The sequence below is a fragment of the Burkholderia sp. lig30 genome (genome assembly GCF_000687455.2).
Classification (GTDB): Bacteria; Pseudomonadota; Gammaproteobacteria; order Burkholderiales; family Burkholderiaceae; genus Burkholderia.
In genome coordinates, this window is the sequence record NZ_JGVW01000049.1 from 1 (window position 1) to 56190 (window position 56190).

General features: G+C 68.3%; 55 protein-coding genes and 1 pseudogene (1 of these 56 only partly in view). 40 read left to right on the forward strand and 16 right to left on the reverse strand.

The window, feature by feature from the left end; translation table 11 throughout:
* The 7 genes from LIG30_RS27100 to LIG30_RS03365 all read left to right on the forward strand — a co-directional run.
* On the forward strand, positions 1–302 hold a 302-nt coding region (locus LIG30_RS27100), incomplete at its 5' end, for a hypothetical protein (RefSeq protein WP_235510161.1).
* Positions 296–775 (forward strand): hypothetical protein, encoded by a 480-nt coding sequence (locus LIG30_RS03340; protein WP_038709644.1) that lies wholly within the window; start codon positions 296–298, stop codon positions 773–775. The genes LIG30_RS27100 and LIG30_RS03340, both read left to right, overlap by 7 nt.
* 6 nt (positions 776–781) lie before the next feature.
* Positions 782–1594 carry an endonuclease/exonuclease/phosphatase family protein gene (locus LIG30_RS03345; protein WP_038709645.1) on the forward strand — a complete coding sequence of 271 codons (813 nt, stop codon included), beginning with the start codon at positions 782–784 and terminating at the stop codon, positions 1592–1594.
* A gap of 325 nt (positions 1595–1919) precedes the next feature.
* On the forward strand, positions 1920–2690 hold the full coding sequence (locus LIG30_RS03350) for a ferredoxin--NADP reductase (RefSeq protein ID WP_038709647.1): 771 nt from the start codon (positions 1920–1922) through the stop codon (positions 2688–2690).
* 415 nt (positions 2691–3105) lie between these two features.
* Positions 3106–3903, forward strand: coding sequence for a sensor histidine kinase (locus tag LIG30_RS03355; RefSeq protein ID WP_038709648.1), 798 nt, complete (start codon positions 3106–3108; stop codon positions 3901–3903).
* A 7-nt stretch (positions 3904–3910) separates the two neighbouring features.
* A complete protein-coding gene (gene rqpR, locus LIG30_RS03360) occupies positions 3911–4567 on the forward strand; it encodes a response regulator transcription factor RqpR (RefSeq protein WP_038709650.1) in 657 nt (218 codons plus the stop codon).
* 185 nt (positions 4568–4752) lie between these two features.
* The gene (locus LIG30_RS03365) at positions 4753–6156 is read left to right on the forward strand and encodes an amino acid permease (protein ID WP_038709653.1); all 1404 of its coding nucleotides are present in this window, start codon (positions 4753–4755) and stop codon (positions 6154–6156) included.
* Between the two features lie 86 nt (positions 6157–6242).
* Here LIG30_RS03365 and LIG30_RS03370 read toward each other — a convergent pair whose 3' ends face one another.
* From LIG30_RS03370 to fliE, 6 genes are all read right to left on the reverse strand, one after another.
* A complete protein-coding gene (locus LIG30_RS03370; RefSeq protein WP_038709655.1) occupies positions 6243–6950 on the reverse strand; it encodes a PepSY-associated TM helix domain-containing protein in 708 nt (235 codons plus the stop codon).
* A 105-nt stretch (positions 6951–7055) separates the two neighbouring features.
* Complete coding sequence (locus LIG30_RS03375) at positions 7056–7388, reverse strand: EscU/YscU/HrcU family type III secretion system export apparatus switch protein (RefSeq protein WP_038709656.1); 333 nt, start codon at positions 7386–7388, stop codon at positions 7056–7058.
* Complete coding sequence (gene fliK / locus LIG30_RS03380) at positions 7385–8776, reverse strand: flagellar hook-length control protein FliK (RefSeq protein ID WP_051994844.1); 1392 nt, start codon at positions 8774–8776, stop codon at positions 7385–7387. The genes LIG30_RS03375 and fliK overlap by 4 nt, the downstream gene beginning before the upstream one ends.
* Before the next feature lie 143 nt (positions 8777–8919).
* The gene (locus tag LIG30_RS03385; RefSeq protein WP_038709658.1) at positions 8920–9252 is read right to left on the reverse strand and encodes a flagellar protein FliT; all 333 of its coding nucleotides are present in this window, start codon (positions 9250–9252) and stop codon (positions 8920–8922) included.
* On the reverse strand, positions 9249–9683 hold the full coding sequence (gene fliS / locus LIG30_RS03390; protein ID WP_038709661.1) for a flagellar export chaperone FliS: 435 nt from the start codon (positions 9681–9683) through the stop codon (positions 9249–9251). The genes LIG30_RS03385 and fliS overlap by 4 nt, the downstream gene beginning before the upstream one ends.
* Before the next feature lie 130 nt (positions 9684–9813).
* Positions 9814–10158 (reverse strand): flagellar hook-basal body complex protein FliE, encoded by a 345-nt coding sequence (gene fliE / locus LIG30_RS03395; protein WP_038709662.1) that lies wholly within the window; start codon positions 10156–10158, stop codon positions 9814–9816.
* 243 nt (positions 10159–10401) lie between these two features.
* On the opposite strand from fliE, the gene fliF reads away from it, so the two are divergent.
* Genes fliF through LIG30_RS03420 form a run of 6 tightly spaced genes read left to right on the forward strand, consistent with a single transcriptional unit; the run spans position 10402 to position 16327 of the window.
* On the forward strand, positions 10402–12168 hold the full coding sequence (gene fliF, locus LIG30_RS03400; RefSeq protein WP_038709663.1) for a flagellar basal-body MS-ring/collar protein FliF: 1767 nt from the start codon (positions 10402–10404) through the stop codon (positions 12166–12168).
* Positions 12158–12289, forward strand: coding sequence for a hypothetical protein (locus tag LIG30_RS27420; RefSeq protein ID WP_268760678.1), 132 nt, complete (start codon positions 12158–12160; stop codon positions 12287–12289). The genes fliF and LIG30_RS27420 overlap by 11 nt, the downstream gene beginning before the upstream one ends.
* Positions 12282–12965, forward strand: coding sequence for a flagellar assembly protein FliH (fliH, locus tag LIG30_RS03405; protein WP_038709666.1), 684 nt, complete (start codon positions 12282–12284; stop codon positions 12963–12965). The genes LIG30_RS27420 and fliH overlap by 8 nt, the downstream gene beginning before the upstream one ends.
* Positions 12959–14488 carry a flagellar protein export ATPase FliI gene (gene fliI, locus LIG30_RS03410; protein ID WP_038709668.1) on the forward strand — a complete coding sequence of 510 codons (1530 nt, stop codon included), beginning with the start codon at positions 12959–12961 and terminating at the stop codon, positions 14486–14488. Before fliH ends, fliI begins: the two co-directional genes overlap by 7 nt.
* A gap of 5 nt (positions 14489–14493) precedes the next feature.
* Positions 14494–14952 carry a flagellar export protein FliJ gene (gene fliJ / locus LIG30_RS03415; RefSeq protein ID WP_038709669.1) on the forward strand — a complete coding sequence of 153 codons (459 nt, stop codon included), beginning with the start codon at positions 14494–14496 and terminating at the stop codon, positions 14950–14952.
* A 28-nt stretch (positions 14953–14980) separates the two neighbouring features.
* The gene (locus LIG30_RS03420) at positions 14981–16327 is read left to right on the forward strand and encodes a flagellar hook-length control protein FliK (RefSeq protein ID WP_038709671.1); all 1347 of its coding nucleotides are present in this window, start codon (positions 14981–14983) and stop codon (positions 16325–16327) included.
* Between the two features lie 19 nt (positions 16328–16346).
* Here the strand turns inward: LIG30_RS03420 and LIG30_RS03425 are convergent, their stop codons facing one another.
* Entirely contained in the window at positions 16347–17987 is a 1641-nt protein-coding gene (locus LIG30_RS03425) for a GMC family oxidoreductase (RefSeq protein ID WP_038709931.1), read from the reverse strand.
* A 203-nt stretch (positions 17988–18190) separates the two neighbouring features.
* On the opposite strand from LIG30_RS03425, the gene LIG30_RS03430 reads away from it, so the two are divergent.
* Positions 18191–19609, forward strand: a complete 1419-nt coding sequence (locus tag LIG30_RS03430) for a coniferyl aldehyde dehydrogenase (RefSeq protein WP_038709672.1) — start codon at positions 18191–18193, stop codon at positions 19607–19609.
* Between the two features lie 142 nt (positions 19610–19751).
* Here the strand turns inward: LIG30_RS03430 and LIG30_RS03435 are convergent, their stop codons facing one another.
* Positions 19752–20783: a serine/threonine protein kinase gene (locus LIG30_RS03435; RefSeq protein WP_038709673.1), complete on the reverse strand. Its 1032-nt coding sequence runs from the start codon at positions 20781–20783 to the stop codon at positions 19752–19754.
* A 61-nt stretch (positions 20784–20844) separates the two neighbouring features.
* Positions 20845–21057 (reverse strand): hypothetical protein, encoded by a 213-nt coding sequence (locus LIG30_RS03440; RefSeq protein ID WP_038709675.1) that lies wholly within the window; start codon positions 21055–21057, stop codon positions 20845–20847.
* 326 nt (positions 21058–21383) lie between these two features.
* Here LIG30_RS03440 and LIG30_RS03445 point away from each other — a divergent pair, with 326 nt between their 5' ends.
* The 3 genes from LIG30_RS03445 (at position 21384) to LIG30_RS03455 (ending at position 23653) form a co-directional block, all read left to right on the forward strand.
* Positions 21384–22634 carry an MFS transporter gene (locus LIG30_RS03445; protein ID WP_038709676.1) on the forward strand — a complete coding sequence of 417 codons (1251 nt, stop codon included), beginning with the start codon at positions 21384–21386 and terminating at the stop codon, positions 22632–22634.
* 276 nt (positions 22635–22910) lie between these two features.
* A complete protein-coding gene (locus LIG30_RS03450; RefSeq protein WP_038709678.1) occupies positions 22911–23096 on the forward strand; it encodes a hypothetical protein in 186 nt (61 codons plus the stop codon).
* A 350-nt stretch (positions 23097–23446) separates the two neighbouring features.
* Positions 23447–23653 carry a DUF3185 family protein gene (locus tag LIG30_RS03455; RefSeq protein ID WP_038709934.1) on the forward strand — a complete coding sequence of 69 codons (207 nt, stop codon included), beginning with the start codon at positions 23447–23449 and terminating at the stop codon, positions 23651–23653.
* A 45-nt stretch (positions 23654–23698) separates the two neighbouring features.
* Here LIG30_RS03455 and LIG30_RS03460 read toward each other — a convergent pair whose 3' ends face one another.
* Complete coding sequence (locus LIG30_RS03460; RefSeq protein ID WP_038709679.1) at positions 23699–24469, reverse strand: phytanoyl-CoA dioxygenase family protein; 771 nt, start codon at positions 24467–24469, stop codon at positions 23699–23701.
* Between the two features lie 353 nt (positions 24470–24822).
* Between LIG30_RS03460 and LIG30_RS03465 the strand changes: the two genes are divergently transcribed.
* On the forward strand, positions 24823–25173 hold the full coding sequence (locus tag LIG30_RS03465; protein ID WP_038709681.1) for a hypothetical protein: 351 nt from the start codon (positions 24823–24825) through the stop codon (positions 25171–25173).
* A 126-nt stretch (positions 25174–25299) separates the two neighbouring features.
* Here the strand turns inward: LIG30_RS03465 and metK are convergent, their stop codons facing one another.
* Positions 25300–26487, reverse strand: a complete 1188-nt coding sequence (gene metK, locus LIG30_RS03470) for a methionine adenosyltransferase (protein ID WP_038709683.1) — start codon at positions 26485–26487, stop codon at positions 25300–25302.
* A gap of 266 nt (positions 26488–26753) precedes the next feature.
* On the opposite strand from metK, the gene LIG30_RS03475 reads away from it, so the two are divergent.
* Positions 26754–27638: a lipid A biosynthesis lauroyl acyltransferase gene (locus LIG30_RS03475; protein ID WP_038709685.1), complete on the forward strand. Its 885-nt coding sequence runs from the start codon at positions 26754–26756 to the stop codon at positions 27636–27638.
* A 19-nt stretch (positions 27639–27657) separates the two neighbouring features.
* Here LIG30_RS03475 and LIG30_RS03480 read toward each other — a convergent pair whose 3' ends face one another.
* Both LIG30_RS03480 and LIG30_RS24890 read right to left on the reverse strand, forming a co-directional pair.
* Positions 27658–27960: a HigA family addiction module antitoxin gene (locus LIG30_RS03480; protein ID WP_038709686.1), complete on the reverse strand. Its 303-nt coding sequence runs from the start codon at positions 27958–27960 to the stop codon at positions 27658–27660.
* Positions 27961–28311: 351 nt separating this feature from the next.
* Positions 28312–28566 (reverse strand): annotated as a pseudogene (locus LIG30_RS24890) (type II toxin-antitoxin system RelE/ParE family toxin); the annotation flags it as partial.
* A gap of 374 nt (positions 28567–28940) precedes the next feature.
* Here LIG30_RS24890 and dapF point away from each other — a divergent pair.
* The 8 genes from dapF to hslU all read left to right on the forward strand — a co-directional run bounded on the left by dapF (position 28941) and on the right by hslU (position 37139).
* Positions 28941–29807 carry a diaminopimelate epimerase gene (dapF, locus tag LIG30_RS03485; protein WP_038709939.1) on the forward strand — a complete coding sequence of 289 codons (867 nt, stop codon included), beginning with the start codon at positions 28941–28943 and terminating at the stop codon, positions 29805–29807.
* A 35-nt stretch (positions 29808–29842) separates the two neighbouring features.
* Positions 29843–30565, forward strand: a complete 723-nt coding sequence (locus LIG30_RS03490) for a DUF484 family protein (RefSeq protein WP_038709688.1) — start codon at positions 29843–29845, stop codon at positions 30563–30565.
* A 13-nt stretch (positions 30566–30578) separates the two neighbouring features.
* Positions 30579–31499, forward strand: a complete 921-nt coding sequence (gene xerC / locus LIG30_RS03495) for a tyrosine recombinase XerC (RefSeq protein ID WP_038709689.1) — start codon at positions 30579–30581, stop codon at positions 31497–31499.
* Between the two features lie 82 nt (positions 31500–31581).
* A complete protein-coding gene (locus LIG30_RS03500) occupies positions 31582–32826 on the forward strand; it encodes a class I SAM-dependent rRNA methyltransferase (protein ID WP_038709690.1) in 1245 nt (414 codons plus the stop codon).
* Between the two features lie 166 nt (positions 32827–32992).
* Entirely contained in the window at positions 32993–34069 is a 1077-nt protein-coding gene (locus tag LIG30_RS03505) for a CobW family GTP-binding protein (RefSeq protein WP_038709693.1), read from the forward strand.
* 539 nt (positions 34070–34608) lie between these two features.
* The gene (gene dksA / locus LIG30_RS03510) at positions 34609–35025 is read left to right on the forward strand and encodes an RNA polymerase-binding protein DksA (RefSeq protein ID WP_038709695.1); all 417 of its coding nucleotides are present in this window, start codon (positions 34609–34611) and stop codon (positions 35023–35025) included.
* Positions 35026–35248: 223 nt separating this feature from the next.
* Positions 35249–35785, forward strand: coding sequence for an ATP-dependent protease subunit HslV (gene hslV / locus LIG30_RS03515; protein ID WP_038709697.1), 537 nt, complete (start codon positions 35249–35251; stop codon positions 35783–35785).
* Positions 35786–35795: 10 nt separating this feature from the next.
* Positions 35796–37139 carry an ATP-dependent protease ATPase subunit HslU gene (gene hslU / locus LIG30_RS03520; protein ID WP_038709698.1) on the forward strand — a complete coding sequence of 448 codons (1344 nt, stop codon included), beginning with the start codon at positions 35796–35798 and terminating at the stop codon, positions 37137–37139.
* A 136-nt stretch (positions 37140–37275) separates the two neighbouring features.
* On the opposite strand, the gene LIG30_RS03525 is transcribed toward hslU, so the two are convergent.
* The 3 genes from LIG30_RS03525 to LIG30_RS03535 are packed head-to-tail and all read right to left on the reverse strand — an operon-like array spanning position 37276 to position 39358.
* On the reverse strand, positions 37276–37818 hold the full coding sequence (locus LIG30_RS03525) for a response regulator transcription factor (protein WP_038709699.1): 543 nt from the start codon (positions 37816–37818) through the stop codon (positions 37276–37278).
* Positions 37815–39116, reverse strand: coding sequence for an ATP-binding protein (locus tag LIG30_RS03530; protein ID WP_038709700.1), 1302 nt, complete (start codon positions 39114–39116; stop codon positions 37815–37817). The genes LIG30_RS03525 and LIG30_RS03530 overlap by 4 nt, the downstream gene beginning before the upstream one ends.
* Positions 39117–39133: 17 nt before the next feature.
* Positions 39134–39358 carry a cysteine-rich CWC family protein gene (locus LIG30_RS03535; protein WP_038709701.1) on the reverse strand — a complete coding sequence of 75 codons (225 nt, stop codon included), beginning with the start codon at positions 39356–39358 and terminating at the stop codon, positions 39134–39136.
* A 273-nt stretch (positions 39359–39631) separates the two neighbouring features.
* Between LIG30_RS03535 and argB the strand changes: the two genes are divergently transcribed.
* From argB to LIG30_RS03600, 13 genes are all read left to right on the forward strand, one after another.
* Positions 39632–40531, forward strand: a complete 900-nt coding sequence (gene argB / locus LIG30_RS03540) for an acetylglutamate kinase (protein ID WP_038709703.1) — start codon at positions 39632–39634, stop codon at positions 40529–40531.
* 2 nt (positions 40532–40533) lie between these two features.
* Positions 40534–41334: a pyrimidine 5'-nucleotidase gene (locus LIG30_RS03545; RefSeq protein WP_152985993.1), complete on the forward strand. Its 801-nt coding sequence runs from the start codon at positions 40534–40536 to the stop codon at positions 41332–41334.
* Positions 41301–41966: a nucleoid occlusion factor SlmA gene (gene slmA / locus LIG30_RS03550; RefSeq protein ID WP_038709705.1), complete on the forward strand. Its 666-nt coding sequence runs from the start codon at positions 41301–41303 to the stop codon at positions 41964–41966. Before LIG30_RS03545 ends, slmA begins: the two co-directional genes overlap by 34 nt.
* A 600-nt stretch (positions 41967–42566) precedes the next feature.
* Complete coding sequence (locus tag LIG30_RS03555) at positions 42567–43109, forward strand: fimbrial protein (protein ID WP_038709707.1); 543 nt, start codon at positions 42567–42569, stop codon at positions 43107–43109.
* A 103-nt stretch (positions 43110–43212) separates the two neighbouring features.
* Positions 43213–43977, forward strand: a complete 765-nt coding sequence (locus LIG30_RS03560) for a fimbrial biogenesis chaperone (protein ID WP_038709942.1) — start codon at positions 43213–43215, stop codon at positions 43975–43977.
* A gap of 113 nt (positions 43978–44090) precedes the next feature.
* Positions 44091–46799, forward strand: a complete 2709-nt coding sequence (locus LIG30_RS03565; protein WP_083493879.1) for a fimbria/pilus outer membrane usher protein — start codon at positions 44091–44093, stop codon at positions 46797–46799.
* A gap of 27 nt (positions 46800–46826) precedes the next feature.
* On the forward strand, positions 46827–47882 hold the full coding sequence (locus LIG30_RS25940) for a fimbrial protein (RefSeq protein ID WP_152985994.1): 1056 nt from the start codon (positions 46827–46829) through the stop codon (positions 47880–47882).
* Between the two features lie 231 nt (positions 47883–48113).
* Entirely contained in the window at positions 48114–48659 is a 546-nt protein-coding gene (locus LIG30_RS03575) for a fimbrial protein (protein ID WP_038709709.1), read from the forward strand.
* Between the two features lie 324 nt (positions 48660–48983).
* Complete coding sequence (locus tag LIG30_RS03580; RefSeq protein WP_038709712.1) at positions 48984–51899, forward strand: autotransporter family protein; 2916 nt, start codon at positions 48984–48986, stop codon at positions 51897–51899.
* Positions 51900–52248: 349 nt separating this feature from the next.
* Positions 52249–53394 (forward strand): homoserine O-succinyltransferase MetX, encoded by a 1146-nt coding sequence (metX, locus tag LIG30_RS03585; protein ID WP_038709713.1) that lies wholly within the window; start codon positions 52249–52251, stop codon positions 53392–53394.
* A complete protein-coding gene (gene metW, locus LIG30_RS03590) occupies positions 53391–53999 on the forward strand; it encodes a methionine biosynthesis protein MetW (RefSeq protein WP_038709715.1) in 609 nt (202 codons plus the stop codon). The genes metX and metW overlap by 4 nt, the downstream gene beginning before the upstream one ends.
* 89 nt (positions 54000–54088) lie before the next feature.
* On the forward strand, positions 54089–55402 hold the full coding sequence (locus LIG30_RS03595) for an AmpG family muropeptide MFS transporter (RefSeq protein ID WP_038709717.1): 1314 nt from the start codon (positions 54089–54091) through the stop codon (positions 55400–55402).
* A protein-coding gene (locus tag LIG30_RS03600) for a M48 family metallopeptidase (protein WP_038709718.1) crosses the window boundary here: on the forward strand, positions 55392–56190 show its 5' portion. The gene runs 215 nt beyond the window's last position; the window shows 799 of its 1014 coding nt (coding positions 1–799); the start codon lies at positions 55392–55394; its stop codon lies off the right edge, out of view. Before LIG30_RS03595 ends, LIG30_RS03600 begins: the two co-directional genes overlap by 11 nt.

Genomic DNA, 56190 nt, shown 5'->3' on the forward strand with positions numbered 1-56190 from the left:
GCCAAAACCCCCGCGCAAGCGAGCAGCCGCTCCCGACTGCTGCTGATACGCGGCGCGCGCGTATCGTCGGCACCTCGCCGGCCGCCGGCCGCCTCGCACGCCGGGCGGGCGCCCGCTGCCGGGCGCGCGCTTTTTTGCTTGAAAACGCGCGGCACGCACTTACCTTTCAAGCATGGCCGGCGCGCGCGGCGAACCCGGCGCGCGGCGCGCGGCGCGCGGTCACATCACGGTTGATTTCGTTCGAGCGTAAGATGCTGGTTTTTCCCCCGTATTCGCGCGTTTCCGGAGAGGCTTCATGCTGAAACACGGCCTCGCCGTCCTGCTCGCGAGCGCGGCGCTCGCCGCCCGCGCAGAGAGCACCGCGCCGCCCGCCATCGCCTGGGAGATCCAGGTCGTGCGCGACGGGCAGACCATCGATACGTTCCAGCAGACGACCACCGTCGGCCAGGCCCGCACCGACACCCATCACTATCCGTCCGCGCAGCCGGTCGGCTGCGGCGAAGCGGCGCGCGTCGTCGCGACCGAGCGCACCCGCTCCGTCACCGTCGCGCCGCTCGCGGCCGATTCGGGCGCCGTCTCGCTCGCGCTCGACGTGCAGGAAACGATGGACGATCCCGCCAGCGCCGGCAGCGATCCATGCGTGCCCGGCTCGCCACGGCAGATCGTCGCGAGCCACCCGGGCCTCGCCGTCGGCGCGGACTGGACCGACTGGACGCTCGTCGAGCAGCACCCGCGACTCGTCTACCGCGTGCGGGCGCATATCGCCAAGGATTGAACCGACATGCAAGCGTCCGACGCCCTGCCGTTCGCCGAGCCGCACGCCGCGGCCGACGAGATCACCGCCGTGAGCTGGAACCTGCACAAGGGCCGCTCGCCGCTCGGCTTCACCGCCTGGAACGCGATGCGCCGCTGGATGCAGTCGACACACGCCGACGTCTACTTCCTGCAGGAAGCGATGGCGCGGCGCCTGCCGCGCCCGGTCCTCGCGCCCGGCTTCGGCGCGCAGATGGACGAGTCGTTCGACGACGTCTGGCATTGCCAGGCGACCGAGATCGCCCGCACGCTCGACTGGCAGATCGCGCTCGGCCCGAACGTCTTCAAGCCGTCATGGCGGCACGGCAATGCGATCCTGTCGCCGCATCCGCTCGACCTCGGCGGCCGCTGGGACATCTCCGCGCACCGCTTCGAGCGGCGCGGCCTGCTCGTCGCGCGCGCGACGCTTGCCGGCGCGCGCCCCGTCACGCTGCTGTGCGCGCATCTCGCGCTCACGCGCGCCGCGCGGCTGCGCCAGATGCACTGGATCGCGCACTGGATCGTGCGCAACGCGAGCACCGGCCCGCTGGTGCTCGCCGGCGACTTCAACGACTGGCGCAACGACTCGGTCGCGCTGTTCGGCGAAATCGGCCTGTCCGAAGTCGCGACGCAACTCGGCGAATCCGGGCGCACGTTTCCCGCGTTCTCGCCCGCGCTCGCGCTCGACAAGATGTTCGTGCGCGGCCTCACGCCGATCGAGTGGACCGCGCCGTCCGGCGAGACCGCGTGGCTGTCGGATCATCTGCCGTACATCGCCCGCCTGCGGCTCGACTCGCGGTAAGCGCCAGGCGCGGCGGCACGGCACGCGCGACCGTGGTGGCTTGCCCCGCCCGAGGCCCGCGCCGCCATGAACCGGTTGCGGATCCTGCCGCAGATCGCCGCCGACAGACGAAAGGCAAACGAAAGACTGCGTTGCGTTAAATCCGCGTGCGGCGCAATGTCAAGCCCGCAATCAGCGCAAGCAAGGTAAAATAGCCAGCTATTCAAACGTCTGTCATCGAGAGGGCGCGTGTTCGGCGCGCCGGCCGGCCCATCGCAGGATCGGGCCGCCGCCCTCATTTTTCGCCCGTAACACGCGTTCATTACACGCGCCCGTTTTCGCAGCCATGAGCAAATTCGACACCGCTACCGTCCAATCCGTCCACCACTGGACCGACACGCTTTTCAGCTTCACCTGCAGCCGCGAGCAGAGCCTGCGCTTCAACAACGGTGAATTCACGATGGTCGGCCTCGAGGTCGACGGCAAGCCGCTGACCCGCGCGTACAGCATCGTGAGCCCGAACTACGAAGATCACCTCGAGTTCTTCAGCATCAAGGTGCAGGACGGCCCGCTGACGTCGCGCCTGCAGCACCTGAAGGTGGGCGACACGGTGCTGATCGGCAAGAAGCCGACCGGCACGCTCGTCGCCGACAACCTGCTGCCGGGCAAGACGCTGTGGCTGCTGTCGACCGGCACGGGTCTCGCGCCGTTCATGTCGATCATCCGCGATCCGGACATCTATGAGCGCTTCGAGCGCGTGGTCCTGACGCACACCTGCCGCCTGAAGGGCGAGCTGGCGTACATGGACTTCATCAAGCACGACCTGCCGGGCCACGAGTACCTGGGCGACATCATCAAGGAAAAGCTCGTCTACTACCCGACCGTCACGCGCGAGGAGTTCGAGAACGAGGGCCGCATCACCGACCTGATCTCGTCGGGCAAGCTGTTCACCGATCTCGGCGTCGAGCCGTTCTCGCCGGAAAACGACCGCGTGATGCTGTGCGGCAGCACCGCGATGCTGAAGGACACGACCGACCTCCTGAAGAAGGCCGGCCTCGTCGAAGGCAAGAACAGCGCGCCGGGTCACTACGTGATCGAGCGTGCGTTCGTCGATTGATCCGTACCGATATTTGTCGTGGATCACGAACCGGAGCGAAAGCTCCGGTTTTTTTTTGCGTGCGCGTCGCGAATTCGTAACAATTCATGGAATCGTCATCTCAAATAGTTACATTTCGCGGTGCCACTTCCTCCCGGTCGCGTGTCGGCATTTTTCTTACAAAGCGTTGATGCCGATCATGCACATTTACCCTTAAATGCCCGCCCGACATAAATTTTCATATTTTTTTGAGATATGATGCCCGGCGCTCGGATGCGATCCGGATGCGCATGGAAGGGTCGGACCAACTTGTTGCAAGATGTAAATTTTGTTACATTGGCATATAGCGATTCTCTTGCGGCAACCGTGACGTCAGTTACATCCGGTGTCCGCCGCCAATCGGTGTCCGAATAGATTTCTGACAGCAGGGAGAGTCATGGATACGCCGTTCACCGCGCCCGAGAGCGCCAGCGCGCCGTCGTCGCCGCAACACCCCTCGTCTGCGGACGCATCGCCCCGGCTCCACACTGCCGCCAGCCGCGAAGCGCTGCTCGCGCGCATCGCCGAGCTGTCCGCCGAACTCTTTTCCGCCGACGAAGCCGCACGCCGCCATCTGGCCGGCGAACTGCACGACGGCCTCGGCGCCGAACTGACCGCCGCGCGCTTTGCGCTCGCGAACGTCGATACCTGGCTGCCCGCCGATGCACCCGAGGGCTGCCGGCGCGCGCTCGATCTGGCACAGCGCGCGCTCGAAGCCGCATCCGACGCGAACCGCCGGCTGATCGCCGAGCGCGACATGCCGGCGCTCGACACGGGCCTCGTCAGCACGCTGTCGGCCTGGATCGCCGGCTACTCGGAACGCACCGGCCTGCGCACGAGCTTCGTGTGCGCCGCCGACGCGCGGCTGACGCAGCTCGCCGGCCCCGGCGCGGTGGCGGTCGTCCGGGTCGCGCAGGAAGCCCTGTCGAACGTCGCGAAGCACGCGCGCGCATCGCACGCCGACGTGCGCGTCGAGACCGACGACACGCACCTGTCGCTCGTCGTCGTCGACGACGGCATCGGTTTCTCGCGCGCCAGCCGGCGCGGCTACGGCTTGGCCGGCATGCGCGCCCGCTGCGAGGCGTTCGGCGGCCGCTTCGAGCTTGCCGCTCAGCCGGACGGCCGCGGCACCCGCCTGCATGCGCGCTTCGCGTGGGACGCCCTGGGCGCCGCGCCCCGCATGCTGCATTCGTGAGGCCGCGATGAGTCTGAATATCCTGCTCGTCGACGACCACGCGATCGTCCGGCAAGGCATCCGGCAACTGCTGGTCGATCGCGGCGTCGCCCGCGAGGTCGCGGAAGCCGAGACGGGCGCCGAAGCGATGGCGCTCGTCGACAAGAGCGCATTCGACGTGATCCTGCTCGACATCTCGCTCGCCGACATGAACGGCATCGAGGTGCTGAAGCGCATCAAGCGCAAGGAGCCGCGCACGCCGGTGCTGATGTTCTCGATGTACCGCGAGGATCAGTACGCGGTGCGCGCGCTGAAGGCCGGCGCGGCGGGCTACCTGTCGAAAACGGTCAACGCCGCGCAGATGGTCTCCGCGATCCAGCAGGTCGCCGCGGGCCGCAAGTACGTGAGCCCGGCGATGGCCGAGGCGCTCGCCGAATACGTGTCGTTCGAGAACGAGCCGATGCCGCACGAGAAGCTGTCCGACCGCGAATACCAGACGTTGTGCATGCTCGCGTCCGGCAAGCGGCTGACCGATATCGCGAACACGCTGTCGCTGTCGGTGAAGACGGTCAGCGTCTATCGCTCACGGCTGCTGGAGAAGATGAAGCTGTCGAACAACGCGGAGCTGACGTTCTACGTGATGAGCAACCGCCTCGTCGACATGACGCCGACCGCCGGCGCCTGACGCGTGCAGCGTGCCGTGCGCGCCGGCGGAACGCGCGCCGCACCGCTCGCGCAACCGCTTGTTTTCATTAGACGATTGCACTGCCCGATGTTGCGTCGCGGCGGGTCATTTTCTCCAGATCCGCTAAAATTCAGGGTTTTCACTTCGTTCCGTCGCGCTCGCGCGTTCCTGGCAATTCATTCGCAATGTCTCTCTTTCGCAAGAAAAACGTCGATCACATGATCGCCGGCGCGCACACCGCCGGACTCAAGAAAGCGCTGGGCGCGATCGACCTCACCTTCCTCGGCATCGGCGCCATCATCGGCACCGGCATTTTCGTGCTGACCGGCACGGGCGCCGTGCAGGCCGGCCCGGCGCTGATGCTGTCGTTCGTGATCGCCGCCATCGCGTGCGGCCTCGCGGCGCTGTCGTACGCCGAATTCGCGTCGACGATCCCGGTCGCCGGCTCGATCTACACGTATTCATACGCGACGCTCGGCGAGCTGGCCGCGTGGATCATCGGCTGGGACCTGATGCTCGAGTACGGCCTCGCGGCATCGGCCGTGTCGGTCGGCTGGTCCGGCTACCTGCAGTCGCTGCTGCAGGGCTTCGGGCTCGCGCTGCCGACCGTGCTGACCGCCGCGCCGGGCGCGGTGCCGGGCGTCGTCACCTGGTTCAACCTGCCGGCGTTCCTCGTGATGGTCATCATCACGACGCTGCTGTCGATCGGCATCCGCGAATCGACCCGCATCAACAACATCATGGTGTTCATCAAGGTCTCCGTGGTGCTGCTCGTGATCGCGGTCGGCATGTTCCACGTGACGCCCGCGAACTGGAAGCCGTTCATGCCGCATGGCTGGAACGGCGTGTTCGGCGCGGCTGCCGTGATGTTCTTCGCGTTCATCGGCTTCGACGCGGTGTCGTCGGCCGCGGAGGAAGTGAAGGACCCGAAGCGCGACCTGCCGATCGGCATCATCGCGTCGCTCGCGGTGTGCGCGGTCCTCTACGTGGCGGTCGCGGCCGTCGCGACGGGCATCGTGCCGGCCGCGCAGTACGCGAGCGTCTCGCACCCGATCTCGTACGCGCTGCAGGTCGCCGGCGAGAAGTGGGTCGCGGGCTTCATCGACCTCGGCGCCGTGCTCGGCATGCTGACCGTGATTCTCGTGATGAGCTACGGCCAGACCCGCATCATCTTCGCGATGTCGCGCGACGGCCTGCTGCCGTCCCTGCTGTCGCGCGTGCACCCGCGCTTCTCGACGCCGTTCCTGACGACCTGGCTGGTCGGCCTGTTCTTCGGCCTGATCGCCGCGCTCGTGCCGCTCAACGTGCTCGCCGAGCTGATCAACATCGGCACGCTCGCCGCGTTCTCGATGGTGTCGATCTCGGTGCTGGTGCTGCGCCGCACGCACCCGGAACTGCCGCGCGCGTTCCGCTGCCCCGGCGTGCCGGTCGTGCCGATCCTCGCGGTGGCCGCCTGTCTGTTCCTGATGCTCAACCTGGAACGCGTCACCTGGATCGCGTTCGTCGTCTGGCTCGTGATCGGCCTCGCGATCTATTTCGCGTATTCGCGACGCCACTCGAAGCTCGCGCACGGTCACCGCGCGCACTGACGCCCCGGCGTGACCCGCCGCCGTGCGCGGCGCCGGCACGGCCCCCTCGAAACGGCGCGCCCCTGGGCGCGCCGTTTTCTTTTTCGTCAGCCCAGGCCGGCGGCGAGCGCCGCCGCGACCGAGCCGGCGACCAGCACGACGCCGACCGTGCGGCGCTTGTTCAGCTCGGTCCAGAGCAGCACGCCGGTCAGCGACAGCAGGATCAGCGAACCGGCGATGGTGTCCGTCAGCAGCACCCAGAACAGGTTCATGCCGACGCCGCGGTGCAGGTTGTTGAGCAGGGTGAGAAACGTGTTGCTGGTCCGTTTCACCGACACGTAGCCGTTGCCGACCCAGTATTCGGCCTGCACACTGTTGCGCGGCCCGACGATGCCGAACTGCCAGTGCTCGGGCTGCGTGACGCGCTGGTCGCCCCACGCGACGGCCTGCGCCGGCTCCTTGCGGACCCGGCCCGGCTGGCCGTCGAACCGCAGCGTCCGCTTCAGCCATGCCGCCATCGCCACCGGCGTCGCGGGTACCGGGCTCGGCAGCGCGAGCTGCAGCTGCTCGACCTGCGGCTCGCCGGTGGAGATCTTCAGCGGCGGCGCGCGGTGGTTCAGCAGCACGCCCGTCACGCCGAACAGCAGGCCGAGCGCCGCGCCCCACAGGCCGACCCAGCCGTGCACCTTGCGCAGCCACTTGATGAAGGTCGCACGGCGCGAGCGCCGGCGGCGCGCGGAAAGTTCGACGTGGGACAGGGGGTGAGCCGCCGGATGACGCACGGGCGGCGAGGCGATCGTTTCGGGCGCGTTCACGCGAGTGATTCCATTCGTTCAAGGCAACGGGCGGCACGCGTTGCTCGCATGCCGCCCGCTCTATTTAAATGAGAATGGATATCATTACACAAATCGCCGCGCGGCTCAATCGCGCAGCGTGCCGGCGCGCGGCGGGGGCAACGGAAAGCGCGGCTCGCCGGCGGTGTCGCCGTCCTGGCGCTCGAGCGCGTACAGCCAGGCGAGCAGATCCGCGACCGCCTGATACAACTGCGGCGGGATGCGCGAATCGAGATCCACCTGCATCAGCAGCGACACCATTTCCGGCGCGGTATGCACGTACAGCCCGGCCTCGCGCGCGCGCGCGATAATCATTTCCGCGACGAGCCCGTAGCCCTTCGCGATCACGCGCGGCGCCGCGTCGCCGCCCTTCGAGTCGTAGACGAGCGCGGCCGCGCGCTTGCGGGACGATTCGCTCATCGCAGCATCCAGTCGTCGGCATGGGTGGAGCCGTCCGCGCCAGGCGCGGCGGCGGCGGCGGCGGACGGGTGACCCGCCGTGCCGTCGGCGGCGCGCGCATACGCGGCGGCGGCCGTCCGGGCGGCGGCCGCATCGAAGCTGTCGGGCGCGCCGTCGACCGCGCGGATCGATAGCCCGCCCAACTGCAGCCCCGATGCGAGCAGGCGCGCGCGCAGCTCGCTTTCGTGCCGCGTGAGGCGCTCGGCGCCCGCCTCGTTCGCCCCCAGCCGCGCGACGAGCTGCGTGCCGTTCAGCACCAGGTCCGCATCGACGGTGCCGAGCGACGGCAGCGTCAGCGTCAGCCGCGTGCGCCACGCGATGCCGTCTTCCATGTCGGCGACGCGCGCCGCGTGCCCGCCGGAGCCATCGGGCTCGATCGTCCAGTCGAGCCGCGCGCCCGGCCAGGCCTCGCCGATCCAGCGAAACTGGTCGGTCGCGAGCAAATCGAGCTGCTGGCGCACGAGCGGCATGGTCGCCGGATGCAGCGCGGCCGACGTCGCCTGCGACGCGTCCGCGGAAGTGTCGGCGAGCGCCGCGCGCGCGTGCGTCCCTGGCGCGCCCTGCAGGTCGGCATCGGCCGCGCGCGCATCGCCCGCCAGCGCGGCGAATCGCGGCGGCGTGGGCGCGTCAGGGGTCAGAAATGCGTGGGCAGGCGTGCCGGTCTGAGGCGGCGCGGCGGCGTCGCGTGCCGCGCCCGCCGGCAGCGGCACGCGCGCGGAGAGAATGTCTTCGAGCGACGGGTCGGGCACATCGCCGGCGCCCGTGCCCGCGGGTGTCGCCGACGGCATCGGCAGGCGCGCCTGCGGCTCGCGCTCGAGCGCGGCGGCGGGCCGCTGGCCGGCCAGCCACTGTGCGAGATGGGATTCGTAGAAAAGGCCGCTGTCGTTGACCGCTTGCGCGAGCGCCGCGCGCAGCGCCGCGACCGGCCCGGACGGCTGCGCGGCCTGGGTGGCCTGCGCGTGCTGCGCCGCCTGCGCCGCCGTGGACGACGCGTCCTGCGGCACGGTCGAGCCGGCCGCGTCTGCCGCCGTTTGCGACGCGGCGGCCATCAGCAGCGCGGCCGGATCGGCAAGCAACGGGACGCTGCCCATCACGGCCGGCGTCGCATCGCCGCCGAAGCGCGAGATTGCATCGAGCACGAGTCCGACCTCGGACAGCGCGGTTTGCGCGGATGCCTGCGGCGGCGCCGAAAGCCCGGCGGCCTGCGCGGAAGACGGCGACGCGCCCGCGGCCGGCGTGCCGACCTGCGCGGCCGTCGCCCCGCCCATCGGCGGCATCGCGATGTCGGTCAGCAAGCTGTCGATGCGGCTCGCCAGCGTCGCGGCGGCTACGGAGTCGATACCGGTCATGCTAGGGCCTGTTCACGCTAATAACGGGCTTGCGCCGGCCGCCAGACAGGCCGGGCACGAGGATTGCGAGGAAGCGGAGACGGCCCTGTTCGCTGGCGCCGGCCGGACATGGACCGGCGAACACGCGCCCGCCGGGCACGCCGTCAGCCGCGTGCCTGATACATGTCCGTCAACATCTTGGTCGAGCGGCGCGACTCGAACAGCGCGGACAGCCGCGCGACTTCCGGCGTCGCGAGATCGCGGATCGCGGCGTCGTCGGCAAGAATGCGGCGAATCAGGTCGAGCTTGCGGCCCAGCTCGATTTCATCGAGCGACACGCCCACCTCGGCCTCCTTCAGGCCTTCGACGAGCCGCAGGTATTCCGCCTGCAGCCGCGACAGCGCGCCCCAGTCCGCGACGCGCGCCGCGCGCAGCATCCGTGCGGATACCGCGACGATCGCGTCGTAACGCGCGAAATACTCTGCGTTCCGGTTCATCGCGCCTGATCCGCAGCCTGCTGGGCAGCCATGCGAGCCACTTCCGGGGCGATGCCGGTCCACGCCTCCTCGAGCGTGGCGAGCAGGCCGTCGACCTCGATCAGCATCGACTCGCTTGCCTCCACGTTCGCCTGCAGCAGGCGGCGGCAGATGTAGCTGTACAGTGCGTCGAGGCGTGCCGCGATCTCGCCGCCCGCCTCGCGATTGAGCGCCTGCTGCAGGCCGCTCTCGACGATGCGGATCGCCTTGCCGATCGCCTCGCCGCGCGCCGGGACGTTGTTCTGCTGCATGTGCATGCGCGCCAGGGCGATCGCCTGGCGCGCGCCCTGATACAGCATCGCGATCAGGCGATGCGGGTTCGCGCTCATCACCCCTGTTTCGACGCCGACGCGCGCGTACGCGCTGGCTCCAGCGTGTCCTGGGGAAAACATGCGCTCCTCCTTCTTCTAGATGCGTGGATGACGGTTGGTCCGCTGCCGCGTGACACTCGACGGCAGCCTTCTCCCGCTGTTATCGGAACGGAAACCCGAAAGCTTTAGATGCGACCTGCCTGCCGTCGCGTCAGACGGACATCTGCATGATGTCGTTGTAGGCGGTCACCAGCTTGTTGCGGACCTGCAGCCCGAACTGGAAGCCGATGTTGGCCTTCTGCATGTCGACCATCACGTCGTTCAGCGACACGTTCGCCGCGCCGACTTCGAACGCCTGCGCCTCGCCGACCGATTTCTGCTGGTCGCCGCTGATCTTGTCGAGCGACGCCTTCAGCGCGCCCGCGAAAGTGCTGGCCGTCGCCGCGCCGGAGCCGGCCAGCGCCGCAGTCGGGCTCGCCGTGCCGCCGGTGGCCTGCGCGGCCATCGCCTGCATCTGTTGCAACACCGATCCGATTCCGCTGACGCTCGCAGTCATGCTCTCTCCAGGAAAATGAACCCGGACGTGCCGGGCCGGCAATTCGCTGCGCGCAACGCGCCCACCATGCCGGATGACGAAAAGCATAGCAGCGCGCCGCGCGGCAAAGCCGCGAAAGTACGGGGGAAACCCGGCTCTTTTCCGGCGATCGGATTGGCGGCGACATCCCGATAATCGCATCGTGTCATTGTCTGCCCGCTCGCCCGAGCGGGCCTGTCGTCCCGCTCCGGAGAACCTCGACGCATGGATTCGCAGGCCAATTCGCTGATCAATCCCGACGCCCGCACGGGCCTCGCCACCCCGGCGCCCGCCGCCGCGGCGATGCCGGGCGCGGGCAGCGCCGGCGCGGACTTCGGCCTGGGCGGCTTCGCGGAGCGCATCCCCGGCATCGCGCGGATGAAGGGCAACCCGAAGCTGCCGTTCATCATCGCCGCCGCGCTCGCCGTCGCCGTGATCGTCGCGCTGGTGCTGTGGAGCCGTGCGCCCGACTACCGCGTGCTGTACAGCAACCTGTCGGACCGCGACGGCGGTGCGATCATCACCGCGCTCCAGCAGGCAAACGTTCCCTACAAGTTCGCGGACGCCGGCGGCGCGATCCTCGTGCCGGCGGCGCAGGTTCACGAGATGCGCCTGAAGCTCGCGGCGATGGGGCTGCCCAAGGGCGGCTCGGTCGGCTTCGAGCTGATGGACAACCAGAAATTCGGCATCAGCCAGTTCGCCGAGCAGATCAACTACCAGCGCGCGCTCGAAGGCGAGCTGCAGCGCACGATCGAGTCGGTCAACGCCGTGCGCGCCGCGCGCGTGCATCTCGCGATCCCGAAGCCGTCGGTGTTCGTGCGCGACCGCGAGGCGCCGTCCGCATCGGTGTTCGTGGATCTCTATCCGGGCCGCGTGCTCGATGAGGGCCAGGTGCTCGCGATCACGCGGATGGTCTCCTCGGGCGTGCCCGACATGCCCGCGAAGAACGTCACGATCGTCGACCAGGACGGCAACCTGCTGACCCAGCCGGCCTCGGCCAGCGGCCTCGACGCGAGCCAGCTCAAGTACGTGCAGCAGATCGAGCACAACACGCAAAAGCGCATCGACGCGATCCTCGCGCCGATCTTCGGCACCGGCAATGCCCGCTCGCAGGTCAGCGCCGACGTCGATTTCTCGCAGGCCGAGCAGACCTCGGAAAGCTACGGCCCGAACGGCGTGCCGCAGCAGGCCGCGGTCCGCAGCCAGCAGACCAGCACCGCGACCGAGATGGCGACGGGCGCCGCGTCGGGCGTGCCGGGCGCGCTGTCGAACACCCCGCCGCAGCCGGCCTCCGCGCCGGTCGTCGCCGGCGCCGGCCAGAACGGGCCGGGCTCGACGCCGATCAGCGACCGCAAGGACCAGACGACCAACTACGAACTCGACAAGACGATCCGCCACATCGAGCAGCCGATGGGCGGCGTGAAGCGGCTGTCGGTCGCGGTCGTCGTCAACTACCAGCCGGTCACGGACGCGAAGGGCCACGTGACGATGCAGCCGCTGTCGGCGGCGAAGCTCGCGCAGGTCGAGCAGCTCGTCAAGGATGCGATGGGCTACGACGCGAAGCGCGGCGACTCGGTCAACGTCGTCAACGCCACGTTCTCGAACGCGGACGATCCGTTCGCGAACCTGCCGTGGTGGCGCCAGCCCGAGATGATCGAGCTCGCGAAGGAAATCGCGAAGTGGCTCGGCATCGCGGCGGTCGCGGCGGCACTGTATTTCGTGTTCGTGCGCCCGGCGATGCGCCGCGCGTTCCCGCCGCCGGAACCGGCGGAGGCGGCGCTGCCCGTCGCGGACGAGGTGGTCGCGCTCGACGGCCTGCCCGCGTTCGAGCAGGAGAACGCGGAAGCCTCCGAGGCCGAGCTCGCGCTGCTCACCAGCGAGAACGACCGGGCCCGCTACGAACGCAATCTCGAATACGCGCGCACGATCGCCCGCCAGGATCCGAAGATCGTCGCGACCGTCGTGAAGACCTGGGTGAACGATGAACGTTGATCGCCTGCCCGAACGTACGCTGCTGCCGATGCCGACTGGCCTGGCAGAAGTCGCGCAGGCATGCGTCGCCGGGCGCGGCCAGCCCGTGAACGGCGGCAACGTGGAAGACACCCATGACTGATCAGGCGAGCGACCTGTCGAAGCCGCTCACCGCGTACCAGCGGTGGGAGATGGCATCGTTCGACCCCCCGCCGCCGCCGCCGCCGCCCGACGAGACGGCGGCGGCCGCCGCCGCGCTCGCGGCGGAGCTGCAGCGCGTGCGCGACGCCGCGCATGCGGAAGGCATGGCGGCCGGCCACGTCGAAGGCCAGGCGCTCGGCTACCAGGCCGGCCACGAGCAGGGCCTCAAGCAGGGTTTCGAAGCCGGCCAGGTGGCCGCGCACGCCGAAGCCGCGCAGCTCGCGGCGCTCGCGGCAACCTTCAAGGAAGCGCTCGCCAGCGCCGAGCACGATCTCTCCGCCGACATCGCGCAGCTCGCAATCGATATCGCGCAGCAGGTCGTGCGCCAGCACGTGAAGCACGATCCCGCCGCGCTGGTGGCCGCCGTGCGTGAAGTGCTCGCGTCCGAACCCGCGCTGTCGGGCGCGCCGTACCTGTGCGTCAATCCGGCCGACCTGCCGGTCGTCGAAGCGTACCTGCAGGAAGAACTCGGCGCGCTCGGCTGGACCGTGCAGACCGACGCGGCGATCGAACGCGGCGGCTGCCGCGCGCACGCGGCGACAGGCGAAATCGACGCGACGATCTCGACCCGCTGGGAGCGCGTCGCCGCGGCGCTCGGCAAGGTGAGCACATGGTGACGCTCGCGTCCGAGCCGAACGCACCGGGCGGCCTCACGCCGCTCGAGCGCGAAGTCGCACTCGCGTCGCTCGGCCCCGAATCCGCGCCCGATGCCCGCCTGGCCATCGCGCCGCTCGCCCCCGACGCGCTGCGCGCGCCGCACAACCCCCATCTCGCGCACTGGCGCTCGAACCTCGACGGCCTGCGCGCGCTGAACGCGCGCGCGTTGCCGATGCGCCCGTGCGGGCGCCTGACCCGTGCCGCGGGCCTCGTGCTCGAAGCCGTCGGCCTGCGCCTGTCGGTCGGCGCCGAATGCACGATCGAGCTGCCGCCCGGCAGCTCGCTGCCGAGCGCGGAAGCCGAAGTGGTCGGGTTCTCGGGCGAGCGCCTGTTCCTGATGCCGACCACCGAAGTCCACGGCGTGCTGCCCGGCGCGCGCGTATGGCCGCTCGAAAGCGCGCCGATCGCCGATCCGCTGTCGGGCGCGAAGCGGCTGCCGGTCGGCTGGGGCATGCTCGGCCGCGTCGTCGACGCGTCGGGCCGCCCGCTCGACAATCTCGGCCCGTTGACCTCGAAGGTCGACGCGCCGCTGTCCGCCCCGTCGATCAACCCGCTCGAGCGCGAGCCGATCCATCACGTGCTCGACGTCGGCGTGCGCGCGATCAACGGGCTGCTCACCGTCGGGCGCGGCCAGCGGATGGGCCTCTTTGCCGGCTCCGGCGTCGGCAAGTCGGTGCTGCTCGGCACGATGGCGCGCTACACGAGCGCCGAGGTGATCGTGATCGGCCTGATCGGCGAACGGGGCCGCGAAGTGAAGGAATTCATCGAGCAGATCCTCGGCGAGGACGGGCTCGCGCGCTCGGTCGTGGTCGCCGCGCCCGCCGACGTGTCACCGCTGCTGCGGATGCAGGGCGCGACATATGCGACCTCGCTCGCCGAATATTTCCGCGATCAGGGCAAGCACGTGCTGCTGCTGATGGATTCGCTGACCCGCTACGCGATGGCGCAGCGCGAGATCGCGCTCGCGATCGGCGAACCGCCTGCGACGAAAGGCTATCCGCCGTCGGTGTTCGCGAAGCTGCCCGCGCTCGTCGAGCGCACCGGCAACGGCCCCGAAGGCGGCGGCTCGATCACCGCGTTCTACACCGTGCTGACCGAAGGCGACGACCAGCAGGATCCGATCGCCGACTCCGCGCGCGCCATCCTCGACGGCCACGTCGTGCTGTCGCGTGCGCTCGCCGAAGCCGGCCACTATCCGGCGATCGACATCGAAGCGTCGATCAGCCGCGCGATGACCGCGCTGATCGACGACGCGCACCTCGACCGGGTGCGCCAGTTCAAGCAGATGCTGTCGCGTTACCAGCGCAACCGCGACCTGATCGCGGTGGGCGCCTACGCGCCGGGGCGCGACGCGCAGCTCGACCGCGCGATCGCGCTCTACCCGCGCATCGAGGCCTTCCTGCAGCAGGGCTTTCGCGAATGCGCGCCGTTCGCATCGAGCCTCGCCGCGCTCGATGCGCTGTTCGACACTCAAGGAGGCTGACGCTCATGGCCAAGAGCTTTCCCATGCAGATCCTGCTCGATCGCGCGAACGAGGACCTCGACGCCGCGACCAAGCAACTTGGCGTCGCGCAGCGCGAGCGCACCGACGCCGTGAACCAGCTCGACGCGCTGCTGCACTATCGCGACGAATATCACGCCCGTTTCGCGCAGACCGCGCAAAGCGGGATGCCTGCCGGCGACTGGCGGAATTTCCAGGCGTTCATCGACACGCTCGACGCGGCGATCGCGCAGCAGCGCCGCGTGCTCGCGGCCGCCGAGGCGCGCATCGACGAAGCCCGCCCGCACTGGCAACAAAAGAAACGCACTGTCGGCTCGTATGAAATCCTGCAGGCGCGCGGCGTGACGCAAGAAGCCCGCCGCACCGCGAAGCGCGAACAGCGCGAAGCCGACGAACACGCCGCCAAGGTCCTGCGCATGCGGGCCGACGCGGCGAACTCGATGTAATCGTCCGTTTTCGACCGAGAGATACCCCATGCCTTCACTGTCCATGCTCGGCGCGCTGATCGACACCGCCAGCGCCGCGATCAAGGCCGTCCGCCAGGCCAGCGCGTCCGATTCGTCCGCCGCCGCGAGCGGCGCGTCGGCAGCGAGCCCGCAGCCGTTCGCGCAGACGCTGCAGCAAAGCGTCACCTCGCACAATTCGGCTGCGTCGGGCAGCACATCGTCGTCGAATGCGGCGTCGGGCTCGACGTCGACGGTGGCGGACGGCACGAAGCCGTCCGGCAAGTCCGACGGCAAGTCCCACGACGACACCACGACCGGCGACGTGAATCCCGATGCCGCCGCGCTCGCCGCCGCTGCAGCGGTGCAGGCCCAGTTGCAGGCGCGCCCCGACGCGGCGACGACCGTCGCGAACGCGGCGTCGACGGTCGCGCAGGCCGCCACCGACGCGCAGCAGATGCTCGCCGGCGCGGCGAAGACGGTCGCGAATGCGGTTGCGGGTACCGCGCAGGATGCCTCGCAAACCGCCGGCGCCGGCACCCCGTCGACGAGCCAGGACGCGCTGCACGCAGCGCTCGCGAAGCTCACGGGCGGCGGCGGGGTGACGGTGCCGTCGGTCAGCGGGGCTGCCGCGCAGCCGGCCGCGACGTCGACCGCATCGGCGCTCGCGGAGAAGACGCCGACCTTCGGCAAGACGCTCGCCGACGCGAAGGACGCGCTCGCCGCGCCGCAGCCGCAGGCAGCTGCCACGCCGGCGCTGCAGGTCGACGCCGCCGCGAAGGTTGACGCATCGCACGCACTTGCCGCCACGCAGGACGCGACGACGGATGCGGCCAGCTCGACGCTCGCCGCGGCGACGGCCGTCGCGCAGCAGCAGAGCCTGAGCGCGGCGCAGTCGCCGGCCGCAAGCGCCGCCGCGACGACGCACTCGCTGGCGCCGCAAGTCGGCACCACCGACTGGACGGAAGCGCTGAGCCAGAAGGTCGTATTCCTGTCGAATGCACACCAGCAAAGCGCCGAGCTGACGCTCAACCCGCCGGATCTCGGGCCGCTGCAGGTCGTGCTGCGGGTCGCCGACAATCACGCGCACGCGCTGTTCGTGTCGCAGCACGCGCAGGTGCGCGAGGCCGTCGAGGCCGCGCTGCCGAAGCTGCGCGAGGCGATGGAAGCCGGCGGCCTCGGCCTCGGCAGCACGACCGTCAGCGACGGCGGCTTCGCATCGTCCCAGCAAAACGCGCAGCAGGCGTTCGGCGGCGGCCAGTCGGCACGGCGCGGCAACGGCGCGTCGTCGGGCAGCGGCACCGTGATGGACGCCGCGGCGTCCACGGCCACCGTCGCGACCCAGCAAAGCGTCGGCCTCGTCGATACGTTTGCCTGAGCCCCGGTGAGCGCGCCGGTCAGCGACCGTGCGCCGCGCTCACCGTCTCCCCACGCGGCACGCCCGCCCTGCGCGCGGCCGCGATGAAATCCGCCGCGCGTTCGCCGATCATCACGGACGGCGCGTTCGTGTTGCCGCCGATCAGCGTCGGCATCACCGACGCATCGACGACGCGCAAGCCTTCTACGCCGCGCACGCGCAATTGCGGATCGACGACCGCGCGCGCGTCCGAACCCATCCGGCAGGTGCCGACCGGGTGATAAATCGTGTCCGCATGCGCGACGATCGTCGCGCGCAACTCGGCTTCCGACTGACCGGGATGCGTGTACAGCTCCCGCCCGCCCATCGACGCGAGCGGCGCCGCTGACAGGATGCGGCGCATCGCCTGCGCGCCGCGCACGAGCAGCTCGAGGTCGCGCGCATCGCTGAAGAAGCGCGGATCGATGCGCGGCGCGTCGCGCATGTCGCCGCTCGCCAGCGTCACGGTTCCGCGGCTGAACGGCCGCAGCGCGCACACGTGCAGCGAGTAGCCGAATCCCCAGTGCATCCGGCGGTTGTGGTCGTCGACGAGCGCGGTGCAGAAATGCAGCTGCAGGTCCGGGCGATCGAGTGCAGGATCGCTCTTGATGAAGCCGCCCGCCTCCGCGACATTGCTCGTCATCATCCCCGTGCGGCGCGAGAAGTAGCGCGCGAGCGCCGGCGTCATCTTCGCGATCCCGCGCACGCAGATGCCGACCAGATCCGACGAATCGACGCGCGTATTGATGATGAAGTCGATGTGATCGATCAGGTTCGCGCCGACGTCCGGCGCGTCGTGCACGACCGCGATGCCGTGGCGCCGCAGCTCGGCGGCCGGCCCGATCCCCGAGCACATCAACAGTTGCGGCGTGTTGAACGCCCCCGCCGACAGCACCACTTCCGCGCGCGCGCCGAGCGTCTCGACCCGGCCGTTGCGCGACACCGTCACGCCGATCACGCGCTTGCCGTCGAAGCCGACACGCAGCACGGTCGCGTCGGTGATCACGTTCAGGTTCGGCCGGTTGCGATCGTGGAGGTAGGCGCGCGCGACGCTGCAGCGCGAGCCGTCGCGATGCGTGACCTGATAGAAGCCGACGCCTTCCTGCGTCGCGCCGTTGAAATCGTCGTTGAGCGGATAGCCGGCCGCATGCGCGGCCTGGATGAATCGTTCGGAGAACGGATTACGGAAGCGCAGATCCGATACGGAAAGCGGCCCGGCCGCGCCATGCCAGTCGTCCGCGCCGCGCTGGTTGCCTTCCGCGCGCCTGAAATACGGCAGCACGTCGCGCCAGCCCCAGCCGGTGCAGCCGAGCCGCGCCCACTCGTCGTAGTCGAGCGGATGGCCGCGCGTGTAGATCATCGCGTTGATCGCGCTCGATCCGCCCGTTCCGCGCCCGCGCGGCTGATACCCGCGACGGCCGCCGAGGCCCGGCTGCGGCACGGTCTCGTAGCCGTAGTTGGTGCCGAACTTGAACGGCACGAGCGCCGCGATGCCGACCGGCATGTTCACGAGCAGGTTGCGCTCGGTGCGCGGGCCCGCTTCGATCAGCGCGATCGTCGCATCGGGGCACGCATCGGCGAGCCGGCCTGCGAGGCTCGCGCCGCCCGAGCCCGCACCGACAATGATGTAGTCGTAGTACATGTCAGTCTCCTTCATGTCACGAATCGCGCCCGGCGCGGCCGGATCTGTGTCGTTGTGTTCGCGCATTGTAGAAATGCCGCACGCCCGCGCGGTGCACGGATTCAAGAGCGATTCCTCTAAACGTGCGCGTGAACTAAATTTAAGATGCTTGGATTCGTGATGCGCGATTCCGCCGGGCGCCACGCTCAACTGGAGGAGACGACATGAAAAACGACCTGCCCGAATTCGCCGCGCTGACCGCGCTGCTGCACGACCAGCGCGCCGCCTGGCTGCGCGCGCCGTATCCGTCCTGGGAGACGCGCGCGACGCACCTGCGCTCGCTGCGCGCGATGCTGCTCGGCCATGCCGACGCGCTCGCCGATGCGATCAGCGCGGATTTCGGCCATCGCGCGAAGCAGGAAGTGCTGCTGTCGGAAATCTGGATGGCGAAGGAAGAGATCGACGAGGCGCTCAGGCACGGCAAGCGGTGGATGAAGCCGATGCGCCGGCCGATGAACAAGTGGCTGCGCCCGGCGCGCGCGAAAGTGATTCCGCAGCCGCTCGGCGTCGTCGGCATCGTCGTGCCGTGGAACTATCCGGTGCTGCTGGCCGCCGGCCCGCTGATCTGCGCGCTCGCGGCCGGCAATCGCGCGATCGTCAAGATGTCCGAACTGACGCCGCGCACGTCCGCGCTGTTCGAGCAGCTGATCGCGAAGACCTTCTCGCGCGACCACGTCGCCGTCGTCAATGGCGATGCCGAAGTCGGCGCGGCGTTCAGCGCGCTGCCGTTCGACCACCTTCTGTTCACCGGATCGACGCAGGTCGGCCGTCACGTGATGCGCGCCGCCGCCGAACACCTGACGCCCGTCACGCTCGAGCTCGGCGGCAAGTCGCCGGCGATCGTCGGGCCGGACGCGCGCTTCGACGCGGCGGTCGACGCGATCGTCGCGGGCAAGACGCTGAACGCCGGCCAGACCTGCATCGCGCCCGACTACGTGCTGCTGCCGCGCGGCATGGAAGCAGCGTTCATCGAGCGGGCGCGCATGCGGCTCGAAAAGATGTATCCGGATTTCGCGCGCAACGCCGATTACACGTCGATCGCCACCGAGCGCCACTTCGCGCGGCTGCAGCGGCTCGCGAGCGACGCGCAGGCAGCCGGCGCGCAACTGCACCCGCTCGTCGATGCGTCGTCCGATCCGGCGTCGCGCCGCTTCGCGCCATGCGCGATCACGCACGCGCCGGACGCATCGCCCCTGATGCAGGAGGAAATCTTCGGGCCGCTGCTACCGCTCGTGCCGTACGAGACGGTGGATGAAGCGATCGCGTACGTGAACGCGCGGCCGCGCCCGCTCGCACTCTACCTGTTCGACGAGGACGCCGCGACGATCGACCGCGTGATGCGCGAGACCGTGTCGGGCGGCGTGTCGATCAACGAGACGCTGATGCACATCGCGTGCGGCAGCCTGCCGTTCGGCGGCGTCGGATCGAGCGGGATGGGCGCGTACCACGGCTACGACGGCTTCGTGACCTTCTCGAAGATGAAGCCGGTGCTGACGCAGGCGCGCGTGAACGCACGCAACCTGCTCGCGCCGCCGTACGGCGCGCGTTTCGCCGCGCTGATCAAGCTGATGATGAAGTTCTGAGCAAGGCGCGGCGCGCAGCGTGGGGCGCGCGGCTGCGTCGCCTCACTCGCCGCGCCGGCTGTCGGCGGTCGGCGGTCGGCGGTCGGCGGTCGGCGGTCGGCGCGGCGGTCGGCCGGCAAGCGGCACGCCGCACCAGTACGCGTCACACCGGCCAGAGCGGCCCTTCCTGCATCGCGCCGATCTGCTCGCGCAGTTCCAGCACGCGCGCTTCCCAGTAGTGGTGCGTGTTGAACCACGGAAACGCGGCGGGAAACGCCGGATCGTCCCAGCGGCGCGCGAGCCACGCGGCGTAATGAATCAGGCGCAGCGTGCGCAACGCCTCGATCAGGTGCAGTTCGCGCGGCTCGAATTCGCAGAAATCCTCGTAGCCGGCCAGCAGGTCGGCGAGCGCGCGCGACGCGCCTGCGCGGTCGCCGGGCAGGAGCAGCCACAGATCCTGGATCGCCGGCGCCATCCGGCTGTCGTCGAAGTCGACGAAATGGGGGCCGGCGTCGGTCCACAGCACGTTGCTCGGATGACAGTCGCCGTGCGTCCGCAACAGGCGTATCTCGCCCGCACGCTCGAACGCGGCCTCGACACCTTCGAGCGCGAGCGCCACCGCGGTCTCGTAGGCGGGCCGGACGTCGGCCGGAATGAAGTCGTGCGCGAGCAGATAGTCGCGCGGCTCATAGCCGAACGAGCGGATGTCCAGCGTCGGCCGCGCGACATAGGGTCGGGTCGCGCCGACCGCGTGAATGCGGCCGATGAAGCGGCCGAGCCATTCGAGCGTGTCGCTCCGGTCGAGATCGGGCGCGCGGCCGCCTCGCCGCTCGAAGATCGAGAAGCGAAAGCCGTCGAACGCGTGCAGCGTGCGGCCGTCGAAGACGCGCGCGGGCACCGCCGGGATCTCGCGCGCGGCGAGCTCCGCGACGAACGCGTGTTCCTCCAGGATCGCTTCGTCCGACCAGCGATGCGGCCGGTAGAACTTCGCGACGATCGGCGGGCCGTCTTCGATGCCGGCCTGATAGACGCGGTTTTCGTAACTGTTGAGGGCGAGCAGGCGGCCGTCGGTGCGCTGGCCGGCCGGCATCAGCACGCTGTCGAGCGCGTCGAGCACGCACTCGGGGGTCAGGCCGGCGAAGGGCGGCCCGGCGGGGGCGGCGGAGGTGGATTGAGCTTCGTTCATGCCACGCATTGTGCCGTCAGCCGGGCCGAAAGACGAGCGCTCGCCGGGCGGGCGCTCGATGGGCAGGCGCTCAGTGCAGCGCGGCGCCCGTCGGCAGCACGGATTCGCCGGTATCGATCAGGTCCTCGAGAAAAAAAGGTTCGGTGTTGAGCTCCTTCGACTCGCCCGGCACGCCCGCGTACCAGGTCACCATTGCCATGTCGCCCAGGATGCGCTGGACGATGCCGCGCGCGCCTTTCGGCACCGCGATATGGGTTGTGCAGACAATCGACCCGACATGCATGATGTTTCCCCATTCTTGTAACCGGCCTGGACCGCATGGCCGGGAAATGCTCGATCCGCGCCGCCGCTCGTGGCGAGCGCCGCGCGTGTCCCATTGTTCACGGTTTATCGAAGCGCGAAAAGAAAAAGAAGCGGCCAAAGTGCCGCGAATTCGCTGGATGTATCGAATCAACCACTCGGTCGCCGGCGCGCTTGCGCCCCGGACGCCCTCATCATACCCTGTCGATCGCAACGGCCCGTGTTTCCGCCCGCCGCGCTCCGGCAGCCGACGCGAATCGCGCAACCGGCGTATCGTTCCGGGTTTCCGTATCGCCCTGGAGATTCCGCGTGACCGCCCCATCCGGGACGGCGTCCCGCACGCCGCCCCCTGCCGCCCCCGGCGCCTATCTCGAACGCGGCTCCCGCAGCTACTGGCGCGCGAGCGTCGCGCTGCTGTTCGCCGGCTATGCGACGTTCTCGCTGCTCTACTACGTACAGCCGCTGTTGCCGGAATTCTCGAAGACATTCGGCGTGAGCCCCGCGCAAAGCAGCCTCGCGCTGTCGTTCTCGACCGCCGCGCTCGCGCTCGCGGTCTTCGTCGCGGGCTTCGTGTCCGAAAGCCTGAGCCGCCACCGGCTGATGACCGCATCGCTCACGCTGTCGTCGCTGCTCACGCTCGGCGCGGCGTTCGCGCCGCACTGGCACCAGATGCTCGTGCTGCGCGCGCTCGTCGGGCTCGCGCTCGGCGGCGTGCCGGCCGTCGCGATGGCCTATCTCGCCGAGGAAGTGCATCCGGACGGCCTCGGCCTCGCGATGGGCCTGTACGTCGGCGGCACCGCGATCGGCGGGATGGCCGGGCGCGTGATCACCGGCGTGCTCGCCGACCTGTTCACATGGCGCATCGCGGTCGGCGCGATCGGTGTGCTCGGCTTCGCGTCGATGCTCGCGTTTCGCGCGCTGCTGCCGCCGTCGCGCCACTTCACGCCGCGCCGCGGCCTCGATCTCGCGCATCACCGCGCGTCGCTCGCGCGCCACCTGCGCGGCCGCCGCGAGCTGCCGGTGCTGTTCGCGATGGCGTTCCTGCTGATGGGCAGCTTCGTCACGCTGTACAACTACATCGGCTACCGCCTGCTCGCGCCGCCGTATACGATGAGCCAGGCGACGATCGGCGCGATCTTCGTCGTCTACCTGGTCGGCGTCGTCGCGTCGCCGTGGTCCGGCCGGATGGCCGACTCGCTCGGCCGCGGCCGGGTGCTGATCGCCAGCGTGGGCATCATGCTGACGGGCGTCGCGCTCACGCTGCTGCATCCGGTCGCCGCGATCGCCGCGGGCATCGCATGCGTGACGTTCGGCTTCTTCGCCGGGCACTCGGTCGCGAGCGGCTGGGTCGGCCGCCTCGCGAAGCTGGGCAAGGGGCAGGCCGCCGCGCTGTACCTGCTCGCGTATTACCTCGGATCGAGCCTCGTCGGCTCGTTCGGCGGCCATTTCTGGAGCGCGAGCGGCTGGCCGGGTGTCGCGGGTCTCGTCGCGACGCTGCTCGCCGCCGCTCTCGCGGCCGCGCTGTGGCTGCGCCGCCGCGAGCGCACGGGCGCCGCGTAGCGCGCGCCGGGCGTCCGTAACCCAATGCAGCGCCGCGACGCGAGCGCCGGCGATGGCCGGCGCCTCGCGCCCCGCATCGGCCCCGCACCGAAACGAAAGCAAATCGAAACACATTTGCAAGACGTTCGCGTCACACGCAGGCAGCACATGCGCTTCGTCGTGTTTTCGACTGATTTTTAATGGTTCGGATAGCGAAAAACGACGCGTCGTTTCCTATACTCGAATTAACCGCCTCCGGCATCCGCGAGGTGGCCAAAACAAATACCGGAGACACGCATGACCACCTATTTCACGATCGGCGACTTTATCCTGCTCATCCCGATGGCGCTTGCCGGCGCGCTGTTCCTCGGCGCCGTGCCGTGCCACACGCGGTTCCGCCACAACCTGCTGCGCGTGATCGGTGCGATCCTCGGCGTCGGGGTCGCGATGCTGCTGGTCGAAGGTCTCCCCGCGCTGATCTGACGGCGCGATCCCGCCGCGGCGGCGGGGCGGCGCGCGCCGCCCGCGCGCCGCAATGCGGCCGGCAACGCTCGTTCCCCTGCCTTTGAAAAATTCCTTCGTGGGGCAGGCCGCCCGGTGAATGCCCTTTCCCACGGATTGCCGCAGCGTTTCTCTGCGCAGACCGGTCGCGGCGCGTTCGTCCGCCTGGATCGCAAAATACAGGCGACAACGCTCCGGCATCGCCGCGCTTGCGCCCGTTGCGTGAAGCGCAAGCGCCATCGCCCCATGCGCGCGTGCGCGCGGCGATGGACGCGATGCTGCCGCTCGCCTTACACTCCGGCGTCTTGATTCATCGTTTCAGCGAGGCTTGTATGACCCGGGCTATCTCGGTTGCGCTGCTCGTCGGCGGCGTCGTGCTGCTGTATTTCGGCGGCCAGTCGTTTCATTCGATCAACGACGACGTCGCACGCGTGCTGACCGGCTCGCCGTCGACCAAGACGATCCTGCTGATCGCCGGCGGCGTGGCCGCGACGCTCGCCGGCCTGATCGGCCTCACCGTGCCAGGCAGCAAGCGCTGACCCGCGCCGGTGCGGCGGCGCGACTCGCGCGCCGCACGGCTCCGGTCAGAACGGCACTTCCGGCTTCGACGTGGAGCGCGTGCCCTCGAGCGGCCGGTTGCTCGCGCCGTGATAGGTGAACACGAGCGAGAACTTCACCTGGTCCGAGCGGTTCTGGCCCGCCGAATGCAGGGTGTTGCAGTGGAAGAACACCACGTCGCCCGCCTTCAGCGTCGGGCACACCGCGGCGTCGAGCACCGTCCGGTTGACCGGCAGGTCGCTGCGGAAGAACTTCGCGGCATCGAAACTCTCCGGCCCGAATTCCGCGCCATGCGACCCCGGCACGAGCCACAGCGCGCCGTTCTCGTCGGTCTCCGGCCCCAGCGCGAGCCACACCGACACCAGGTCCGGCCGCTCGAACGACCAATAGCGCACGTCGCGATGCCAGCCGGTCAGGCTGCCGTAGGCGGGGTGCTTCGTCATCATGCAGTTGTGATGCGCGCGCGACAGCACTGGCTGCTCGCCGAAATAGACCCGCATCCACTCGCCGATCTCGGGCGCGGTCGCGCGCGCGGCAAACGCCGGATCGCGCGCGTACGCGTCGAGCAGCCGCCGCACCGTGTGGCCGCCGGGCGCGTGTTTCGACTCGGGCGCCCCCGGATAACGAAGATCGGCCTCGAATTCGACCGGTTGCGCCGCGTCCTGCAACTGGCGCTCGGCGACGCGCTTCAGCGCCGCGCACTGCTCGGCGCTGACGAGCCCGGGCGACACGACGAAGCCGCGCTCGCGCAGTTCCGCGACCTGCGCACGAATCGATTCCGACTGCAATGAAGACATGGGATGCTCGATGTATTTCTTGTGAATGTTTCGATTGTAAAACGGAGCCGGATGGTGCGCGCGGCATCTGCATCCGGCCCCGGGAATTGCCGGTGCGCCACTTGATCTAACGCAAAGGACGCACGGATCGCCCGGACGCCCTCGCAGCCGCGCCGGAACACGCCGCGCGCGTTGCGGCACAAGGGTTATCCGCGACTTTTGCGCGTCACGAATCGCCTGTAGCCTGCGCGAGCCTGTCAATTCTGGCGGGCGCGCGACGCGGCGCGGTTCGGTAACATGCGCTGCGCCCGATAAGGCTGCTTACATTCCCGCGCGCCATGAGCGCGACATTACTCAAGCGAAGTACCGTTCACATGCCATTCCGCCTGACCTCCCGTCTCAGCCGCGCCGCGAAGCGCGTGGTGCCCTCCGCTCCGCATCGTGCGATGCGCGCGCTGCGTCACCATCGCACGCGGGCGCAGGCGCTTGCCGAGCAGGCGCAGCAGCACGCCCGGCTCGACGGCATCCGTGCGTGGTTCCACGCGTTCCTGTCGATGATGAGCACGCACGCGATCGCACGCCGCAACGGCCTGCGCTCGCTGCTGCAGAAGCCGTCGTCGCTGCGCGTGCTCGAACTGCGCCGCGCGCAGGGGCCGCAACGCCGCGTCAACCGTCCGCGCCGCCTCGCGGCAAGCGCCGGCTGGTTCGCGTTCGGCGCACGATAAACGCCGCGACGGCCACGCGCATCGCGCATCGGGCCGGCACACGATGCCGCCCCCGCGCCAATGCCCGCCCCAAACAAAAAACCCCGGCCAGGCCGGGGTTTTTTGTTGCCGTGCGGCGCGCGATGCTTACGCGACCTGCACTGCCGGCTCCACGCCGGCGGCTTCGGCCAGTGCGAGCGCCTTGTCGGTCGCTTCCCACGAGAATTCCGGCTCTTCGCGGCCGAAGTGGCCGTAAGCGGCGGTCTTTTCGTAGATCGGGCGCAGCAGGTCGAGCATCTGGACGATGCCCTTCGGACGCAGATCGAAGTGCTCGCGCACCAGCTTCGTGATCGTTGCGTCCGACACGCGGCCGGTGCCGAACGTGTTGACCATCACCGAGGTCGGCTGCGCGACGCCGATCGCGTACGACACCTGGATCAGGCAGCGCGACGCAAGGCCTGCCGCGACGATGTTCTTCGCGACGTAGCGGCCTGCGTACGCGGCCGAGCGGTCGACCTTCGACGGATCCTTGCCCGAGAACGCGCCGCCGCCGTGCGGCGCTGCACCGCCGTAGGTGTCGACGATGATCTTGCGGCCGGTCAGGCCGCAGTCGCCTTGCGGGCCGCCGATCACGAACCGGCCGGTCGGGTTCACCAGGAACTTGATGTCGCCCTTGATCAGGTCGGCCGGCAGCGTCGGCTTGATGATTTCCTCGATCACCGCTTCGCGCAGCGTGGACAGCTCGATTTCCGGCGCGTGCTGCGTCGACAGCACGACGGTGTCGATCGAGTGCGGCTTGCCGTTTTCGTAGCGGATCGTGACTTGCGACTTCGCGTCCGGACGCAGCCACGGCAGACGGCCGTCGCGGCGCAGGTTCGCCTGGCGCTCGACGAGGCGGTGCGACAGGTAGATCGGCAGCGGCATCAGTTCCGGCGTCTCGTCGCACGCGTAGCCGAACATCAGGCCCTGGTCGCCCGCGCCCTGATCGAGGTTGTTGTCATGCGCACGGTCCACGCCCTGCGCGATGTCCGGCGATTGCTTGTCGTATGCGACGAGCACCGCGCAGCCCTTGTAGTCGATGCCGTAATCGGTGTTGTCGTAGCCGATGCGCTTGATGGTGTCGCGCGCGATCTGGATGTAGTCGATGTTGGCCGTCGTGGTGATTTCACCGGCCAGCACGACGAGACCCGTGTTGCACAGCGTTTCGGCGGCAACGCGGGAGTATTTGTCTTGCGCGAGGATGGCGTCGAGAATCGCGTCCGAGATCTGGTCCGCGACCTTGTCCGGATGGCCTTCAGAGACGGACTCGGACGTAAAGAGATAATCGTTTGCCACTTTTTCAGGCTCCTGTTTGGTTACGGTTGAGTTCACGTAGCCAGCTTCTGGTTAGCCTGAAGCGGCGACGCTTTAGCGGATCAACCCTGCCGGAGAGCGCGCTTCGCGCCAGCCGGCTTCGCCCCGCAAGTTGTCAGTTAACTCGGCGAAGCCCGTATTATAGCGGGTTTCCAGAATTGTCACAGAGCGTTGCCCGTGTCGTATCTTCCGCTGTCACTCAACCCTCATTGCAACGCGCCGGCCCGCCGGATCGACGGAGGTTTCGCATGCTAGGCCGCCTCGGCACGCATCTCGCCATCGGTTTCCTGAAGCTGCTCGCCCTGCTGCCGTACGGCCTGACGGCCCGTTTCGGCGACGGTCTGGGCTGGCTGCTGTACCAGATCCCGAGCCGGCGAAAGCGCATCGTACATACCAATCTGAAACTCTGTTTTCCCGAGTGGAGCGACGCGCGCCGCGAGGAAATCGCCGGGCTGCATTTCCGCCATGCGATCCGCAGCTACGTCGAACGCAGCGTGCAATGGTTCGGCTCCGAGAAGAAGCTCGAGAAGCTGATCCAGATCGACAGCGCGGTGGACCTCACCGATCCGGACCTGCCGCCCACGCTGTTCCTCGGGCTGCACTTCGTCGGCATCGAGGCCGGCTCGCTCTGGCTCAACCGTTCGCTGCAGCGCCGCTGCGGCTCGCTGTACCAGCCGTTCTCGAACACGATCCTCGAAGCCGAGGCAAAACGCGCCCGCGGGCGGTTCGACGCCGAGATGGTCGGCCGCGCCGAGAGCGCGCGCGTCGTGCTGCGCTGGCTGCGCGACCGCAAGCCGGTGATGCTCGGCGCCGACATGGATTACGGGGTCCGCAACTCGACCTTCGTGCCGTTCTTCGGCGTGCCCGCCTGCACGCTGACCGCGGTGGGCCGGCTCGCGAAGACGGGCCGCGCGCAGGTGGTGCCGTTCATCGGCGAGGTGCTGCCGAACTACAAGGGCTACCGGCTCAAGGTGTTCAAGCCGTGGGCCGACTACCCGACCGGCGACGACGACCTGGACGCGCGCCGGATGAACGCGTTCCTCGAAGAGCAGATCCCGCTGCTGCCCGAGCAATACTATTGGGTCCACAAGCGCTTCAAGACCCGTCCGCCCGGCGAGCCGGGCGTCTACTGAGCGGGCCGCGCGGGCGGCGTCACGCGCGCGCCGGCGCGCGCATGACCTTCGGCATGCCCTTCGCGCGCGCCTGCCAGAGGTCGTACGCGGCTTGCTGCGACAGCCAGAGATCGGCGCGCCCGCCGTTTTCCTCTCCGAGCCACCCCTCGATGCGCAGCGCCATTTCAGGCGAGATCGCGGCGCGACCGTTCAGCACGCGGGACAGGGCTGCGCGCGTCACGCCAAGCTGCGCGGCGGCCTCGGTCACGGTCAGGCCGAGCGACGGAAGGATGTCCTCCCGGAGCGTTTCGCCCGGATGCGGCGGATTGAACATGCGAATCATGTTTGACGTACCTCAGTGATAGTCCAGGTAATCGACTAGGGCCTGTTCACGCTAATAACGGGCTTGCGAACGAGCCTTGCCGGCTGTCCCCCAAGGGGACTTCCTGCGGGCGCGTGCAAGGAGGGAGGAGCGCCGTTTGGCCGAGCCAAACAAGCGACGACCGACGCCGCAATGCGGCCGGCAAGGCTCGTTCCCCTGTCTTTGAAAAATTCCTTCGTGGGGCTGGCCGCCAGAAGGGCCGATCGCCGCGTCATGCTCCTCGCGAATACGTCGAGTATTCGCTTCGTCGCATTCCTCGCGCTCGGCCCTTCTGGCGGCCAGCGCAAGCCCGTTATTAGCGTGAACAGGCCCTAGGACGGCGTCGGTTCCTTCGAACCCGAACGTCAGCCTCCAGTTGCCGTTGACCTTGACGGCGTAGTGGCCGGCCAGCCCGCCCGCGAGACCATGCAGATTCCAGCCCGGCACGTTCATGTCCTGCGGCGATTCGGCCGCATCGAGCCTGGCGAGCTGACGCCGCAACTTCGGCGCATGGTCGGGCCTGATGCCCGCCCGGCTTCCATCGAAAAAGAACGCTTCCAGTCCCTTGTGTTGCCATGACTTGATCATTGGCCTCCCGCATTCGAGTCGTTGCGGCCGCCGACCTGGCTGTATAGCGTAGCGTTTCACTATACATACAGGCCGGCTCGACGTCAATCCGGCAAGCGCCGCCCGGACCGCACGCCCGGCCGCGGATTTCGCTCCATCGGGCGATGGATGCCCGGCCAGAGTAATCGCGCCGCCGTGCGCCCCACAACGCGCCGATCGGCCAACGCGCGATGCCGACCTGCTGCCGCCCCGCGCGCCGGCAGCCCGGGACGGCCCCCGGCGCTGCATGTATCATTCGCGTTTGGGCCTGCGCGAAAAAGCGGGCCATCCGGCTGCCGCGGGCGGGCGCCCCGCTCGCGCCGCGCGCCTCAATTGCCAAGGAATTGCGGGACAACGTGAAACTCTCGTTCACCAAGATGCATGGCGCGGGCAACGACTTCGTCGTGCTCGACGGCTACACCCGCGCGCTCGCGCTCACGGAAGCGCAGGTGCGCGCGCTCGCCGATCGTCATTTCGGCATCGGCGCCGACCAGCTGCTGCTCGTCGAGCAGCCGACCGTCGACGGCGCGGACTTCAAGTACCGGATCTTCAACTGCGACGGCGGCGAGGTCGAGCACTGCGGCAACGGCGCGCGCTGCTTCGTCAAGTTCGTGCGCGACAGGCACCTGACCGACAAGCGCAGCGTGCGCGTCGAAGTGAAGCACGGCGTCATCACGCTGACGATGCAGGACAACGGCGAAGTGATCGTCGACATGGGGGCGCCGGTGTTCGCGCCCGAGCGCGTGCCGTTCGACGCGGCCGGCCTCGAAGGCCGCCCGGAAGGCCGCGACACGCTCTGGCCGCTCGACGTGAACGGCGCGACGCGCTGGATCTCGACCGTGTCGATGGGCAACCCGCACGCGGTGCAGATCGTCGACGACGCCGAAGCGTACCCGGTGCACGCCGAAGGGCCGCTCGTCGAGCTGCATCCGCGCTTTCCGCAGCGGGTCAACGCCGGCTTCATGCAGATCGTGTCGCGTCACGAAGTGAAGCTGCGCGTCTACGAGCGCGGCGCGGGCGAAACCCTCGCGTGCGGCACCGGCGCATGCGCGGCGGTGGCCGCCGGCATCCGGCGCGGGCTGCTCGATTCGCCCGTCACGGTCCACACGCACGGCGGCACGCTGACGATCGACTGGGACGGCGCGCGCGACGAAGCCGCGCCGCTGTTGATGGCCGGGCCCGCCGCGACCGTTTTCGAAGGCGAGATCGACCTGCCCGCCTGATTCCCTGATTGCCCTGAATGAGCCTCCCCTGCCACATGAACGATCGCGAAGTCGCCGACTACCTGCTCGCCACCCCCGAATTCTTCGCGCAGCACGCCGAGCTGCTCGCCACGATCCGTCTCGCGAACCCGTACGGCAAGGCGGCGATTTCGCTGCAGGAACGGCAGATGGACATGCTGCGCGACAAGAACAAGCACCTGGAGCGCCGTCTGGCCGAGCTGTTGCGCTACGGCCATGAAAACGACGGCCTCACGGTGAAATTCAACAGCTGGACCGCGCGCGTGATCGCCGAGCGCGATCCGTACGCGCTGCCGCGCGTGATCGCCGACGGGCTCGCCGACGTGTTCGACGTACCGCAGACGGCGCTGCGCCTCTGGGACGTCGCCGACACCTACGCGCAGGCGGAATTCGCGCGCCACGTCGGCGAAGAGGTGCGGCTGTTCGCAAACGGCCTCATCGCGCCTTACTGCGGCGCGAACGCCGGCTTCGAGGCCGCACAGTGGCTGGCCCCCGCCGCAGCCGCGTCGGTCGCGAGCGCGGCAGACGGCACCGCCGGGCGGCCGGCCGACGGCCCGGCTGCGTCGGTCGCGCTGCTCGCGCTGCGCGCGCCGCAGGCGGCCGCCGATGCGCCTGCGTTCGGGATGCTCGTGCTCGGCTCGCCGGACCCGCGCCGTTTCCATGACGGCATGGCGACCGATTTCCTCACGCAGATCGGCTCGCTCGCGAGCGCCGCGCTCACGCGCCTCCTGCCGCACTGAGGTTTCGCGCACGATGACCGACGACCCGATCGCCGCCTACCTGTCGAACCTGAAGCACGTCAGGCAGCTGTCGGATCACACGCTGCGCGCGTACGCGCACGAGCTCGACGAGCTGCGCAAGCTCGCGGGCGCGCGTCCGCTCGAGACGCTGGGCGCGGCCGACGTGCGCGGCGCGGTCGCGCGCGCGCATGCGGGCGGACTGTCGGCGCGCTCGATCTCGCACCGGCTGTCCGCGTGGCGGGCGTTCTACCGCTGGCTCGCGCAGCAGGTCGAGATGCCCGCCAATCCGGTCGCCGCGGTACGCGCGCCGAAACGCCCGAAGACGCTGCCGAAGGCGCTGTCGGTCGACGCCGCCGCGACGCTGATGGACACGCCGCTGCCGGACACGACCGAAGGCATCCGCGACCACGCGATCATCGAGCTGTTCTACTCGTCGGGCCTGCGGCTCGCCGAGCTGGTCGGCCTCGACGCCGCCTACACGGAGGCCGGCGGCTATCGCTCCGAAGGCTGGATCGATCTCGCCGAAGCCGAGGTGACCGTGCGCGGCAAGGGCAACAAGGAGCGCAAGGTGCCGGTCGGCCGCAAGGCGATCGATGCGCTCCGCGCATGGCTCGCGGTGCGCGGCGAATTCGTCACGCACGATCCGCATCCGCTGTTCCTGTCGGTGCGCGGCAACCGGATGTCGCCGGGCGTGGTGCGCGAGCGCGTGAAGCGCGCGGCGCGCGCGGCCGGGATTCCGGCGAACGTCCATCCGCACGTGCTGCGCCACTCGTTCGCGACGCACGTGCTGCAATCGAGCGGCGACCTGCGCGCCGTGCAGGAGCTGCTCGGCCACGCGAGCATCTCGGCGACACAGGTGTATACGTCGCTCGATTTCCAGCATCTCGCAAAGATTTACGACAGCGCGCATCCGCGCGCGAAAAAGCGCGACTGACGCGCCGTCGTTTCCGATTGTCTCCGCCGCGCCCGACGCTCCGGGAAAGTCCCCGACGGACGCGGCCTTATCCGAACCAGCCATGCATACCGTTACGCTCAAACCGTCCAAGGACAAATCGCTGTTGCGCCGCCATCCGTGGATCTACGCCAACGCGATCGACCGGGTCGACGGCAAGCCGGCCTCCGGCGCGACCGTCATCGTGCGCGCGCACGACGGCCGCTTTCTCGCGCGCGGCGCGTACAGCCCGCACTCGCAGATCCGCGTGCGCGTGTGGAGCTTCGACGAGAACGAGCCGGTCGATCACGCGTTCTTCAAGCGACGCGTGCAGCGTGCGGTCGCGCATCGCCAGGCGATGGTGACCGGCACGGGCGCGGTGCGGCTCGTGTTCGGCGAAGCCGACGGGCTGCCGGGGCTGATCGTCGATTACTACGTCGAGGCGCCCCTCCCGTCGGGCGACGCCGCGGAGCAAACCGCCGCGGCCGGCGCCACGCCGCGCGGCCAGCTCGTCTGCCAGTTCATGGCGGCGGGTGTCGAAGCGTGGAAGGACGCGATCGTCGCCGCGCTGGTCGGCGCGACCGGCTGCCCGAACGTCTACGAGCGTTCGGACGTGTCGATCCGCGAAAAGGAAGGTCTCGAGCAGACGACCGGCGTGCTGGCGGGCGACCCGCCGCCCGCGACGCTGATCACGAACGAGAACGGCGTGCGCTATCACGTCGACGTGCTCAACGGCCACAAGACCGGCTTCTACGTCGACCAGCGCGACAACCGCGCGCTGGTCGCGCAATACGCGCGCGAGCGCGACGTGCTGAACTGCTTCTGCTACACCGGCGGCTTCTCGCTCGCCGCGATGAAGGGGGGCGCTGCGCGTGTCGTGTCGATCGACTCGTCGGGCGACGCGCTCGCGATCGCGCAGCAGAACGTGGTGGCGAACGGCTTCGACGCATCGCGCGCGACCTGGCTCGACGCGGACGCGTTCAAGACGCTGCGCCGCCTCGTCGACGAAGGCGAACGCTTCGACCTGATCGTGCTCGACCCGCCGAAATTCGCGCCGACGCGCGACAGCGTCGACCGCGCGGCGCGCGCGTACAAGGACATCAACCTGAGCGGCTTCAAGCTGCTGCGTCCGGGCGGCCTGCTGTTCACCTACTCGTGCTCCGGCGCGATCGACATGGACCTGTTCCAGAAGATCGTCGCGGGCGCGGCCGCCGACGCGAAGGTCGACGCGCGCATCCTGAAGCGGCTCGGCGCGGGCGTCGACCACCCGCTGCTGGCCGCGTTTCCGGAAGGCGAATATTTGAAGGGGCTGCTGTTGCAAATCGTCTGAACGCCCCGATCTGCGCTGCCAGCCGCGCCCGTCGGCCATTCGGCCGGCAGCGGGCGCTTGACAGGTATGTTTCAATGAATGGTTGTGCGTCCGGCCCCCGGGCCGCCGGCGCAACCTTCATCTGGTTTTGACCCCGACCCCGATTCACGAACCACAGGCGATCGACATGGCCATTCCCGTCACCATCCTCACCGGCTTCCTCGGCAGCGGCAAGACGACGCTGCTCAAGCGCATCCTGAACGAACAGCACGGCATGAAGATCGCCGTGATCGAAAACGAGTTCGGCGAGGAAAACATCGACAACGAGATCCTCGTGCAGGACACGCAGGAGCAGATCATCCAGATGAGCAACGGCTGCATCTGCTGCACGATCCGCGGCGACCTCGCGCGCGCGCTCGGCGAGCTCGCCGCGAAAAAGCGCGACGGCAAGCTCGGCTTCGACCGCGTGGTGATCGAGACGACCGGCCTCGCGAACCCGGGCCCGGTCGCGCAGACCTTCTTCATCGACAGCGAGATCGCCGACGACTTCCTACTCGACGCGATCATCACGCTCGTCGACGTGAAGCACGCCGACGCGCAGCTCGACGAGCACGAGGTCGTGCAGCGCCAGGTCGGCTTCGCAGACCGCCTGTTCCTCACGAAGTCCGACCTCGTCGACGACCAGACGCTCGCCGCGCTCAAGCACCGCCTGCTGCACATGAACCCGAAGGCGACGGTCAAGGTCGTCAACTTCGGCGACGCGGACATCAAGGAGATCTTCGACCTGCGCGGCTTCAACCTGAACGCGAAGCTCGAGATCGATCCGGATTTCCTCGCGGAAGACGATCACGCGCACCCGCACCACGGCCATGACCATGGCCACGATCATGCGCATTGCGATCACGATCACGGCCATTGCGACCACGATCACGATCACGGGCATCACCATCATCACGCGCACCACGACGACAAGATCAAGTCGTTCGTCTACCGCAACGACCGCCCGTTCGATCCGAACAAGCTCGAGGACTTCCTCGGCGGCATCCTGCAGATCTACGGCGAGCGGATGCTGCGCTACAAGGGCGTGCTGTTCATGAAGGGCGTCGACCGCAAGGTCGTGTTCCAGGGCGTGCACCAGATGATGGGCAGCGACCTCGCGTCGAAGTGGCTGCCGGCCGAGAAGAAGACCAACAAGATGGTGTTCATCGGCGTGGACCTGCCGCAGGATCTCATCACCGACGGTCTCGACGCCTGCCTCGCGTGACGCCCGCGCGCGCAGCGCGGGCCTGAAGCGGACGCGCCGCGCGCCCGCTCCTCCGGCCCGCACCGCTGCGCGTCATGCGCCAACTGCCGCCGCGCCGGCAGTCGGGCGGCACGGTGTCGCATGCACACGGCGGTTTTACCGTCATCGCTTTTTCGCGATTTGCAGGTTATATTTTCAAGATATTGGCGCAGCCGACGGGGGATCGACCCGATACGGCGCAGGCTTGCGATTCAGTTACAATACGTGCCCGCTGGAAAGCGGCATAAAACAGGCCCGGTTCTTGCAGAACAAATATCCGGGAATCGCACCCGCTCCGGATCGCGTGCACCCTACCCGGGCCGCGACCGATGCGACCTGCCGCGCAGCACACCGGTTCGCCGCGCGCGCAAGTCGGCGCCGGGCATGTCCCGGCATTTGAGAACCGGTTTCCAGAGGCTTTCGGCCCCGCCGCCGCGCATCGCACATCGTGCGCGCAGTTGCGGGTAATCCCAAAGTGCAGGCAATATCTGTGATTTGCCGCACATTGAAGAAGCAAGCAGATGACTAAGAAACTCTTGACCGAAGCCGAAATCCTGAAGATGAGCGACAAGGATTACATGAATGAGGATCAGCTCGCCTTCTTCAAAGCTCGGCTCGAACAATTGCAGGCGGAAATTCTCCACAATGCGGGCCAGACGACCGAGAACCTCCGCGAGACGGTGATCGTTCCCGATCCCGCCGACCGCGCGACGATCGAGGAAGAGCACGCGCTCGAACTGCGTACGCGCGATCGCGAGCGCAAGCTCCTGAAGAAGGTTCAGCAATCGCTCGCCCGCATCGAAGCCGGCGATTACGGCTGGTGCGAAGAAACCGGCGAGCCGATCGGCATTCCGCGCCTGATCGCGCGGCCGACCGCCACGCTGTCGCTCGAGGCGCAGGAGCGCCGCGAGCTGCGCCAGAAGCTGTTCGGCGACTGAACGGCCGGCGTTCCGCCAAGACACGCTGCTTCACGAAAGCGCGCGGACTTCCGCGCGCTTTTTGTTTTTCCTCGTCCAAATCGTCCCGGCCGCGCTCTTGATATCGCGGCGTGCGCCCTAAAATAAAACGAATGCGCGCCGGACGGCTGGCTTCGGCGCACCGGGATTCACGCGGCGGCGCGGCGCGCTGCCGCCTCCCCCCCGCTTTTATCGAGGAACGCAGATGGAGCAATTTCACGGCACGACCATCGTTTCCGTCCGACGCGGCGACCAAGTCGCGCTCGGCGGCGACGGCCAGGTGACGCTCGGCAATATCGTCATGAAGGGCGGCGCGCGGAAAGTGCGGCGCATCTACAACAACCAGGTACTAGTCGGCTTCGCGGGCGGCACCGCCGATGCGTTCTCTCTGCTCGACCGCTTCGAGGCGAAGCTCGAGAAGCACCAGGGCAACCTGACGCGCGCGGCCGTCGAGCTCGCGAAGGACTGGCGCACCGACCGGATGCTGCGCCGCCTGGAGGCAATGCTGATCACGGCCGACGCAAGCACGACGCTCGTCATCACCGGCAACGGCGATGTGCTCGACCCGGAAGGCGGGATCTGCGCGATCGGCTCGGGCGGCGCGTATGCGCAGGCCGCGGCCCGCGCGCTCGCCGACAACACCGAGCTGTCGCCGCGCGAGATCGTCGAGAAGGCGCTCGAGATCGCCGGCGACATGTGCATCTACACGAACCACAACCGCGTGATCGAAACGATCGAGTAAGGACAGCGCAATGAGCACCATGACCCCTGCCGAGATCGTCTCGGAACTCGACAAGCACATCATCGGCCAGGACAACGCGAAGAAGGCCGTCGCGGTCGCGCTGCGCAACCGCTGGCGCCGCCAGCAGGTCGCCGAGCCACTGCGCCAGGAAATCACGCCGAAGAACATCCTGATGATCGGGCCGACGGGCGTCGGCAAGACGGAAATCGCGCGGCGCCTGGCCAAGCTCGCCGACGCGCCGTTCATCAAGATCGAGGCGACCAAGTTCACCGAGGTCGGCTACGTCGGCCGCGACGTCGACAGCATCGTGCGCGACCTGATCGAGATCTCGGTCAAGCAGACCCGCGAGGCGGAAATGCGCAAGGTGCGCAGCAAGGCGACGGACCAGGCCGAGGACCGCGTCCTCGACATCCTGCTGCCGCAGCCGCGCGCGGTCGGCTTCGGCTCGAACGCCGAGCATGCGAACGACGACAACAACGCGACCCGCCAGACGTTCCGCAAGCGCCTGCGCGAAGGCCAGCTCGACGACAAGGAAATCGAGCTCGACCTCGAGCAGCCGACGATCGGCATGGACATCATGGCGCCGCCGGGCATGGAGGAGATGACCGAGCAGATCCGCTCGATGTTCTCGAACCTGGGCAGCGGCAAGAAGACGCGCCGCAAGGTGAAGATCAACGAAGCGCTGAAGCTGCTGACGGACGAGGAAGCGGCGAAGATGCTCAACGAAGAGGAAGTGAAGACGAAGGCCGTGCAGAACGTCGAGCAGAACGGCATCGTGTTCCTCGACGAAATCGACAAGATCACGTCGCGCAACCACGAAGGCGGCGGTGGCGAGGTGTCGCGCCAGGGCGTGCAGCGCGACCTGCTGCCGCTGGTCGAAGGCACGACGATCAACACGAAGTACGGGATGGTGAAGACCGATCACATCCTGTTCATCGCGAGCGGCGCGTTCCATCTCGCGAAGCCGAGCGACCTGATTCCGGAGCTGCAGGGCCGCTTCCCGATCCGCGTCGAGCTGGATTCGCTGTCGGTGAAGGACTTCGAGGCGATTCTGGTCGCGACCGACGCGAGCCTCGTCAAGCAGTATCAGGCGCTCCTCGCGACCGAGGACGTCGAGCTCGAATTTGCCGAGGACGGCATCCGGCGCCTCGCGGAGATCGCGTTCTCGGTCAACGAGAAGACCGAGAACATCGGCGCGCGGCGCCTGTACACGGTGATCGAGAAGCTGCTCGAGGAAGTGTCGTTCTCGGCCGGCAACCATGCCGGCGAGCGCGTGACGATCGACGCGGCCTACGTCAACCGTGCGCTCGGCGAAGTCGCGCAGGACGAAGACCTGTCGCGCTACGTGCTGTAACGCGCCTGCGCATCGCGCAATGCAAACGGGCGGCCCGGCGGGCCGCCCGTTTTTTCATCGGCTGCCGCGCGAAGCCGCATGCCGGGCCGGCCCGCGCGACGCGCCGGGCGCGCGCGACCGGCAAGCGCGCAGCGCGTTACTGCCGCACCGGCTTCTTCGCGAGCTTGCGCTGCAGCGTGCGGCGGTGCATGTTGAGCGCGCGTGCGGTCGCCGAGATGTTGTTGTTGTTCTCTGCGAGCACGCGCTGGATGTGCTCCCACTCGAGGCGATCGACCGACAGCACGACCGGATTCTCGAGCGCTTCCTCGGCCTGCACCTCGGTCGCGTTGGTCTGCAGCGCGGCGAGGATCGACTCGATGTTCGCGGGCTTCGCCAGATAGTTGTCCGCGCCGTCCTTCACCGCCTGCACGGCGGTCGCGATGCTCGCATAGCCGGTCAGCACGAGAATCCGCGCGTCCGGCTGCAGGTCGCACAGCGGCGCGATCAGGCTCAGGCCCGAATCCTCGCCGAGATGCAGGTCGACGGTGATGAACTGGAACCGGGCCGACGCCGCGAGCTTGAGCGCCGCCTCCTTGTCGTGCGCCTGCTGGACCGCGTAGCCGCGACGCTCGAGGCCGCGCGCGAGCGTGCTGGCAAATACCTCGTTGTCGTCGATCACCAGGAAATTGTTGTCGCTCATGAGTTTTCTCCGTCAGTCATGTTGGGGCTGGGCCGCGTGGCGGGGGCCACGTGGCGCGCAACGGGCAGGCGCAGCACGGCCCGGGTGCCGCGCGGCGTCAGGTCGGCCAGCTCGATGTCGCCGCCGAGCCGCGCCGCCGCGCTGAATGCCAGATACAGGCCGACGCCGTGGCCGCCCTGCGTGCTGTCGACCGGCATCGCGCCGAGCGACTCGCGCAGCGCAACCGGAATGCCGGGGCCGTCGTCGCATACGTCGAATTCGATGCCGTCCGCCGCGCCGTCGCGCGTGGCCTTCGCGGCGAGCGTCACCCACTGCGGGCTCGCGCGCGCGGCATTGTCGAGCAGGATCGTCAGGATCTGGCCGGCGGCCACCGGATCGTCGAGCGCGATGCCCGTCGGGCGCCGGCCGAGCAATTCGAACTGCACGTGCGGATGCCGCAGCCGCCAATGCTCGACGAAGGTGTCGAGCCAGTCGTCCACCGGCTGGCGGCTCGACGGCGCGCTCGCGCGGCTGCGCAAGCGCGCGAGTGCCGACCGGCAGAGCGTCATCTGGTCGTCGAGCACCGTGAGATCGGCCTCGTAGCGGGCGAGCCCCGGGTCGGTGCGCGCGGCGTCGCGCAATTCCTCGGTGAGCATCGCGATGGTCGACAGCGGCGTGCCCATCTCGTGCGCGACGGTCGCCGCCTGCACACCGAGCGCGACCGCCCGCTCGTCGCGCAACAGGCGCTGCTGCGCCTCGCCGAGCGCCGCGTCGTGCTGGCGCAGCGCGCTCGACATCCGCGCGACGAACCACGCGATCAGGCCGACGCTGACCATGAAGTTCACCCACATCCCGGTGCGGAAATAATCGAACAGGTTCGCCGGGTTGTCCATGTTGAGCGGCACCGAATCGAACGCGAGCGACGCATAGCACGCGACCGCGAACGCCGCGAGCCAGATCATCAGATGCCACGGCAGCACCGCCGCCGCGATCGCGAGCGACGGCAGGTACAGCGTCACGAACGGGTTGGTGGTGCCGCCCGACAGGAACAGCAGCGCCGACAGTGCGCCGAGATCCACCCACAGCTGGCCGAGCAGCTCGAAATCGGTCTCGGGCCGCGCGCGCAGCACGCGCACCCAGGTCAGCGCGTTGAACACGACTTCGAGCGCGATGACCATCAGCATCGCGGGCAGCGGAAGATGAACGCCGAAAAAGGTCTGGACGACGCCGATCGTCACGAGCTGGCCGACGATGGCCAGATTGCGGAGCCAGAACAGGTGGCTCAGGTTGACGCGGCCGGTAGTAGTGATTCGTTGCATCCGCGCAGTTTACCCGTTTAGCCCTGCGCCGCCGACACGCGCCGGGCGATGTCGTCCGCGAGGCATTCCGGGCACAGGCAGCGCGCGCCGAGCGCGGGCTGCGCGCCGGCGGGCAGGCCCGGCATCGCCGCGCACCAGCAGACGAACGGCTGGCTGTGCGCGCCGCAATCGAAGATACGGCCACAGCGCGGACAGCGGGCGCGCGGCGGCGCGGAACGGTGGGCGGCGGAGGAATCGGTCATGGCCAGGCGGCAGGCGAAAGGCGCGGTGGCGCGCAACGGTTCAAGCATAACGCGCCGGACGGATTTTGCGCGCCGGCCATCCGGCCAACGCGGCCGTTCGCCGGGTACCTGGAACCGTTCGCCCAACCCGCGTCGCCACGGCGGGCCGGCGCCCGCCGGCCGCCCTGCCCCCTTGGGCGGCCACCGTTTCCGCCCCCGAAAAACCGGATGCTGCGCTGCGCCACTCCTGTACAATTCGCCCTGTTTCAACCGTTCCCAGCCAGAGCCGCCGCCATGTCCGAGCCCATCGACCTCTCGCAGATCGCCCCCACGCTGAAAGCCGAAATCCTCGCGGAGGCGCTGCCGTATATCCGCCGCTACCACGGCAAGACCATCGTGATCAAATACGGCGGCAACGCGATGACGGAAGAGCGGCTCAAGCAGGGCTTCGCGCGCGACGTGATCCTGCTGAAGCTGGTCGGCATCAACCCGGTGATCGTCCACGGCGGCGGTCCGCAGATCGATCAGGCGCTGAAGAAGATCGGCAAGCAGGGCACCTTCATCCAGGGCATGCGCGTCACCGACGAAGAGACGATGGAAGTCGTCGAATGGGTGCTCGGCGGCGAAGTGCAGCAGGACATCGTCATGCTGATCAACCACTTCGGCGGCCACGCGGTCGGCCTGACCGGCAAGGACGGCGGCCTGATCCACGCGCGCAAGCTGCTGATGCCGGACCGCGAGCATCCGGGCCAGTACATCGACATCGGCCAGGTCGGCGAGGTCGAGACGATCAACCCGGCGGTCGTGAAGGCGCTGCAGGACGACGCGTTCATCCCGGTGATCTCGCCGATCGGCTGCGGCGAGGACGGCCTGTCGTACAACATCAACGCCGACCTGGTCGCCGGCAAGCTCGCGACGGTGCTGAACGCCGAGAAGCTCGTGATGATGACCAACATCCCGGGCGTGATGGACAAGGAAGGCAACCTGCTCACCGATCTGTCCGCGCGCGAGATCGACGCGCTGTTCGAGGACGGCACGATCTCCGGCGGCATGCTGCCGAAGATCTCGTCGGCGCTCGACGCAGCGAAGAGCGGCGTGAAGTCGGTGCACATCGTCGACGGCCGGATCGAGCACTCGGTGCTGCTGGAAATCCTGACCGAGCAGCCGTTCGGCACGATGATCCGCTCGCACTGAGCATGCGCCGCACGCAAGCCGCACCGGCCCCGTCCGGCGCGCGCCTGCCGCCTGCCGTGCTGCGCCGGCGCGTGTCGCGCAGCCGGCCCCGCACCGGCACGCCGGTGTGGCTGTTCGATCTCGACAACACCCTCCACCACGCATCGCACGCGATCTTTCCGGAGATCAACCGCGCGATGACGCAATACATCGCCGATACGCTGCAGGTCGGGCACGCCGAGGCCGACCGCCTGCGCACCGGCTACACCGAGCGCTACGGCGCCGCGCTGCTCGGCCTCGCGCGCCACCATCCGATCGATCCGCACGACTTCCTGCGCGCCGTCCACACGTTCGCCGACCTGCCCGCGATGCTGCGCGCCGAGCGCGGCCTCGCGCGCATGGTCGCCGCGCTGCCCGGCCGCAAGCTCGTGCTGACCAACGCGCCGGAAAACTACGCGCGCGCGGTGCTGCGCGCGCTGCGCATCGAGCGGCTGTTCGAGCGCGTGATCGCGATCGAGCACATGCGCGACCGCCGCGGCTGGCGCGCGAAGCCCGACACCACGATGCTGCGGCGGGCGATGCGCGCCGCGCATGCGCGGCTGGCCGACGCGATCCTCGTCGAGGACACCCGCGGCCACCTGAAGCGCTACAAGCGGCTCGGCATCGGCACGATCTGGATCACCGGCCATCTGCCGGGCCACTTGCCGAACACCGGGCGTCCGCACTATGTCGATCAGCGGATTCGTTCGTTAAAATCGCTGCGACTGGGCACTCGATCGGGGCGACAGAAATGCAACCGACTCACCCGCAAGACCACGCCGTAACGGACAACCAGGCAGTCACCCGCACCCGCCCGAAGCCGGGCGAGCGCCGCGTGCTCATCCTGCAGATGCTCGCGTCGATGCTCGAGGCGCCGAAGTCCGAGAAGATCACGACCGCGGCGCTCGCCGCGCGGCTCGACGTGTCGGAAGCCGCGCTGTACCGGCACTTCGCGAGCAAGGCGAAGATGTACGAAGGACTGATCGAATTCATCGAGCAGTCGTTCTTCGGACTCGTCAACCAGATCGTCGCGAAGGAGCCGAACGGCGTGCTGCAGGCCCGCGCGATCGCGATGATGATGCTCAACTTCGCCGCGAAGAATCCCGGCATGACCCGCGTGCTGACGGGCGAAGCGCTCGTCGGCGAGCACGAACGCCTCACCGAGCGCGTCAACCAGATGCTCGACCGCATCGAGGCGACGCTCAAGCAATGCCTGCGGGTCGCGCGGATGGAAGCGAACGGGCAGCCGGACGGCATGGCCGCCGCCGTCCCGCTGCCGGCCGACTACGACCCGGCCGCGCGCGCGAGCCTCCTCGTCAGCTACGTGATCGGACGCTGGCACCGCTACGCGAAAAGCGGCTTCCAGCTCCCGCCCGGCGAACATGCCGATGCCCATCTGCTTCTGATCCTGCAATGACGCGCGGGCCGGCGCACCCGCGTGCGCCGGCCGACCCTGCATCGCTTTGCGCACCCGGGCGGCCAGCGCCCGACAAGCTGCCCGGTCGACTCGCGAACGGCGGAACCGGCCGTTTTGCCCACGCGTCGGCATGAGCGACGACAACGGCCCTCCCGAAGCTGGCGCCGCATCCGGAAGACATCGCCGCGCCCGGTTCGCCGCCGCACATGACGATTCGCAATCCTGAATGTCAGCATGACGTGCGCCATCGCGCCGCACGTTCAAGCCGGCATCCCTGAAGCGCCGCCTGACGCCTCGCGCCCACGCTGTCCGCCTCGCGCGGCTCGCCGTCCGGCACTCAAATCGCCACGTCAAATCCTGATGACGTTTCGCGCAGCCCGTCCCGCCATTTGAAGTTCTTTAAACAAATATAGGACTAGAACGAGGGAATCCGGACGGGTTTTAAATCTTGTCCAATTCTTTCAAACACCCTACTCCGGAACAATGGCACTTGTTTCCTGCAGTTGCTTCCAGCGAGTCCTAGCTACCGCTGCGAACGGTACGAAGGAAACGTCGGCGCGCCGCTTTTCGGCGCAAGGCCATCACTAACAGGGTACTTACATGTCCAAGAAAGCACTTTCCATTCTTCTGGCGACAGCGGGTCTCGTCACCGCGGCCTCGTCGGCACACGCTGCCGACGGCACGATCACGATCACCGGCGAGATTACCGCCCAGACCTGCACGATCTCGGGCGACGGCGGCGGCAAGGATTTCACCGTGACGCTGCCCACCGTGTCGACGTCGGCACTCGCCACGTCGGGCGCGACGGCCGGCCGCAAGCCGTTCCGCATCGCGCTGACCAACTGCTCGCCGAACTCGGGCAACGCCTCGGTGTACTTCGAGCCGGGCACCACGGTCAACGCGGAAACCGGCCAGCTGAAGAACGCCACCGGCAACGCAACGAACGTCGAAGTCGGCCTGCTGAACAAGGACGCATCGAACATCAAGCTCGGCGCGGCCCAGGCACAGCAGAACTCGCAGGTGGTGCCGATCGCCAGCGGCGCGGCAAACCTCGACTACTACGCGCAATACGTCGCGACGGGCGGCGCAGCCACCGCCGGCACGGTGGGTACGTCGGTCATGTATTCGGTCTCGTATCAGTAACCCGGTCTCACGACTGGCGGCCCGTGTCCATGGAGCAATCGCGGCACGGGCCGCACCCGACCGACGCGGCATGTGTTTGTTTATCGAGAAGGAGAAATCGACGATGGGGATGCCAATGAACTGGCGCTCGAGCGTGGGCGCCGCGATGCTGATCGCTTCGCTGTCCGGCGTGGGTACCGCGAACGCGAGCGTGGTAATCGGCGGCACACGCGTGGTGTATCCGGAAAAGGAACGCGAAGTCACGGTGAAGCTGACCAACGTGGGTGACCGGCCATCGCTGGTCCAGGCCTGGATCGACGACGGCAACGCCAATGCGCTGCCGGACGAATCGAAGGTGCCGTTCACGCTGACGCCGCCGCTGTTCCGCCTCGATCCGCAGAAAGGACAAAGCCTGCGGCTGATCCATACGAAGGAGCCGCTCGCGCAGGACAAGGAAACCCTTTACTGGTTGAACGTGCTCGACGTCCCGCCGCAAGCGGCCGACGATCCCGACACGCCGAACCTGCTGCAACTCGCATTCCGTTCGCGCATCAAGCTGTTCCTCCGTCCCGCCGCGCTGCAGGGCGTGGCCGACGAATCCGCCGAGAAGGTCACCTGGAACTTCGCGCCGAAGGCCGGCGGCGGCTATGCGCTCGAAGCGAAGAACCCGACGCCCTACCACGTGACGTTCACGCACCTGACCGTGAAATCCGGCGGCGCGACCTGGACCGACGAAAAGGGCGGCATGGTCAAGCCCGGCGCCACCGAGCGCTTCGACGTCGGCAACGTGCCGTCGCTGCCGGCCGGGCCGATCGAGGTCGACTACACGTTCCTCGACGACTACGGCGCGGGCGTACAGGGTACTTACGCGCCGAAAGCCGCGCGCTGACGCCCCCGCGCTTGCCAGCCCCAATCCCTGTCGGAACGTCGGTGCGGTTGTCGCACCGGTGAAGGTACACCGTCGCTCGCGTTATGACGATGCGGCATCGATACGTTGAATTTATGCGAGCCAATCATCAAACTCGGCCGTCGGAGGCCACCGCGCGTTTCACACTCAAGCCGAGCTGCCTGTTCGTCATGGCGGCGCTCGGCGGCTGGGCCGCCGATGCGGCGGCGGCCGACGTCTCCGCAGCGGCGGCTACGGATGCCCCTGCCGCGGCGGCGGACCATTTCGAGGTCGCCCAGGTTCATTTCAACGACACGTTGATGATGAAGCCGCGCGGACAGCGGCTCGATCTCGAGCGTTTCGCGAAGGGCAATCCCGTCGCGGCGGGCGACTACGCGCTCGACCTCTACGTGAACGGGCAATGGAACGGCCGCTCGACGGTGCGTTTCGCGGCGGAAGGGGATGCGGTCAACGCGAAGCCATGCTTCGATCGCGCACTGGTGGCCCGGCTCGGTCTCGACGACCAGGCGCTCGCCGACACGGGGCGCGCCGAGCTGGCGCGCGTGCAGGCGGGCGAGTGCACGGACGTCGACAAGCTGGTCGCCGACGCGAAGTATGAATTCGACATGTCGGAGCTGCGCCTGAACGTGAGCATTCCGCAGGCGGCGCTGCTGCGCAATCCGCGCGGCTACGTCAGCCCGGAACTGTGGGACGGCGGCGTGCCGAGCGCGACGCTCAAGTACAACGCGAACGTGTTCCGCAGCACGTCGTCCGGCTACGAAAGCACGCAGGGGTACCTGGGGCTGAACGCGGGCGTCAACATCGCGAACTGGCATTTCCGGCACAACGGCACCTATACCGCGCAGTCGCACGGCGAAACCCGGTATCAGAGCCTCAATACGTATGTGCAGCGCGACCTGCCGGCCTGGCGCAGCCAGCTGAAGATCGGCGAGACCTATACCGACGGCACGCTGTTCGAAAGCGTCGGCATGCGCGGCGCCACGCTCGAGACGGACGACCGGATGCTGCCCGATTCGATGCGCGGCTATGCGCCGGTGATCCGCGGCGTCGCATCGAGCAATGCGCACGTCGAGGTTTCGCAGAACGGCAACAAGCTCTACGAGACGAACGTCGCGCCGGGCGCGTTCCAGATCGACGACCTGTACCCGACCGGCTACGGCGGCAACCTGCTCGTCACCGTGACCGAGGCCGACGGCCGGAAACACAGCTTCACCGTGCCGTACGCGGCCGTCGTGCAATCGCTGCGCCCCGGCGTCTCGCGCTACGGCGTCGCGGTGGGCCAGCTGCGCGAGTCGCAACTGAACAGTCATCCGGGTTTCGCGCAGGCCACGTATCAGCGCGGCATCAGCAATCTGCTGACGGGCTATGTCGGCGCGATCGTCGCTGAAAACTATCTGGCCGGGCTGGTCGGCGCGGCGGTCAACACGCCGGTGGGCGCGCTCGCCGTCGACGTCACGCATGCCAGCGCGCGCATCCCGGGCGTCTCGGCGACGAGCGGCCAGAGCGTGCGCGTCAGCTACAGCAAGTTCGTGGAGCCGACCGGCACGAACATCGCGGTCGCCGCGTATCGCTATTCGTCGCGCGGTTACTGGGGCATGCGCGACGCCATGTATGCCCGCGAACGCGCGGCGGCGGGCGGCGATCCGAACGACGCGTACCGGCAGCGCAACCAGGTCCAGCTCACGCTGAACCAGACGCTCGGCGAAGGGCGCGGCAGCCTGTTCGCAGTGGGCTCGACGGTCAGCTACTGGAATCGTCAGGGCACGACGACGCAATTCCAGGTCGGTTACAACAACAACCTGCGCCTGGCGGGCGTCAACCTGAGCTACAACCTGTCCGTCTCGCGCCAGCGCGATGGCTACACGGGCCGGTTGAACAACCAGGTGTACGCGAACGTCACGGTCCCGCTCGGCCGGCGCAGCAATGCGCCGACGCTCAGCGCGAGCGTCACGCACGACAGCCGGAGCGGCGCGATCGGCCAGATGTCGCTGAGCGGCACCGCCGGGAAATCCAACGCGTTCTCGTACGGCGTGAACGCGACCACCGGCGGCGGCGCGACGTCCGGCGGCGCCAACGCGCAGTACCGCAGCCCGTTCGCCACCGTCTCGGGCAGCGCGGCCGGCGGCAGCGGTTACTCGAGCGTGTCCGCCGGCGTGTCGGGCGCAATCGTCGGACATGCGGGCGGTGTCACGCTCGCCAACGATCTCGGCGAAACGGTCGCGATCGTCGAGGCGAAGGATGCTGTCGGCGCACGCGTCACGAACGGCACGGACGTCCGGATCGACCGGCGCGGCTATGCGGTGCTGCCGTATCTGACGCCGTACCAGATGAACACCATCGAGCTCGATCCGAAGGGCATTCCGCTGGACGTCGAAATGCTGTCGACGAGCCAGCAGATCGCGCCGCGCGCGAACTCGGTCGTGAAGGTCAAGTTCGGAACCGTCAGCGGGCGCGCCGCGCTGCTCACGGTGCGTCAGCCGAACGGCGGCGCGTTGCCGTTCGGCGCCAACGTGCTGGACGAGCAGGGCCAGATGGTCGGAACGCTCGGCCAGGGCGGCCACCTGTTCGTTCGCGGGCTGAACGACACGGGCAAGCTGACCGCGAAATGGGGCAATCGTGCTACGGAATCCTGCACGTTTGCCTATCAACTGCCGACCAAGCAGCGCGGCGAGGATGTGTATGCGCGCACCAACGCGGTCTGTGACTACGGCGCGAACAAAGCCGACAGTCAGCGCGGCTCCCGCACGCCCGGCCATGCCGAGCCGTATGCAGGCGCGCATGACGACGCGACGGCGCAACGCTGAATGCTCTTGAACAGGGGAGATTAATCAATGAATTCGAATCGTGATATCGATGCGACCAAGTCATTTAAATATTTAATGCGCAGTTTCATCGTCGTGCTTGCAGCATTCGGCTCGAATTTTGCGCACGCGCAGGCCACGTGCAGAAGTACGGGACCGAGTGTTTATCAATATTTCTTTTCGTTCGGCAATCTGCTCGTTCCTCCGAATGCGCCCAACGGAACCGTTCTGGCGACGGCGACAGTCGACATGCCGTACGAATGCGACGCCAATGCGGCGCCTCCCGGAGGGTGGAAATATGAATACTTCAACACGTGGAGACCGTCGACCATTCCCAACGTCGGATATTACGGAACGGGCGCCGGGATTTTTGGAGCGATCGGGATTCGCGTGAGCAATCTCGATACGGGTGAGGTGATGACTGGATTCAATAGCACCCCTCAGGAATGGGGGCCGCCGAATCCCACTACCCAGCCGCTTTCCGGGACATTCAGAATGAAATACGAACTGATCAAGCTAAGCGACACCATTTATAGCCAAAAGAACCTGCCAAACGGCGTGATTGGAATTTTTAATGCAAAAGTATTGAGCAGGGCAAATACCGGCCGTGGCTACACATTCCAAGCCTATTGGAAGGCGCTTGGCGAAAAAATCACCGTCATGCCGCAGAGCTGCACCGTCACGACGCCGTCCCCCAACGTGCGTTTGCCGTCGGTCGCTGCCAGCAAGCTGAATGCGGTCGGCATGACCGCGGGCGATACGGGATTCAACATCGGCTTGTCGTGCAAGTCGGGCTCGAATGTCTACGTGACGCTGACCGACCTGACCGACCCGGGCAATACGGGCAACCAGTTGACGCTCGCACCGGGATCGTCGGCGAACGGTGTGAAGCTGCGCATCCTGAAAGACGGTCAAGCGCTCGGCTACGGCCCCGATTCGGCCGCGGTCGGCAACACGAATCAATGGTATGTCGGCCCGTCGGCAACGACCTCCAGCATTCCGTTGAGTGCGCAGTACATCTCCACCGGCGCCGTCTCCGGCGGCACGGTGAAGGGTGTCGCGACGTTCACGATGAGTTATCAGTGAACGCAGTAATTCCGGGGCGCATCCGGTTGCCCGCAAGTCGCGTCAACGGATGCTCCCCGGCGGCCACCGGTCCAGCCGGTGGCCAGAACAGGCTTCTGCTTGGCAATCCGAACGGATTGCATCGGGAGGCCACTGTCGGACGAAGTCGCGTGTGGCCTGCATCGCCGTTCACGGCATGCAGACGGCTCGACGGCGGAGTTCGTTTATCTACCTAGTACTAGAGGAATTGACATGAAATTCGCATTCTCCAGCATCGCCGCCCTGACCGTGGCCGCCGCAGCGGCACTTCCGGCCGTATCGCACGCCGCCGACGGCACCATCACGATCAACGGCCGCATCGGCGCGCAGACCTGCACGATCGACGGCAACGGCACCGGCGGCAAGGACTTCACGGTTGCGCTGCCGAAGGTGTCGACGTCGGCACTCGCCTCCGGCGGGATGACCGCGGGCCGTACGCCGTTCCACATCGGCCTGAAGGACTGCTCGCCGGCGACGGGCAACGTCTACACGCACTTCGAGCCGGGTACGACCGTCAACTCGACGACCGGCCAGCTGCTCAACGCGCAGGGTACCGCGAAGAACGTCGAAGTCGGCCTGCTCAACGGCGACGATATGAGCAACATCGGCCTCGGCAAGGCAGATGAAAACTCGCACACCGTCGCGCTGGCAAGCGGCGCGGCGACGCTGCCGTACTACGCGCAGTACGTCGCGACCGGCGGTGCGGCAAGCCAGGGCACGGTGAACACGTCGGTGATGTACTCGATCATGTATCAGTAATCGCTGATACCACGCGCGCACGCGCACCGGCGCATTGCCGGTGCGCGTGCGCGCGGCCAGCCTTTCCCGACGCCCTGTCGGCAGAATGGATACACGCGTCGACGTCCATCGCGACGGCGGCGCGCCCGCGAAGCGCATCTCCATCGGCACCGATGCAGACTACACGCACGGCGTACCCGCCTACGGACGTGATGGTCGAATCGACATCGACACAATCCGGTCGGCCCACTCGTTCCAGCTACCGAAAATTCGTACCAGTCCAATATCGCTACCCTCGACACTCCGCTAAGTTTTCGCTTGTCCAAGCTAAAATGAGGTGAGCGAATGAATGACAAGTTCCGACTCTTGCCGGTGCGGGCCGGCGGGCGGCTCGCACGTTCCGCGCTGGTCGCGGGCGCAGTGATCCCGTGGCCGGCGGCGGCGGAAATTTCCGATGAAGGCGCACAGCGTGCGAACGGCGTCCTGCTCGAAATCGCGCCCGGCTCCTACACGACGACCGGCCACGGCCAGCCGGTGCTCACCGCCGTCAACGGCGGCGTGCTGACCGCCACCGGCAAGACCCGCGTGTTCTCGTCCGGCCACAACTCGCCCGGCGCCACCGCCGAGGGCACCGGCTCACGCGTCGAGCTGCGCGACACCGACATCCGGACCCGCGGGCTCCTCAGCGCCGGCATTCAGGTCCGTTACGGCGGCAGCGCGCTCGCCGAACGCGTCTCCATCGATACGGACGGAGACAGCGCGCACGGCGCCTACGTCGGGGGAAGCAACGCCCGGCTCCGCATCGCCGACAGTGCGATCGTGACGCGCGGCACCGAGGCGCATGGCATCGCGGTGAACGCCGCGCCCGGCAGCACCATCGACGTCACCGACACGCTGATCCGCACCAGCGGAAATTTCGCCTACGGCCTGGGGTTCAGCTACGACGGCATCCGCGCGACACTGGATCGGACCGACATCCGGACGTCCGGCGACTACGCGTCGGTCCTGTACATGCCGGGCGCGTCCTCGGTCACGTTCCGCGATTCGCGCCTCGAGACGGACGGCTTCGCCGCGCTCGGCGTGGACACGCGCGCGGGCGACGTGGAACTCGCCCGCACGCGCGTCTACACGCATGGCGTCAGCGCGCACGGGCTTTACGCATCGAAGGAATACGACCCGACACCCGTCATCCGGGCGATCGATACACACATCGTCACCAGCGGCGCCCGCTCGATCGGCGTGGTCGCACGGCTCGGCGGCCTGGTCGCGATGACGGGCGGCAGCATCGAGACCAGCGGCGAGCGGGCCTACGGCATGCTGTCGAGCGGCGGGGGCTCGGTCGCATCGATCGAGGACGGAATCGTCACCACCAGCGGCAAGAACGCCACCGCGCTCTACACGGGCGCCAACGGCACGATCGACACGCTGCGCACGGACGTGCGTGCGACCGGCGAAGACGCGCTGGCCGCGGCCGTCTACGGCGGCACGCTGAACGTCGACGGCGGCTCGCTCGTCAGCGAGCGCTACAGCGCGATCGATGCATCCAATGCAGTCGTCTCGCTGCGAAACGGCGCACGCGTCGCGGGCGGCAACGGCACGCTGCTGTCCGTTCACGCGCAGTCCGGCGAGCCCGTGCGCCTGACGCTCGACACCGGCGCGCAAGCAACGGGCGACATCGTGAACCAGCCATCCGCAGACGGCAGTCCGACGGCCGCCGTGACCGACGTCGCGCTGTCCGGCGCGTCGGCATGGACCGGCGCGACGGATGCCGTTCGCGCGTTGTCGCTCGACACCGGCAGCCGCTGGAACGTGACCGCCGATTCGTCGGTCGGCTCGATCGCGCTGAACGACTCGACCATCGCGTTCGCGCCGCCCGACACGGACGCGCCGCGCACGCTCGTCGTGAACGGCGACTATGCGGCGCAGGACGGCCGGCTCGTCATCCACACCGCGTTTCGCGACGACGCGTCGCCGACCGACAAGCTCGTGATCGACGGCGGGCATGCGTCGGGCAACACCGGGATCGTCGTGAAACGCACCGGCGGGGACGGCGCGCAGACGACGATCGGCATTCCGGTCGTCGAGACCCGCAACGGCGGCACGACGGACGCCGCGGCGTTCATGCTCGACCCGGCGTCGGACGGCTACCGGACGGGCTTCGGCACGCTGTCCGCGGGCGGCTACGACTACATGCTCACGCGCGGCGGGCAAGGAGGCCAGGACGACGACTGGTATCTGGTATCCGCGCGCGACGGCGATGCCTCGATCGAAAAGGAAACGCCCCCACCCCGCGCCGCCGCCCCGGAACCCGATGCGTACCTGGCGAACGCCGACGCAGCGGCCATGATGGCGGTCCACACGCTGCGCCAGCGCGAAGACCGTTCGCTGCGCGGCGGCGGTTCGCCGTCGCGCCCGCTCGACGGCGCCGTCTGGCTGCGCGCCGAAGGCCAGTTCACGTCGCTGTCGGGCGGCACGCGCAGCGTGTCGGGCAACGGCCGGCTGGTCCATGCGGGCGCGGACCTGCTCCGTTTCGACGACGGCCGCGGCGGCCACTTCCGTTTCGGCGCGATGGGCATGTACGGCAGCCACACGAGCTGGTCGACGCGCACGCTCTGGAACGCGACCGGGCAGCGCGACGCGGACGCCACCGCACGCGGCAGCGTCGCCGGATACAACGTCGGGCTGTATGGCACCTGGTACGGCGACCGCGACATCCTGTCCGGCCCCTATGTCGATGCGTGGGTGATGTACGGCGCATACGCGAACAGCGTCGGCGGCAGCCTCGCCGGCGATTCGTACCGGTCGCGCACGGTGACGGGGTCGCTCGAAGCCGGCTATTCGTTCCGCTTCTACGAACGCGGCGACTCGCGTTTCTTCGTCGAGCCCGAAGCGCAGCTCGTCGTGTCGGACTACCACGCGGCCGCGCATCAGACGCCGGGCGGCTATCTCGACGCACTGGGTTCGACCGATGTGCTGACCCGCGTCGGCGTGCGCGTGCATGGCATCACCACGATGCCTGCCGGGCGCGAGTTGCGGCCGTTCATCGAGGCAAGCTGGTGGCACGGCCCCGGGTCGCGTTCGCTGGCGCTCGACGGCAATGCGTTCTCGTTCGGCGTGCCGCGCGACCGTGCCGCGCTCAGGGTCGGCGCGACCGGCGAATTCGCGAAGCGTTTCGCGGTGTCGGCCAGCCTCGGCGTGGAATCGAACCTGTCCGACTATGCGGTGGTCAAGGGTCAGCTCTCGATGAAATACCGCTGGTGACACCGTCCGCCCACGGCACGCGCGGCGGCCGGCGCCGCCTGCCTCGCGCGCCGCATGCAAGCTGGCCGAGCGCGCCCGGCGCGCAGCCATCCGGCCATGTCGCCCGCCAGGCCGGCATCGCACCGAAGTCGCGCCGCCCGGATTTCCGCTATACTCTGCCGACTGTCGCCACCCTGGCGGCGGGTTGGAAGCGCGCCGATTTGCTGACTCGATTGCGGGCGCGCGAACCAGCCGGGGCACCGATCCCGGCGGTTCACTACAAATGCGGCTAAAGAGGTCGTCAGCCGCGCTTTTTCGACTCCGCGCATCGCCGACACCGTTTAGCCGCCCAGTGAATAAGGCGGAACGAATGGAATCGATCGGCATCGTCGCTCCACAGACCATGCACTTCGCCGAACCGCTGCGCTTGCAAAGCGGCAGCGTGATCGGCAACTATCAACTCGTCGTCGAGACCTACGGCGAGCTCAACGCCGCGCGCTCGAACGCGGTACTCGTCTGCCACGCACTCAACGCGTCGCACCACGTCGCCGGCGTCTATGCGGACGATCCGCGCAGCACCGGCTGGTGGGACAACATGGTCGGGCCGGGCAAGCCGCTCGACACCAACCGCTTCTTCGTCATCGGCGTGAACAATCTCGGCTCGTGTTTCGGCTCGACCGGCCCGATGAGCCTCGATCCGTCCACCGGCCAGCCGTACGGCGCGCGCTTTCCGGTCCTCACCGTCGAGGACTGGGTGCACGCTCAGGCGCGCGTCGCCGACGCGTTCGGCATCGACCGCTTCGCCGCCGTGATGGGCGGCAGCCTCGGCGGCATGCAGGCGCTCGCGTGGAGCCTGATGTATCCGGAGCGCGTCGCGCACTGCATCGACATCGCGTCGACGCCGAAGCTGTCCGCGCAGAACATCGCGTTCAACGAAGTCGCGCGCTCGGCGATCCTGTCCGACCCGGACTTCCACGGCGGCGACTACTACGCGCACGGCGTGAAGCCGAAGCGCGGGCTGCGCGTCGCGCGGATGATCGGCCACATCACCTACCTGTCCGACGACGACATGGCCGAGAAATTCGGCCGCGCGCTGCGCCGCGCCGACGGCGCGCTCGACGCGTACAACTTCAGCTTCGACGTCGAATTCGAGGTCGAGTCGTACCTGCGCTACCAGGGCGACAAGTTCGCCGACTACTTCGACGCGAACACCTATCTGCTGATCACCCGCGCGCTCGACTACTTCGACCCGGCGAAGGCGTTCGACGGCAACCTGACGGCCGCGCTCGCGCACACCAAGGCGAAATACCTGATCGCGAGCTTCATGACCGACTGGCGCTTCGCGCCCGCGCGCTCGCGCGAGATCGTCAAGGCGCTGCTCGACAACCGCCGCTCGGTGAGCTACGCGGAGATCGACGCGCCGCACGGCCACGACGCGTTCCTGCTCGACGACGCGCGCTATCACAACCTGATCCGCGCCTATTACGAACGCATCGCCAAGGAGGTGGGCGCATGAACCAGCACGTACTGCAATCCCTGTCGTCGCGCGCCGACTTCCGCGCGATCGCCCGCTGGGTCGAGCCGCGCTCGACCGTGCTCGATCTCGGCTGCGGCGACGGCTCGCTGCTGTCGCTGCTGATGAAGGAGCTGGAAGTCACCGGCTACGGCGTCGAACTGAACGACGCCGGCGTGCTCGCGAGCGTGAAGAACGGCATCGACGTGATCCAGCAGAACCTGGAGGACGGCCTGCGGCTGTTCGAGGATCACAGCTTCGATTTCGCGATCCTGTCGCAGACGCTGCAGACGATCCACCAGACCGCCGCGATCCTGCGTGAAACCGCGCGCGTCGGCCGCGAGTGCATCGTGTCGTTCCCGAACTTCGGCTACTGGGCGCACCGGCTGTCGGTGCTGCGCGGCCGGATGCCGGTGTCGAAGTCGCTGCCGTACCAGTGGCACAACACGCCGAACGTGCGCGTGCTGACGATCAGGGATTTCGAGGCGCTCGCGCCGGAAGTCGGCGTCACGATCATCGACAGGATCGTGCTGCACGAAGGCGAGCCGATTCGGTGGGGAGCGAACTGGCGTGGTAGTCTTGCTGTCTACCGCGTGAAGCGCAGCTGAAGCCGCAGCGCCGTCGACTGGCGGCGCCATCCCGCTCCCGGCCGGGCGTCAGGCACGCCGCTCACGCCAATGCAACCTGGTCTTCATCCATGTCGAAAACGCCACACGAGGCGCCCGCGCTCACCGCTCACGAGGATCATCCCGGCTGGCGCGCCTTCCTGAACACGCACATGCTGATCTGCGTGTTCCTCGGTTTCACGTCGGGGCTGCCCCTCTTCACGCTCGTCTACCTGGTGCAGGCATGGCTGCGCTCGGAAGGCGTCAATCTGAAGGAAATCGGCCTGTTCGCGCTGATCCAGTTTCCGTATACGTGGAAATTCCTGTGGGCGCCGCTGATGGACCGCTACATCCCGCGCCTGCCCGGCTGGCGGCCCGGCCGCCGGCGCGGCTGGATGCTGCTCACGCAGCTGCTCGTCGCGGCCGCGATCGCCGCGCTCGGCTTCGTGTCGCCGCGCGACTCGATCTGGACGGTCGCCGCGCTCACCACGCTCGTCGCGTTCTTCGGCGCAAGCGCGGACATCGTGATCGACGCGTATCGCCGCGAGCTGCTGCGCGACACCGAGCAGGGCCTCGGCAACGCGGTGCACGTCAATGCCTACAAGATCGCCGCATTGATCCCCGGCTCGCTGTCGCTGATCCTGTCCGATCATCTGCCGTGGGATGCCGTGTTCGCGGTTACCGGCGCGTTCATGCTGCCGGGCATCCTGATGACGCTCGTCGTGCGCGAGCCGGCCGTGCAGGGCGTGCCGCCGCGCAACCTGCGCGACGCGGTCGTGCTGCCGTTCCGCGAGTTCATCCAGCGCGACGGCTGGCGCGGCGCGCTGCTCGTGATCGCGTTCATCTTCCTGTTCAAGCTCGGCGACACGATGGCGACGACGCTGTCGACCTCGTTCTTCCTCGACATCGGCTTCAACAAGACGCAGATCGGCGTGATCGCGAAAACCACCGCGTTCTGGGCGAGCCTCGCGGGCGGCGTGATCGGCGGCATCTGGCTCGTGAAAATCGGCATCGCGCGCGGGCTGTGGATTTTCGGCATCGTGCAGATCGTGTCGACGCTCGGCTTCGCGTGGCTCGCGAAGGCGGGCGCGCAGCCGATCCTGATGGCCGCCGTGTACGGCTTCGAAACGTTCGCGACGGGCCTCACGCTCGCCGCGTTCACCGCGTACATCGCGAGCACGACCGACCCGCGCTACACGGCCACGCAGTTCGCGCTGTTTACGAGCCTCGCGTCGGTGCCGCGCACGCTGGCGTCCGCCGCGAGCGGCTTCATCGTCGCGCGGATCGGCTGGTTCGATTACTTCCTGGTGTGCGCGGCGCTCGGCATTCCCGGGATGCTGCTGCTGTTCAAGGTCGCGCCGTGGGGCGGCGACGCGCAGGACGACGGGGTCGCCCGTGCGCAATGACGCCCGGCGCCGCGCGCTGCGTGCAGCCGCGTCGCTGTCGCTCGGCATCGCGGCGCTCGGCGCGAGCGTCGGCCATGCGGGCGAAACCGGCGCCGCCACGCCCGGCTCGGCCGCGGCGGTCGCGCCGGCCAGTCCCGCGCCGGCCGCGGCCGAGCCGGCGCAGCCGACCGGCGCGAGTTCGGCCGCGCAGCCCTACGGCGCACCGCCGCCGCAGGTCCGCTACGGCAACCCGATCGCCTTCCGCACGCTGATCCCGTCGCCGCTGCTCGAGCAGCTGACCGCCAGCGAATACGCGCAACTCGTGCAAGGCGCCGCGCAAAGCAACCGCCTGCTGAGCGCAAGCCAGCCGCGCGTGAAGCGCCTGCGCGCGATCGTCGCGAAGCTCGCGCCGTATTCGGTCAAATGGAACGAGCGCGTGAAGGGCTGGGCCTGGGAAGTCAACGCGATCCGCTCGCGCGACATTCGCCTGTCGTGCCTGCCGGGCGGCAAGATCCTCGTCTACGGCGGCCTGCTCGACCGCATCCGCCTGAGCGACGACGAGCTCGGCGTGCTGCTCGCACACGGTATCGCGCACGCGCTGCGCGAGCACGCGCGCGGCAGCTTCGGCGATGCGTCGCAAGCGCCGCTGCGCGCGACGTCGCTGCTCGGCCTCGGCAATCCACTGCCGCAGACGCTCGATCTGGACGACCGCCTGCAGACGCTGCGCTACGATCCGACCGACGAAACCGAGGCCGACGTGATCGGCGGCGATATCGCCGCGCGCGCGGGCTTCGATCCGCGCGCCGCGA

What these genes read in the sequence shown, in the direction of transcription:
- LIG30_RS03340 (WP_038709644.1), top strand. Translation starts at nt 296, where the DNA reads ATGCTGAAACACGGCCTCGCCGTCCTGCTCGCGAGCGCGGCGCTCGCC.
- LIG30_RS03345 (WP_038709645.1), top strand. Translation starts at nt 782, where the DNA reads ATGCAAGCGTCCGACGCCCTGCCGTTCGCCGAGCCGCACGCCGCGGCC.
- LIG30_RS03350 (WP_038709647.1), top strand. Translation starts at nt 1,920, where the DNA reads ATGAGCAAATTCGACACCGCTACCGTCCAATCCGTCCACCACTGGACC.
- LIG30_RS03355 (WP_038709648.1), top strand. Translation starts at nt 3,106, where the DNA reads ATGGATACGCCGTTCACCGCGCCCGAGAGCGCCAGCGCGCCGTCGTCG.
- rqpR (WP_038709650.1), top strand. Translation starts at nt 3,911, where the DNA reads ATGAGTCTGAATATCCTGCTCGTCGACGACCACGCGATCGTCCGGCAA.
- LIG30_RS03365 (WP_038709653.1), top strand. Translation starts at nt 4,753, where the DNA reads ATGTCTCTCTTTCGCAAGAAAAACGTCGATCACATGATCGCCGGCGCG.
- LIG30_RS03375 (WP_038709656.1), bottom strand. Translation starts at nt 7,388, where the DNA reads ATGAGCGAATCGTCCCGCAAGCGCGCGGCCGCGCTCGTCTACGACTCG.
- fliK (WP_051994844.1), bottom strand. Translation starts at nt 8,776, where the DNA reads ATGACCGGTATCGACTCCGTAGCCGCCGCGACGCTGGCGAGCCGCATC.
- LIG30_RS03385 (WP_038709658.1), bottom strand. Translation starts at nt 9,252, where the DNA reads ATGAACCGGAACGCAGAGTATTTCGCGCGTTACGACGCGATCGTCGCG.
- fliS (WP_038709661.1), bottom strand. Translation starts at nt 9,683, where the DNA reads ATGTTTTCCCCAGGACACGCTGGAGCCAGCGCGTACGCGCGCGTCGGC.
- fliE (WP_038709662.1), bottom strand. Translation starts at nt 10,158, where the DNA reads ATGACTGCGAGCGTCAGCGGAATCGGATCGGTGTTGCAACAGATGCAG.
- fliF (WP_038709663.1), top strand. Translation starts at nt 10,402, where the DNA reads ATGGATTCGCAGGCCAATTCGCTGATCAATCCCGACGCCCGCACGGGC.
- LIG30_RS27420 (WP_268760678.1), top strand. Translation starts at nt 12,158, where the DNA reads ATGAACGTTGATCGCCTGCCCGAACGTACGCTGCTGCCGATGCCGACT.
- fliH (WP_038709666.1), top strand. Translation starts at nt 12,282, where the DNA reads ATGACTGATCAGGCGAGCGACCTGTCGAAGCCGCTCACCGCGTACCAG.
- fliI (WP_038709668.1), top strand. Translation starts at nt 12,959, where the DNA reads ATGGTGACGCTCGCGTCCGAGCCGAACGCACCGGGCGGCCTCACGCCG.
- fliJ (WP_038709669.1), top strand. Translation starts at nt 14,494, where the DNA reads ATGGCCAAGAGCTTTCCCATGCAGATCCTGCTCGATCGCGCGAACGAG.
- LIG30_RS03420 (WP_038709671.1), top strand. Translation starts at nt 14,981, where the DNA reads ATGCCTTCACTGTCCATGCTCGGCGCGCTGATCGACACCGCCAGCGCC.
- LIG30_RS03425 (WP_038709931.1), bottom strand. Translation starts at nt 17,987, where the DNA reads ATGTACTACGACTACATCATTGTCGGTGCGGGCTCGGGCGGCGCGAGC.
- LIG30_RS03430 (WP_038709672.1), top strand. Translation starts at nt 18,191, where the DNA reads ATGAAAAACGACCTGCCCGAATTCGCCGCGCTGACCGCGCTGCTGCAC.
- LIG30_RS03435 (WP_038709673.1), bottom strand. Translation starts at nt 20,783, where the DNA reads ATGCGTGGCATGAACGAAGCTCAATCCACCTCCGCCGCCCCCGCCGGG.
- LIG30_RS03440 (WP_038709675.1), bottom strand. Translation starts at nt 21,057, where the DNA reads ATGCATGTCGGGTCGATTGTCTGCACAACCCATATCGCGGTGCCGAAA.
- LIG30_RS03450 (WP_038709678.1), top strand. Translation starts at nt 22,911, where the DNA reads ATGACCACCTATTTCACGATCGGCGACTTTATCCTGCTCATCCCGATG.
- LIG30_RS03455 (WP_038709934.1), top strand. Translation starts at nt 23,447, where the DNA reads ATGACCCGGGCTATCTCGGTTGCGCTGCTCGTCGGCGGCGTCGTGCTG.
- LIG30_RS03460 (WP_038709679.1), bottom strand. Translation starts at nt 24,469, where the DNA reads ATGTCTTCATTGCAGTCGGAATCGATTCGTGCGCAGGTCGCGGAACTG.
- LIG30_RS03465 (WP_038709681.1), top strand. Translation starts at nt 24,823, where the DNA reads ATGCCATTCCGCCTGACCTCCCGTCTCAGCCGCGCCGCGAAGCGCGTG.
- LIG30_RS03475 (WP_038709685.1), top strand. Translation starts at nt 26,754, where the DNA reads ATGCTAGGCCGCCTCGGCACGCATCTCGCCATCGGTTTCCTGAAGCTG.
- LIG30_RS03480 (WP_038709686.1), bottom strand. Translation starts at nt 27,960, where the DNA reads ATGATTCGCATGTTCAATCCGCCGCATCCGGGCGAAACGCTCCGGGAG.
- LIG30_RS03490 (WP_038709688.1), top strand. Translation starts at nt 29,843, where the DNA reads ATGAACGATCGCGAAGTCGCCGACTACCTGCTCGCCACCCCCGAATTC.
- xerC (WP_038709689.1), top strand. Translation starts at nt 30,579, where the DNA reads ATGACCGACGACCCGATCGCCGCCTACCTGTCGAACCTGAAGCACGTC.
- LIG30_RS03500 (WP_038709690.1), top strand. Translation starts at nt 31,582, where the DNA reads ATGCATACCGTTACGCTCAAACCGTCCAAGGACAAATCGCTGTTGCGC.
- LIG30_RS03505 (WP_038709693.1), top strand. Translation starts at nt 32,993, where the DNA reads ATGGCCATTCCCGTCACCATCCTCACCGGCTTCCTCGGCAGCGGCAAG.
- dksA (WP_038709695.1), top strand. Translation starts at nt 34,609, where the DNA reads ATGACTAAGAAACTCTTGACCGAAGCCGAAATCCTGAAGATGAGCGAC.
- hslV (WP_038709697.1), top strand. Translation starts at nt 35,249, where the DNA reads ATGGAGCAATTTCACGGCACGACCATCGTTTCCGTCCGACGCGGCGAC.
- hslU (WP_038709698.1), top strand. Translation starts at nt 35,796, where the DNA reads ATGAGCACCATGACCCCTGCCGAGATCGTCTCGGAACTCGACAAGCAC.
- LIG30_RS03525 (WP_038709699.1), bottom strand. Translation starts at nt 37,818, where the DNA reads ATGAGCGACAACAATTTCCTGGTGATCGACGACAACGAGGTATTTGCC.
- LIG30_RS03530 (WP_038709700.1), bottom strand. Translation starts at nt 39,116, where the DNA reads ATGCAACGAATCACTACTACCGGCCGCGTCAACCTGAGCCACCTGTTC.
- LIG30_RS03535 (WP_038709701.1), bottom strand. Translation starts at nt 39,358, where the DNA reads ATGACCGATTCCTCCGCCGCCCACCGTTCCGCGCCGCCGCGCGCCCGC.
- argB (WP_038709703.1), top strand. Translation starts at nt 39,632, where the DNA reads ATGTCCGAGCCCATCGACCTCTCGCAGATCGCCCCCACGCTGAAAGCC.
- LIG30_RS03545 (WP_152985993.1), top strand. Translation starts at nt 40,534, where the DNA reads ATGCGCCGCACGCAAGCCGCACCGGCCCCGTCCGGCGCGCGCCTGCCG.
- slmA (WP_038709705.1), top strand. Translation starts at nt 41,301, where the DNA reads ATGCAACCGACTCACCCGCAAGACCACGCCGTAACGGACAACCAGGCA.
- LIG30_RS03555 (WP_038709707.1), top strand. Translation starts at nt 42,567, where the DNA reads ATGTCCAAGAAAGCACTTTCCATTCTTCTGGCGACAGCGGGTCTCGTC.
- LIG30_RS03560 (WP_038709942.1), top strand. Translation starts at nt 43,213, where the DNA reads ATGGGGATGCCAATGAACTGGCGCTCGAGCGTGGGCGCCGCGATGCTG.
- LIG30_RS03565 (WP_083493879.1), top strand. Translation starts at nt 44,091, where the DNA reads ATGCGAGCCAATCATCAAACTCGGCCGTCGGAGGCCACCGCGCGTTTC.
- LIG30_RS25940 (WP_152985994.1), top strand. Translation starts at nt 46,827, where the DNA reads ATGAATTCGAATCGTGATATCGATGCGACCAAGTCATTTAAATATTTA.
- LIG30_RS03575 (WP_038709709.1), top strand. Translation starts at nt 48,114, where the DNA reads ATGAAATTCGCATTCTCCAGCATCGCCGCCCTGACCGTGGCCGCCGCA.
- LIG30_RS03580 (WP_038709712.1), top strand. Translation starts at nt 48,984, where the DNA reads ATGAATGACAAGTTCCGACTCTTGCCGGTGCGGGCCGGCGGGCGGCTC.
- metX (WP_038709713.1), top strand. Translation starts at nt 52,249, where the DNA reads ATGGAATCGATCGGCATCGTCGCTCCACAGACCATGCACTTCGCCGAA.
- metW (WP_038709715.1), top strand. Translation starts at nt 53,391, where the DNA reads ATGAACCAGCACGTACTGCAATCCCTGTCGTCGCGCGCCGACTTCCGC.
- LIG30_RS03595 (WP_038709717.1), top strand. Translation starts at nt 54,089, where the DNA reads ATGTCGAAAACGCCACACGAGGCGCCCGCGCTCACCGCTCACGAGGAT.